This is a genomic window from Micromonospora sp. NPDC047762 (assembly GCF_043204655.1).
Classification (GTDB): domain Bacteria; phylum Actinomycetota; class Actinomycetes; order Mycobacteriales; family Micromonosporaceae; genus Micromonospora.
This window is the reverse complement of record NZ_JBIDCQ010000008.1, coordinates 373,020-428,210: the sequence shown is the minus strand read 5'-3', so window position 1 is coordinate 428,210 and position 55,191 is coordinate 373,020. Positions and strand designations below refer to the sequence as shown.

At 69.3% G+C, this 55,191-nt stretch carries 56 protein-coding genes and 1 tRNA gene (2 of these 57 running past the window's edge); 26 read left to right on the top strand and 31 right to left on the bottom strand.

Translation table 11 applies throughout. From position 1 onward, the window contains the following. The 5 genes from ACGF3C_RS25320 to ACGF3C_RS25300 all read right to left on the bottom strand — a co-directional run. Positions 1-3,064 carry the 5' portion of a hypothetical protein gene (locus ACGF3C_RS25320; protein WP_393225738.1) on the bottom strand. The gene continues 932 nt to the left of window position 1, outside the view, so only the first 3,064 of its 3,996 coding nucleotides appear in the window; the start codon lies at positions 3,062-3,064; its stop codon lies beyond the left edge, outside the window. A gap of 161 nt (positions 3,065-3,225) precedes the next feature. Then, positions 3,226-3,564: a transposase gene (locus tag ACGF3C_RS25315; protein ID WP_393225735.1), complete on the bottom strand. Its 339-nt coding sequence runs from the start codon at positions 3,562-3,564 to the stop codon at positions 3,226-3,228. Beyond that, positions 3,565-3,705 (bottom strand): hypothetical protein, encoded by a 141-nt coding sequence (locus ACGF3C_RS25310; RefSeq protein ID WP_393225732.1) that lies wholly within the window; start codon positions 3,703-3,705, stop codon positions 3,565-3,567. Between the two features lie 196 nt (positions 3,706-3,901). After that, on the bottom strand, positions 3,902-5,401 hold the full coding sequence (locus ACGF3C_RS25305) for an SEC-C domain-containing protein (RefSeq protein WP_393225729.1): 1,500 nt from the start codon (positions 5,399-5,401) through the stop codon (positions 3,902-3,904). Positions 5,402-5,733: 332 nt separating this feature from the next. Further along, complete coding sequence (locus ACGF3C_RS25300) at positions 5,734-7,191, bottom strand: nucleoside triphosphate pyrophosphohydrolase family protein (protein ID WP_393225793.1); 1,458 nt, start codon at positions 7,189-7,191, stop codon at positions 5,734-5,736. Positions 7,192-7,321: 130 nt separating this feature from the next. On the opposite strand from ACGF3C_RS25300, the gene ACGF3C_RS25295 reads away from it, so the two are divergent. From ACGF3C_RS25295 to ACGF3C_RS25280, 4 genes are read left to right on the top strand one after another with little or no spacing between them, the layout of a single operon-like run. Continuing rightward, positions 7,322-7,615, top strand: a complete 294-nt coding sequence (locus ACGF3C_RS25295; RefSeq protein ID WP_393225726.1) for an acyl carrier protein — start codon at positions 7,322-7,324, stop codon at positions 7,613-7,615. Then, positions 7,612-8,037: a helix-turn-helix domain-containing protein gene (locus ACGF3C_RS25290; protein ID WP_393225723.1), complete on the top strand. Its 426-nt coding sequence runs from the start codon at positions 7,612-7,614 to the stop codon at positions 8,035-8,037. Before ACGF3C_RS25295 ends, ACGF3C_RS25290 begins: the two co-directional genes overlap by 4 nt. Continuing rightward, the gene (locus tag ACGF3C_RS25285) at positions 8,034-8,972 is read left to right on the top strand and encodes an ImmA/IrrE family metallo-endopeptidase (protein ID WP_393225720.1); all 939 of its coding nucleotides are present in this window, start codon (positions 8,034-8,036) and stop codon (positions 8,970-8,972) included. Before ACGF3C_RS25290 ends, ACGF3C_RS25285 begins: the two co-directional genes overlap by 4 nt. A 2-nt stretch (positions 8,973-8,974) precedes the next feature. Further along, the gene (locus tag ACGF3C_RS25280; RefSeq protein WP_393225717.1) at positions 8,975-9,742 is read left to right on the top strand and encodes a hypothetical protein; all 768 of its coding nucleotides are present in this window, start codon (positions 8,975-8,977) and stop codon (positions 9,740-9,742) included. Positions 9,743-9,762: 20 nt separating this feature from the next. Here the strand turns inward: ACGF3C_RS25280 and ACGF3C_RS25275 are convergent, their stop codons facing one another. Next, the gene (locus tag ACGF3C_RS25275; RefSeq protein ID WP_393225714.1) at positions 9,763-10,023 is read right to left on the bottom strand and encodes a hypothetical protein; all 261 of its coding nucleotides are present in this window, start codon (positions 10,021-10,023) and stop codon (positions 9,763-9,765) included. Between the two features lie 35 nt (positions 10,024-10,058). Further along, complete coding sequence (locus ACGF3C_RS25270; RefSeq protein WP_393225711.1) at positions 10,059-11,102, bottom strand: nucleotide kinase domain-containing protein; 1,044 nt, start codon at positions 11,100-11,102, stop codon at positions 10,059-10,061. Between the two features lie 51 nt (positions 11,103-11,153). Here ACGF3C_RS25270 and ACGF3C_RS25265 point away from each other — a divergent pair, with 51 nt between their 5' ends. Beyond that, positions 11,154-11,456: a hypothetical protein gene (locus tag ACGF3C_RS25265; protein ID WP_393225709.1), complete on the top strand. Its 303-nt coding sequence runs from the start codon at positions 11,154-11,156 to the stop codon at positions 11,454-11,456. 373 nt (positions 11,457-11,829) lie between these two features. Here ACGF3C_RS25265 and ACGF3C_RS25260 read toward each other — a convergent pair whose 3' ends face one another. Further along, positions 11,830-12,054 (bottom strand): hypothetical protein, encoded by a 225-nt coding sequence (locus tag ACGF3C_RS25260; protein ID WP_393225706.1) that lies wholly within the window; start codon positions 12,052-12,054, stop codon positions 11,830-11,832. 302 nt (positions 12,055-12,356) lie between these two features. Then, positions 12,357-13,001 (bottom strand): hypothetical protein, encoded by a 645-nt coding sequence (locus ACGF3C_RS25255; protein WP_393225703.1) that lies wholly within the window; start codon positions 12,999-13,001, stop codon positions 12,357-12,359. A gap of 778 nt (positions 13,002-13,779) precedes the next feature. Here ACGF3C_RS25255 and ACGF3C_RS25250 point away from each other — a divergent pair. The 3 genes from ACGF3C_RS25250 to ACGF3C_RS25240 all read left to right on the top strand — a co-directional run bounded on the left by ACGF3C_RS25250 (position 13,780) and on the right by ACGF3C_RS25240 (position 16,549). Continuing rightward, complete coding sequence (locus tag ACGF3C_RS25250; RefSeq protein ID WP_393225700.1) at positions 13,780-15,012, top strand: hypothetical protein; 1,233 nt, start codon at positions 13,780-13,782, stop codon at positions 15,010-15,012. Between the two features lie 19 nt (positions 15,013-15,031). Further along, the gene (locus ACGF3C_RS25245) at positions 15,032-15,367 is read left to right on the top strand and encodes a hypothetical protein (protein ID WP_393225697.1); all 336 of its coding nucleotides are present in this window, start codon (positions 15,032-15,034) and stop codon (positions 15,365-15,367) included. 525 nt (positions 15,368-15,892) lie between these two features. Next, positions 15,893-16,549 carry an HAD family hydrolase gene (locus ACGF3C_RS25240; protein ID WP_393225791.1) on the top strand — a complete coding sequence of 219 codons (657 nt, stop codon included), beginning with the start codon at positions 15,893-15,895 and terminating at the stop codon, positions 16,547-16,549. On the opposite strand, the gene ACGF3C_RS25235 is transcribed toward ACGF3C_RS25240, so the two are convergent. After that, positions 16,546-17,877, bottom strand: coding sequence for a multiprotein-bridging factor 1 family protein (locus tag ACGF3C_RS25235; protein ID WP_393225694.1), 1,332 nt, complete (start codon positions 17,875-17,877; stop codon positions 16,546-16,548). The two genes, ACGF3C_RS25240 and ACGF3C_RS25235, sit on opposite strands and share 4 nt — an antisense overlap. A gap of 447 nt (positions 17,878-18,324) precedes the next feature. Here ACGF3C_RS25235 and amcA point away from each other — a divergent pair, with 447 nt between their 5' ends. The 10 genes from amcA to ACGF3C_RS25185 are packed head-to-tail and all read left to right on the top strand — an operon-like array spanning position 18,325 to position 26,864. Next, positions 18,325-18,504: a multiple cyclophane-containing RiPP AmcA gene (gene amcA / locus ACGF3C_RS25230; RefSeq protein WP_393225692.1), complete on the top strand. Its 180-nt coding sequence runs from the start codon at positions 18,325-18,327 to the stop codon at positions 18,502-18,504. Then, positions 18,501-19,472: an NAD-dependent epimerase/dehydratase family protein gene (locus tag ACGF3C_RS25225; RefSeq protein ID WP_393225689.1), complete on the top strand. Its 972-nt coding sequence runs from the start codon at positions 18,501-18,503 to the stop codon at positions 19,470-19,472. The genes amcA and ACGF3C_RS25225 overlap by 4 nt, the downstream gene beginning before the upstream one ends. 18 nt (positions 19,473-19,490) lie before the next feature. After that, positions 19,491-20,444, top strand: a complete 954-nt coding sequence (locus tag ACGF3C_RS25220) for a thymidylate synthase (RefSeq protein ID WP_377674241.1) — start codon at positions 19,491-19,493, stop codon at positions 20,442-20,444. Further along, entirely contained in the window at positions 20,441-22,150 is a 1,710-nt protein-coding gene (locus tag ACGF3C_RS25215) for a carbamoyltransferase (RefSeq protein WP_393225685.1), read from the top strand. Before ACGF3C_RS25220 ends, ACGF3C_RS25215 begins: the two co-directional genes overlap by 4 nt. Continuing rightward, positions 22,135-23,181 (top strand): hypothetical protein, encoded by a 1,047-nt coding sequence (locus ACGF3C_RS25210; RefSeq protein ID WP_357221715.1) that lies wholly within the window; start codon positions 22,135-22,137, stop codon positions 23,179-23,181. The genes ACGF3C_RS25215 and ACGF3C_RS25210 overlap by 16 nt, the downstream gene beginning before the upstream one ends. A 51-nt stretch (positions 23,182-23,232) precedes the next feature. Beyond that, entirely contained in the window at positions 23,233-23,754 is a 522-nt protein-coding gene (locus ACGF3C_RS25205) for a topology modulation protein (protein ID WP_393225682.1), read from the top strand. A gap of 24 nt (positions 23,755-23,778) precedes the next feature. Continuing rightward, positions 23,779-24,594 (top strand): class I SAM-dependent methyltransferase, encoded by an 816-nt coding sequence (locus ACGF3C_RS25200; RefSeq protein ID WP_393225679.1) that lies wholly within the window; start codon positions 23,779-23,781, stop codon positions 24,592-24,594. Beyond that, a complete protein-coding gene (locus ACGF3C_RS25195; protein ID WP_377674238.1) occupies positions 24,591-25,373 on the top strand; it encodes a phosphotransferase in 783 nt (260 codons plus the stop codon). The genes ACGF3C_RS25200 and ACGF3C_RS25195 overlap by 4 nt, the downstream gene beginning before the upstream one ends. Next, entirely contained in the window at positions 25,349-26,002 is a 654-nt protein-coding gene (locus ACGF3C_RS25190) for a histidine phosphatase family protein (protein WP_393225676.1), read from the top strand. Before ACGF3C_RS25195 ends, ACGF3C_RS25190 begins: the two co-directional genes overlap by 25 nt. Next, positions 25,995-26,864 (top strand): aminoglycoside phosphotransferase family protein, encoded by an 870-nt coding sequence (locus ACGF3C_RS25185; RefSeq protein WP_393225673.1) that lies wholly within the window; start codon positions 25,995-25,997, stop codon positions 26,862-26,864. Before ACGF3C_RS25190 ends, ACGF3C_RS25185 begins: the two co-directional genes overlap by 8 nt. Positions 26,865-27,455: 591 nt before the next feature. On the opposite strand, the gene ACGF3C_RS25180 is transcribed toward ACGF3C_RS25185, so the two are convergent. Continuing rightward, positions 27,456-27,527, bottom strand: a tRNA-Val gene (locus ACGF3C_RS25180). A gap of 50 nt (positions 27,528-27,577) precedes the next feature. Next, complete coding sequence (locus ACGF3C_RS25175) at positions 27,578-28,222, bottom strand: PGPGW domain-containing protein (protein ID WP_393225670.1); 645 nt, start codon at positions 28,220-28,222, stop codon at positions 27,578-27,580. Positions 28,223-28,495: 273 nt separating this feature from the next. On the opposite strand from ACGF3C_RS25175, the gene ACGF3C_RS25170 reads away from it, so the two are divergent. Then, positions 28,496-28,927, top strand: coding sequence for an SsgA family sporulation/cell division regulator (locus ACGF3C_RS25170; protein WP_007457244.1), 432 nt, complete (start codon positions 28,496-28,498; stop codon positions 28,925-28,927). Between the two features lie 279 nt (positions 28,928-29,206). Here the strand turns inward: ACGF3C_RS25170 and ACGF3C_RS25165 are convergent, their stop codons facing one another. Further along, positions 29,207-29,983 (bottom strand): glucose 1-dehydrogenase, encoded by a 777-nt coding sequence (locus ACGF3C_RS25165; protein ID WP_112677167.1) that lies wholly within the window; start codon positions 29,981-29,983, stop codon positions 29,207-29,209. A 202-nt stretch (positions 29,984-30,185) separates the two neighbouring features. Here ACGF3C_RS25165 and ACGF3C_RS25160 point away from each other — a divergent pair, with 202 nt between their 5' ends. Beyond that, complete coding sequence (locus ACGF3C_RS25160) at positions 30,186-31,178, top strand: AraC family transcriptional regulator (RefSeq protein WP_357221737.1); 993 nt, start codon at positions 30,186-30,188, stop codon at positions 31,176-31,178. Positions 31,179-31,185: 7 nt separating this feature from the next. Then, positions 31,186-31,641, top strand: a complete 456-nt coding sequence (locus ACGF3C_RS25155; RefSeq protein ID WP_030333674.1) for an Rrf2 family transcriptional regulator — start codon at positions 31,186-31,188, stop codon at positions 31,639-31,641. Positions 31,642-31,662: 21 nt separating this feature from the next. Here the strand turns inward: ACGF3C_RS25155 and ACGF3C_RS25150 are convergent, their stop codons facing one another. From ACGF3C_RS25150 to ACGF3C_RS25115, 8 genes are all read right to left on the bottom strand, one after another. Next, positions 31,663-32,628: an acetylxylan esterase gene (locus ACGF3C_RS25150; protein ID WP_393225666.1), complete on the bottom strand. Its 966-nt coding sequence runs from the start codon at positions 32,626-32,628 to the stop codon at positions 31,663-31,665. A 97-nt stretch (positions 32,629-32,725) separates the two neighbouring features. Continuing rightward, positions 32,726-33,409 carry an N-acetylmannosamine-6-phosphate 2-epimerase gene (locus tag ACGF3C_RS25145; RefSeq protein WP_357261999.1) on the bottom strand — a complete coding sequence of 228 codons (684 nt, stop codon included), beginning with the start codon at positions 33,407-33,409 and terminating at the stop codon, positions 32,726-32,728. Next, entirely contained in the window at positions 33,406-34,353 is a 948-nt protein-coding gene (locus ACGF3C_RS25140; protein ID WP_393225663.1) for an ROK family protein, read from the bottom strand. The genes ACGF3C_RS25145 and ACGF3C_RS25140 overlap by 4 nt, the downstream gene beginning before the upstream one ends. Positions 34,354-34,355: 2 nt before the next feature. After that, positions 34,356-35,294 carry a dihydrodipicolinate synthase family protein gene (locus ACGF3C_RS25135; RefSeq protein WP_112677052.1) on the bottom strand — a complete coding sequence of 313 codons (939 nt, stop codon included), beginning with the start codon at positions 35,292-35,294 and terminating at the stop codon, positions 34,356-34,358. Continuing rightward, positions 35,291-36,364, bottom strand: coding sequence for an ABC transporter ATP-binding protein (locus ACGF3C_RS25130; protein ID WP_357227652.1), 1,074 nt, complete (start codon positions 36,362-36,364; stop codon positions 35,291-35,293). Before ACGF3C_RS25130 ends, ACGF3C_RS25135 begins: the two co-directional genes overlap by 4 nt. Further along, on the bottom strand, positions 36,361-38,319 hold the full coding sequence (locus ACGF3C_RS25125; RefSeq protein ID WP_393225660.1) for a dipeptide/oligopeptide/nickel ABC transporter permease/ATP-binding protein: 1,959 nt from the start codon (positions 38,317-38,319) through the stop codon (positions 36,361-36,363). Before ACGF3C_RS25125 ends, ACGF3C_RS25130 begins: the two co-directional genes overlap by 4 nt. After that, positions 38,319-39,275, bottom strand: a complete 957-nt coding sequence (locus ACGF3C_RS25120) for an ABC transporter permease (RefSeq protein ID WP_124859013.1) — start codon at positions 39,273-39,275, stop codon at positions 38,319-38,321. The genes ACGF3C_RS25125 and ACGF3C_RS25120 overlap by 1 nt, the downstream gene beginning before the upstream one ends. 105 nt (positions 39,276-39,380) lie before the next feature. Next, positions 39,381-41,006, bottom strand: coding sequence for an ABC transporter substrate-binding protein (locus ACGF3C_RS25115; protein ID WP_357227646.1), 1,626 nt, complete (start codon positions 41,004-41,006; stop codon positions 39,381-39,383). A 137-nt stretch (positions 41,007-41,143) separates the two neighbouring features. Between ACGF3C_RS25115 and ACGF3C_RS25110 the strand changes: the two genes are divergently transcribed. Together ACGF3C_RS25110 and ACGF3C_RS25105 are read left to right on the top strand one after the other, a co-directional pair. Continuing rightward, a complete protein-coding gene (locus tag ACGF3C_RS25110; protein ID WP_357227644.1) occupies positions 41,144-41,875 on the top strand; it encodes a FadR/GntR family transcriptional regulator in 732 nt (243 codons plus the stop codon). A 450-nt stretch (positions 41,876-42,325) separates the two neighbouring features. After that, the gene (locus tag ACGF3C_RS25105) at positions 42,326-44,050 is read left to right on the top strand and encodes an exo-alpha-sialidase (protein ID WP_393225656.1); all 1,725 of its coding nucleotides are present in this window, start codon (positions 42,326-42,328) and stop codon (positions 44,048-44,050) included. Positions 44,051-44,113: 63 nt separating this feature from the next. Here ACGF3C_RS25105 and ACGF3C_RS25100 read toward each other — a convergent pair whose 3' ends face one another. The 7 genes from ACGF3C_RS25100 to ACGF3C_RS25070 form a co-directional block, all read right to left on the bottom strand. Continuing rightward, positions 44,114-44,731 carry a malonic semialdehyde reductase gene (locus tag ACGF3C_RS25100; protein ID WP_393225653.1) on the bottom strand — a complete coding sequence of 206 codons (618 nt, stop codon included), beginning with the start codon at positions 44,729-44,731 and terminating at the stop codon, positions 44,114-44,116. Next, the gene (locus ACGF3C_RS25095) at positions 44,728-45,288 is read right to left on the bottom strand and encodes a flavin reductase family protein (RefSeq protein ID WP_393225650.1); all 561 of its coding nucleotides are present in this window, start codon (positions 45,286-45,288) and stop codon (positions 44,728-44,730) included. The genes ACGF3C_RS25100 and ACGF3C_RS25095 overlap by 4 nt, the downstream gene beginning before the upstream one ends. After that, positions 45,285-46,619, bottom strand: a complete 1,335-nt coding sequence (locus tag ACGF3C_RS25090) for an LLM class flavin-dependent oxidoreductase (RefSeq protein ID WP_393225647.1) — start codon at positions 46,617-46,619, stop codon at positions 45,285-45,287. The genes ACGF3C_RS25095 and ACGF3C_RS25090 overlap by 4 nt, the downstream gene beginning before the upstream one ends. An 11-nt stretch (positions 46,620-46,630) precedes the next feature. Beyond that, complete coding sequence (locus tag ACGF3C_RS25085; protein ID WP_393225644.1) at positions 46,631-47,503, bottom strand: ABC transporter permease; 873 nt, start codon at positions 47,501-47,503, stop codon at positions 46,631-46,633. Further along, the gene (locus ACGF3C_RS25080; RefSeq protein WP_393225641.1) at positions 47,496-48,425 is read right to left on the bottom strand and encodes an ABC transporter ATP-binding protein; all 930 of its coding nucleotides are present in this window, start codon (positions 48,423-48,425) and stop codon (positions 47,496-47,498) included. The genes ACGF3C_RS25085 and ACGF3C_RS25080 overlap by 8 nt, the downstream gene beginning before the upstream one ends. Next, positions 48,422-49,453, bottom strand: a complete 1,032-nt coding sequence (locus tag ACGF3C_RS25075; RefSeq protein ID WP_393225638.1) for an ABC transporter substrate-binding protein — start codon at positions 49,451-49,453, stop codon at positions 48,422-48,424. The genes ACGF3C_RS25080 and ACGF3C_RS25075 overlap by 4 nt, the downstream gene beginning before the upstream one ends. Before the next feature lie 131 nt (positions 49,454-49,584). Then, complete coding sequence (locus ACGF3C_RS25070) at positions 49,585-49,662, bottom strand: putative leader peptide (protein WP_349881247.1); 78 nt, start codon at positions 49,660-49,662, stop codon at positions 49,585-49,587. Between the two features lie 248 nt (positions 49,663-49,910). On the opposite strand from ACGF3C_RS25070, the gene ACGF3C_RS25065 reads away from it, so the two are divergent. Then, a complete protein-coding gene (locus ACGF3C_RS25065) occupies positions 49,911-50,090 on the top strand; it encodes a DUF4236 domain-containing protein (RefSeq protein ID WP_030333600.1) in 180 nt (59 codons plus the stop codon). A gap of 229 nt (positions 50,091-50,319) precedes the next feature. Here ACGF3C_RS25065 and ACGF3C_RS25060 read toward each other — a convergent pair whose 3' ends face one another. Beyond that, positions 50,320-51,204 (bottom strand): hypothetical protein, encoded by an 885-nt coding sequence (locus ACGF3C_RS25060; protein ID WP_393225635.1) that lies wholly within the window; start codon positions 51,202-51,204, stop codon positions 50,320-50,322. A gap of 24 nt (positions 51,205-51,228) precedes the next feature. Next, entirely contained in the window at positions 51,229-51,750 is a 522-nt protein-coding gene (locus ACGF3C_RS25055; RefSeq protein WP_357201482.1) for a VOC family protein, read from the bottom strand. Positions 51,751-51,799: 49 nt separating this feature from the next. Here ACGF3C_RS25055 and ACGF3C_RS25050 point away from each other — a divergent pair, with 49 nt between their 5' ends. Continuing rightward, a complete protein-coding gene (locus ACGF3C_RS25050; RefSeq protein ID WP_357201485.1) occupies positions 51,800-52,261 on the top strand; it encodes a MarR family transcriptional regulator in 462 nt (153 codons plus the stop codon). A gap of 57 nt (positions 52,262-52,318) precedes the next feature. Next, positions 52,319-53,947, top strand: coding sequence for a tetratricopeptide repeat protein (locus ACGF3C_RS25045; RefSeq protein WP_393225632.1), 1,629 nt, complete (start codon positions 52,319-52,321; stop codon positions 53,945-53,947). Between the two features lie 352 nt (positions 53,948-54,299). Here ACGF3C_RS25045 and ACGF3C_RS25040 read toward each other — a convergent pair whose 3' ends face one another. Continuing rightward, on the bottom strand, positions 54,300-55,191 hold the 3' portion of the coding sequence (locus ACGF3C_RS25040; RefSeq protein WP_357228322.1) for an ATP-binding protein. It continues 515 nt past the right edge of the window; only the last 892 of its 1,407 coding nucleotides appear in the window; its start codon lies off the right edge, out of view — the gene reads right to left on this strand; it ends in the stop codon at positions 54,300-54,302.

Below are 55,191 nucleotides of genomic sequence, written 5' to 3'. Positions count from 1 at the left end.
CCGCAAGGGAGTCGAGCATGACGTCGTCGGTGGTCAAAACCCGGGCGAATCGATTCATCACCATGCGACGGACGTCGTCGGGCAGCGTGAGTAGTACCGTGGCCGCCGGCAAGTCGATCACGATGTCGTGATCTTCAGCCGCCTGCGCCGCCTCGATACACGCGGTGAACTCGCGGGGGTCAGGGACGTGGGCAGGTAAGACACCGTCGCCGCGGCGCAGACAGATCTCGGCGTAGCTACGTTGAGCCGTAGCCGCGAGCATGGCGAACGAGACCTGACCGCGAGCAAGGCCGTGCGCCAGGCGCCGCCACACCAGCTGCTCGTCGCTCGTGTGGCGCATCATGGCGATCATGTCGGTCCGCAGCCGGTCGAGGTCGACGCTCTGCAATCGGCGCAGATAGCGGCTATCGGGCCAGCGCTGGAAAAACTGTTCGGACTCCGCGGCGAGCTGAGCACTAAGCCGATCGGGCAGTTCCGCGAGTTCAGGCCACGGCAGCATCAGCCTCATCAGCACAAACGCGACGAACTTTTCGTCGTCGCCGAAGCGGCGCAGCAGGCGCAGGCATCCCGTGACGGTCTCTACCGGCTGTCCCCGTCGCCGGTGCAGCTGGATCCAGGCTCGGGCGTCGGCGGTGTTGGACGGGTCGAGCGGTTGGGGTGCCTCGTGCAGGGCCCGCCACGCTTCGGTGACGTCGCCACGGTTCATGTGGGTGCGGATCAGCGCCCAGCGGGACCTGGTGTCCTCAGGCTCGACTTGCGCCACGGTGCGTAACAGGTCGCAGACGCGGTCCAACCGTCCACCGTCGTTGGCGAGTTGCGCCGCCAGCCGCAGCGCGTCAGCCCGACCGCTCCAGTCCGGATCGGCTGCGGCGAGCAACGCGTCGAGTTCTTGTTCTGCCTCAGCGGTACGCCCGGCGCGGGTGAGGACCTCCGCCGCGGAAAGGCGCAGCGATCGGTCACCAAAATGGTCAGCGGCGTCGCGGAGAGTCTGAACCTGATTATCGATCTGGCCGGCCGCCTGGTACGCCTGCGCAAGGCTAAGGGCAGCGGTGACCGACGATCGCCGGCGATCGCGCAGCTGCACGATCGCCGACCCGGGCCGACCGGCGGCCAGTTCCGTCATGGCGCGCAGTTCGACGGCTTCGTCCGGGTGGCGCTCAGCGAAGGCTGGGTACCGGGTCAGCCCGTCGACGCCGATCTGCGCTAGGCCCAGCAGCGCCTGAGCGAGGTGCTCGTCGCTGTCGCCCGCCAGCTCGGCAGCCCGCCACCAGTGCGGCTGCGGGTCCTGCCCGTCGGCCTGAGCAAGGTAGGCGTCGATCCGTGCTCGCCCAGGCCCATAGGGGACCTGTTCGGCACGTTGGCGGGCCAGGTCGAGCTGACCAGATTGGATTGCTGCCATGGAGACGCACTGGCACACCTCCACTGAGGCAGCCTCGTAGGCGTTCGCCTCACCACCGGGGGCACCAAGTTCGAGAACTCGCCGCAGATCCATGAGCAGAATGCTCGCGTGGCAGGCCACCGCGACCGCCTGCGCGCTGTCGCCGCGGTAGGTTCGTCGATCATCACGAGCCCGGACCGCCAGGGACCGCGCTTCGCGCAGGTCGGCGTCCCAGTTCGGCGACTCGCCCCGCCGGGCTCGAGTGATCAGCAACTGCGCACGCGTTAGGGCCAAACCCGCCGCCCACTGGTCGCGCAACGCCTCGGCGAGCACGTGCAAGCCGCGGTCGATGGTGTGACGGTCCAACACCGCGGACGCGTTGGCCGGCGCGGCGAGCCGGAGTCGAAGCGCCGTACGAAGGGTTCGGTCGCTCGGATCTTCGGGCGCCCACGCCTCGACGAGGCGCGCTGCGGTGTCCCGATCACCGGCGAGCAGCGCCACAACCGCACCGGCGAACGGCTCGCTATCCGCCGACGATCTCGTCAGGCACTCAAGCGCGGCCTGCCGGCCGTCGTCGCCGCCATTCTCGTCATAAATTATCGCAGCGCGAGCGAGCCAAAAGGCACGGCGCGGAGAGCCCTGGTTCGCCGCAGCCGTGAACAGGTCCGCCGCAAGGATGCGGGCACCGTAGGAGGCGGCCAGTTCACCGGCGGCGAGTTGAACCTGCCAGGAGACCGCACCGAGCCATTCCGGTCGACCTTCTTGCCACCCCCGCAGCACCTCGGCAGGGCGTTCCTCGACAGTCGTCACCGCGCTGATCAGACGCCATGTCAACGTCGGATCGTCACGCCAGGCCGCGAGCAACCGGGGGCCGTTCAGCGCCGGCAACTGCCGCAGCCGCTCATACATCTGCTCGTCCCGTACACCCACCGCAACGGGGGCCGGCGTCAGCGGGACGATCGGCACCACGGTTGCGACATCGCGAACCACCATGTCATAGGTCACGGTCGCGGCGTTCTGGGCGTACTCGGCGGACAACTCCCGTAGCCGCCGCCACACGGCGGCGGCCCGCGACGGATCACCCACCAGCGAGACGAGCCGGCTGACCACACCGGTGCGGTCAGCTTGGTCATCCCCTTCAAGCCGCAGTTCGATGATCCGCAAGGCCTTCAGCAGCCGCCACGTCAGCGCATCGCGTGTCGCGGTGTCCGGCAGCGGTATGCCGCCCTGCGCGGCTGCCGCCGCCACGGCGTCATCAAGACCCCTCAGCCGCCTATGTATCTTGACGTTGGTCGCCCGCGGCGCAAACACGGCCCTGCGGAACGCGGGGTCGTCCGGCTGACGACGCGCCAGCGATGCCAACTGCGCCAGTTCGACAGCGCCAGGATGCGGGGCAGCGACCGCGAGCCCAAGCCGTTCCCGATCGGCATCGAGCCCAGCGCGCCGGTCGACCACCATCCGCAGGTAATCCACCAGGAAGGTGACGAACGAGGCGTTGCCACCCCCGATGGTCGGTGAGCGACGAACACCGACATACATAGTCCTCGACATCGACGGGCAGTCGCCGAGCACCACGAGATCATCGACAGGGCACGTGGCCCCCTGCTGAAACCGAACCTCACGAACCGTGAACTCGTCACCCAGACCAACGATGGGGTGCCGCAGCAACAACGCAGCGAGCAGCATCGCCCCGTAAGCATGCTCCAGAATGGTCCCGCCACCGCCCGTGGAGTAAGGGCTGGCGTGCCCACGGTCTGTCGGTCCCACTAGGTCGCGCCGCTCCCTTCACCGGTACCCGCCGCCGGACGGGCACCCGGCGACCATCATGGGGCACCGGGTGGACAAGGTCAGTGGAAGACGCGCCGCTGTCGACGTCGACGTCGACCACTTCCGCCGCGCCGCCACCCCCTTGGACGAAGAGATAGCCTGGAGGCGGGTGGCGGTGACGGCACCGTCGTGGCCGGTGACTTCTTGACGACGCTGTTCCACGCCACCTGGACCGTGTCGTGGGGAGGTGGCCGCGGCACGTTGATCTGCACCGGACCGGTCTTGTCGGTCAGCACCGTCTTCGCTCTGGTGCCGTTGCGGACGTTGCCCGGCTCCACCCCAGCCGACTCATGCTTCTCATAGCCGAGGTGCTCGGTCATCTCCTCGTTCAACGCGGTCTCCAGGGCCGTTTTGATCAACTACCTCAGCCGCCGGTTCGGGCCGGTCAGGAACAGCTCTTGCTCCTTTGCCGCCCGGACAATCTCGGCGGCGGCCTTCGCCTCCGCCGACGGCTCAGGCCGCTTCTTAGGTCCGGCCTGGTGGGTGAGTGTCGCGGTCATCACGGCACCCTCCTCACCAGGCAGAAGCCCGAGGGGTCAGATACACCGTTAGATCCACGGACCCCCGATCGAGGGCGGCCAGCGGGCAATGTCTGCGTGTTCCTGCCAACGAAGCGCTCGCCGCCGACCCGGACGCGCTCATCATCGAGGTGATGGCGATGCGCGTTCACTGGCCGACCGGTCGCCGGGTCGAGGTTTAGCTGCGGCTGCGGCTGGCCAGGTAGAACAGGTAGGCGGCATTGCGGCGACGGTTGGTGCGGGTCGCGAAGTAGGGGGCGAGAGACGTCGCGGTGCCGAGTGCGCCCGCTGCGATACCTGCGGGTCCGCCAGCGGCACCGAGCGCAATTGTGGCGATGCCTCCGAGGACCGGGGCGATGACGTTCCAACGGCGTTCGGTGCGGATGGTGCGTTCGAGTTGGCGGCTAGCGTGGGCGAGATCTTCGCCGAGCCGGGTGAGGGCGTCGGCGCGGGTACCGAGGTCGCGGGCACCGTGCATCGCGCTGCGGACTCGGTGGCGAAGGTCTTCGACAGCTTCCTCTTCGGCGGCAGCGCGGGCGAGGGTGGCCGGGTCGGCTGCGGGCAGAATCGGGATGTCGGCCCAGACCGCAGCCTGGGCGGGCTGGTCGGGAAGAGCGCCTTTACGGGCGAGAAGCCGGGCCTGGAACGGTGACGTGGTGAAGTAGCCTGCGGTGAAGACCTCGCCGGTGACGAGGCGTTCGTTGGCACGCCGGAGGTACGCACCGACGGCCTTGTCGAGATTCTGCTCGCGCCAGGGCCCGTAGTCGTGGGTGGGGTCGTACGTGCCGAAGAGGCGGGACGTGAAGGTGGTGTCGCCAGCGGGGCCGGTCTGGACCTGGTTGTGGCGGGAGTACATCCACATGTGGGGCCAACGTTCAAGGTCATCGATCGCGGTGATGAACATCGCTTCTCGCGCGGTCGGTCCTTCGACGAGCATCTGGGTCCGAACCCAGTCGGTGAGATCACGGCGCCGCAGGTCGCGCTCGGTGAGGGCGTTGACGGCGGTGGCCTGGGCGGCGACGCCAAGTGCCTTGGGGACGGGGACGACGAGCCCGGCCTCGATCAGGGGCCGGAGTTGCCGTTGTTGGGTAATGGCCTCGCGGACGGTGTCATCGTCACGGCCGGTGACGAGGGCGGCGAAGACACGGTCGGGGACGCAGACGTGGTCGGCGAACAGGAGGGCCTGGCCGACGAGGCGACCGGGGTCGACTTCGTCGTTCCAAAGCACAGTCGGGTGAGGTTCGGGCAGACGGGAGAGAGCGGAGAGGGCATCCATCACGGCAACGGCGATCCCGGCGACGCTCTCAGCGAGGGCGTCCCTGTCGCGTTCGGTGTGGTCGTAGAGGTCGAAGCGATGCTTGCCGAGAACGGTGAGCGGCAGTGTCGCCACTGGTGCCGGCGCAGCCAGCAGCGCCCGGATGGCGGGCGGCACTTCGACGGGCCGGGCATTGGGCCGGCCCGTCGGGATGGTGATCGCGACGCCGTCCGGGGGTACGTGCATGCCCCCACGGGCCACGCGCGTGGTCGGAGAGAGCCAGATCCAGTCTTCGTCGTCGTCCTTGCCGATCGGCTCGCCGGGCATCGATCGCGCCCGGAGTCCGCCGTGGCAATCCTTGTACTTCTTGCTCATGCCGCACCAGCAGGGATCGTTACGGCCGAACTTCGCCAACGGGTCCATCACTGTCCAGTGTCGCAGGCTCCGGCCAGTCACAGCCGGCGCGCCGATCGTCCGGTTCAACGCTGGCCGCGCACCTTGCGAAGCCGACGAACACGGCAGTTCCCCTCATCTTGACCTTGAACCTGTGGGGCGTCCGTGAGTACCCCGGCTGATCATGCCGAAAGCCTCGGTCGATCATCTTCTTGAGGGGGAAGAGGCTCGATGCCAAGGGCTGTCCTTCGGCGGTAGTTCCACGCCTGTTTGACGGCGCGTACCGACCCGGTGTTCGAGTTGGCCGACGCGGTGTTGTGCGGCGACGGACCGGTGCGTTCGCTGGTGGGCGAGCATCGTCGCTACTGCCAAGCATCAAGAAACTCTTGGTAGAGTTCGGGGTGGCTTACCCGGAGGGCCGCGAGGATCCGGACGGCTTGCTCGGCGAGCTTAGCAGCCAACTGAACGCGCTTGCCTGCCGAGATTCCCTCGTTGATGAAGGATCCTTCGAGGTCGGCGAAGGTGTGATCGACGGCGGCCACGAGATCCTGGATCGGCTCCTCGCCTCCGGCGTCGAGGGCGGAGAGGTCGGCGGCCGCGAGAAGGCGTTCAACACCGTCGGGTCCATCACTCCATCCGGCGTCGGTTTCGCGAGGGGGCAGCAGGTCTCGCAGGACACCGGGGTGGGCGTCGGCTAGGAAGGTCAGGTACTTGAGCGCGTATACGTAGAGGTCGACGGCTGTATCGACCACGTTTTCGTCGGCGGTCGATCCGATGGTGGGGGCGACCATGTTGAGGCGGTCAACCTTTCGCGCAATGTTCGCCATGATCGATATCTGCTCGCCGCGCCGTTTCCAGGAGGTGCCGTAGGAGGCATCTTTCTGTCGGTGGAGGTTGGCCACGACCGTTCGGAACGTCTTGGCCGTCGACGTGTCATCGCTGGCGGCCGTCCTTTCGGGTTCCAACATGGTGAGACTCTGGGCATCGAGGTCCAGGCGGACGGTGCCGCCGCCACGGCGTCGGAGTTTCCGCCAGGCGGTGAAGCCGGTGAGGATTGCCTTCTCCCAGTCCGCTGTCCGGTGTGCGCCGACCTCGAGGTGGGCGACCATGCCCTGGATGGTGTCCAGGACGTCGTTGTCGACGTGGTTCTTGGCTTCGAGGTAGTGGTGTCGGCTGGCGTAGGCGAACACCAGGGCGGAGATGCCTTCCTCGATGGCGATCGCGCGGCCGCCGTCTTCGGCTTCGTCGGTCTCCGGGTTGCTGCGGCGTTTGCGTTTCAGCAGTGACCGCAGGACTGGTGACCAGCCGAGGACGGCGGCGTAGGACAGGTGGAAGATGTCGTGGAAGCAGTACCCGTCGGCGATGTGTGAGGCGTTGGTGATCGGGTCGCCGACCTGCTGGCCGTTACAGGTGAGGACCGATACTTCGCGGTCTTCGGGGCCCCGGGTCAGGGCGAAGACGAAGTCGGCGTGTCGTGGGAGCTGCTCGTTCGCGTTGAGGTCACCGTCGAATGGGATCGCGTCGGCGGGGGTGTGGCGCCAGCGGTCGCTGATCTTGCTGAGGTTGGCGGTGGCCACGTCGTCGAGGTCGAGGTTGAGGTGGTACGCCACGGTTGATAGGTACCAGAGGGCGTCGCCGAGTTCCTCACGCATGCGGGCCCGGAACTCCGGGTCGGCGGGCCCGTCGCGCAGCTGCTTCTTGTAGGCGGTCAGCACCGCGCCTGCCTCGCCGGCCAGGCCGAGTAGTGCGACCGTGACGTCGTCGCCGGCCGCGGGCAATGGCTGGATGGTCTTGGCTGCGCTGCGCTGGTACGCCGTCATCTCCACGCGTTACCCCTCCGAGCCTTGATGGATATCCCGACAACTTCGCCGATCATGTTTGACTGTCCCACAGGGAGTGTCGTAGAGTCCAGCAGTACGACGGATTTTCCGACAACCAGCGGAGCGAGTGATGCGGAGCCTGGCCGATCCCACAGTGGAGGCGATCGTGGACGTCGTCGTGCGTCTACTCGCGGAAGAGCGCGGCGAGTCCGAGGCGGACGTGCGCGAAGAGCTGGTCGAGGGCGGCTGGGAACTGCCGATCGACTCTCTGCGCCTCGTCGAGATCCTGGTGCGGTTGGAACAGGAACTCGAGGTCGAGGTCCCCGCTGACCTCGAGTCGGCTCGGTCGATGCGTTCCGTGCGCGCCTTCGCGGAGGTCGTACTAGCTGCCTGCACCACCGGCGACAGGAGCCCAACATCATGATTAATACGCCCGATCCCGAGGCTGGCCGTCTCGGCGACTCGACCTTTCTGAGTGACCGGCTAAAAAAGACCCGCGAGTACCTCAACTTTTCGCAGCAATGGGTGTCGGAGCGAACGGGCATTCCGCGTTCCGCGATCAGCGAGATCGAGCGGGGCGCTCGGCGGGTCGACAGCTTGGAGCTGAAGAAGCTGGCCAGACTCTACCGCTACCCGGTCAGCTATTTCCTCGACGAGGACCTCGATGCCATCCCCGCCGAGCACGCGGTAGCCGGGCTGCCCCGCTGGCTGACCAATCTCAAGCCGGAGGACCTCAATCAGGTGATGAGATTCGCCCAGTTCCTGGAGATGTCCTACCAGGCCGACGCCGAATCTGACGTCCACGAAGGCCATCCCGTACCGGACCGCCGAGGAGCATCATCGTGAACTGGTTGATGGCCCACCGGCTCGCCGGCATCGCCGCGGCCAATCTGCGCCGCCGCCTCGACCTGCCCGAGGACCGCTACGTCGATGTGTTCGCCGCGTTGAAGCGCTGCGGTCTCGTGGTCTCCGGCCAGGATATGCCGACCTTGTTCGGCATGTACTTCCCGCCGGGACCGAGTCGACACGGCGGCATCTTCCTCAACAGCACGATGGGCGAGGCAACGATCCGGCACACTGCCGCGCACGAACTCGGTCACGCGGAGCTCGGGCACGGGCGGTGCCTCGCCGACGGCCGTGACCCGTTCAGCACGACGCCGCCGCAGCAATGGCCGGACGAGGAAAAGCAGGCGGAGGCGTTCGCGGCGTGGTTCCTGATGCCGATCCGGGCGGTCAAAACGACCTTAACTCGACTGGGCCTGGATGTTCCGCGCGAGGCCATGGACATCTACCAGATGTCGCTGCACCTGGGCACGTCGTATCGCGGGACACTGCGCCACGTCCAGCACCTCCGGATGGTGAGGCCGGGAGTCGCTAGGGGCTGGGCAGCCGTTCAGCCGGCGCGCTTACGCGCCCGCCTCGGCGGGCAGGGCGCCAATCGTGTCTGGGAGCTGAGCGGCCTGACCGAAGGTAGTCTTCTGCCGGTTGAGCAGGGCGACCGTCTCGTCGTGCGGGCTCCCTGGCTGGGTAACTGCCCAGAGTTCGCCGGCCTGGATGGGGTGAGCATGCTCGCCGACCCACATGCCGTCTCCCCCGGCGACGGCGTCGAGTTTGACATCACCGGATGCATCGACAGCGAGTCGGTGTTGATGGTGAGGTCAAACGATCGCCGGGAAGCCTGGTCGGTCACCCTGATGCCCACACCCGACGACCATCGCGGACTCATCGCCAATGCGCGGACTCAGCTGCTGGTCGGACCGATGAGCGGAGCGCGGCGGTGAGGATGATCAGCGTGGAGGCGTCTAACGTGTCCACCGCGTGGTTGGCCGTCGCGGGCCGCCTTGACCGTGAGCCGAAGCGGAAGGCGATCCACACCGTGGTCCGGATCGCCGACCCCGTTGCCGAGACGCCTGGGGTGCGAGAGGCCATGGATGACCTGTTGGCAGCTCAGAACCTCCAGAGCGTCGACACGGTCGCCAACACGATCTTTCCCGCAGCGATCGCGTCCTCCAGCCGTGACCACGCGGAGCTCGTGGGCCGATACGTGCGGATGTACCCGTTCCTACGGAAGCGCTACTCGCAGAACCGGCGCGGCACCTACTTCGGTCGGTTGATCCAATATCCGGCTGGTGGCGAGCTGTTCGACCAGATCGGCGCCGTCATCACCCGCATCGGCATCGAGCGCGATGGCGGCAACCCCAAGCAGGCGCGCTACGAGACCGTGTTGGCCGTTCCCGACGACGCCTCCACGAACGCGCCGGTCTACATCCCGGGCCGGGACAACAATGCGATGGCGTTTCCTTGCTTGAGTCACTGTTCGTTTCAGCTGGACACGGAAGACCACGTCCATCTGCTGGCGACGTACCGCAGTCAGTACATGGTTCAGCGCGGCTACGGCAACTACCTTGGGCTCGGTCGGCTACTTGCCCACGTCGCAGGGCAGGCAGGCCTGCGGGTAGGCCACCTGACCGTGGTGGCGGGCCTCGCGCATCTGGAGTCGCCGATCGTGCCAGTGCGCCGGATGCTGACTCGCTTCGCCGACGTGCCGTAGAGCTTGACGGCGGGGTGGCGTTACCGCGCCTGGTGGGCCTCGGCAGCGGCTAGGGCGCGGGTGACGGCGGGGTTGTCGAGCACAGTGAGGCATTCATCCGCATATGCCGAGAACCTGGCCACGGTGTTGGCCAGTTGGGGGTCGGCGCTAAGGTCGATGTGGCTGCTCTCGATGTGCAGGTCACGGTGGATGCGGGCGCCGAGCTGGTCCAGCGCGGTGGCCAGAACAGTGACAGCGTCCGCGTACGCCACGTCGCCGCCGGGCTGCGGGTCTAGGGACATGGGGCCTCCTCGCTTAGGCGGTGGATGAGGGTGGATCATTCGGTGGGGGATGCCGCGGTCGGCAGGCGGTCGTTGATGCCCCACTTCGGGGGGAACCACGCCGTCAGCAGCGCGGTGTCTTGGCGGTAGTTCTGTTTGATCTTGGTTCGGCCGCTGATGCCGGCGATGTCGGGGTGTGCGACGCGGGCATACTTGTCGACCTCGCAGAACAGGTTTTGGCAATCGATCAGTTGGAGGCGACGGCCCCCCAAGGTGGGAAACGACAGCCCCAGTCGCGAGAAGTGCTGTTCCTGCGTGTCGGCAACGTAGTGGATGATGTCGGCCTCGATCCCGTCCGCGGCCGCGCCGAAGCACTTGCGGATACCGTCGCGGGCGCCAGGACCCGGTACGACGAACTCCATCTCGTCGAAGGTGAGCGCGGCAGCGTAGTTGAGGTCGATCGCGAACTGATAGGCCAGGAAGTTCCCGAACGCGGGGAACGACCGGAGTATTTCGAACACCTGACGCAGTCCTCGGGCGTCGGCAATCCTGGCGGGTGTCGACGACTCCATCATCATCTCGATGAGGCGCAGGTGGTTGCGATGCTTCCGTGTCTCGCCCAGCTTCGGTGGCGGGATCACGTAGGCAGCGGAGTAGAGCCGCTCCCCGGCCGCGAGCGCCTCACTCAATACGGGATCCAGGGTCTCGAACCGGTACCCGCTCCAGGTCGGCGTACCTACTGCCACGCACAGTCGATGCCAGGTCGACGAGCGGTTGAACAGCTTGAACAGCACAGTCCGGAAGAAGACTTCGCTCCAGGTCTGGTCGCCGCGGTAGATGACGTCCCGGATCAGGTGCTGGCTGACCCGATCGGCAGCGCGGTAGCAGTTGGTGAACCGGTAGTGCCCAAGGATTGGATCCTCGGTCCAGGGGTGAGGCGCTCCGCCTAGGCGGGCGATGTAGATCCGTTGCCGGGACTCCGCAAACCTCCAGTAGGTGTCGAAGACCGGTGTCGGCGCCAAACGCCGGCCCGCAACTGTGACAGCCCCACGGCGGTCTGTCGAGCCACTCACCGCCTGATCGACTATCGCCCCGAGCATGTATCTACTATATATTAGATAACCATTCAGCGATAGAGGGGCGGGTGGGGCGTGAGCCTGTTGAAGGATTCGCAGCGCCGCACGACCTCGGTCCAGTGGCCCGCCGAGGTCGACTCGCACCTCGATCTTCTTGTCGGGCTAGCCGCGAAGGAAGGGATCCCGATCAGCCGCGCGCAGATGCTGTCGGCGCTCGTGGCGAACGCGAGCCTGAGCGGCCCGACGGTGGCAAAGATGGCTCGTCGCTACCTCGGCCAACTCAAGGTCGGGGATCTGGCTCGCGCAGCGCGTCCCGACGACCTTCCGGAGGTACGCCACCGCGGCAGACAGCGCGCCCACCCCACCCACCCCACCTAGACAGAAGCGACTTGGCGTTTCCTCCAGCGACAGCCATCCGGCTTCATCCCGAGCAGCTCACTCGAACCGGTGCGCAGCCGCACCATGCCTGAGGACTGGGGGTTAGATTGCCGGGGAGGTGGCACGGCTGAGCCGCATGACGCCGCAGCACAACTTCCTGCGTGTGGGCCAGCTAGTGCCGACTGATCAGGAGGTTGCCAGCCGGTCTCCGTTGCGGCGTGATCGCCGTGCCCACCGTACGCGAGGCTTCGACGCTCCACCGGCCCGATGCGGGCCGGCCTCTGTTGCAGCCATCGGTGCTCCGGTCTCCGGTGTATGCCGCGGACACGCTCCACCGGCCGGATAGGGCCGGTCTCCGCTGCAGCACCAACTCCTACGCCCGCTGAATCGTCGACACGTTTACTCCACTGGCCAAGAGCAGCACCCGGCGGTGGGCGCCGCGGGCTCCACCGGCCGGGCAGGGCCGGTCCCCCGTCGCAGCTTCACGACGTGCTTCTCCCGCCTGCGAGTGCGCGGAGTTCCACCAGCCGGAGATGGCCGGTCTCCGTTGCAGCCGGTTGATCAGCTTGGGGGCGAGCACCCAGAAGTAGCGTCCCATCGGTCAGAGACGACCGGTCTCCGTCGCAGGTCGTCTTCCAGAAGCGTGGGGTTCTGGATCACTGCTGCCGGCGGCACCCTGCTCGCTACCACAAGAGCAACCACATTGGCGTACTGCGACGACAGCGTGCCGATCGAACAATGGGTCGCGAGAGCCAGACAAGCCGGTCTCGACGCCATGGTTCTCGTGCCTCTGAACGCCCATGGCGACGAGACGGGCCGGCTATCCCCCACGAACGAGGACGTCTTGGCGATCATCCAGGCTGCAGTGCTGGAGACCCCAGCCAAGAGAAGTGCGAGCCGCTAAGAGCACTGAGGCACAGATGCTCTCGCATCCGGGTCGATGGTGACGTACATGCTCGGGATCCACTGCGGATCCGGCGTGCTCAATCGGTACCAGACCGAGGTCGCCGGCAACCGGTCCTCCCACGGCCTGTCCTTGATCTCGCGGCCGCTTGGGTTGAGGCACAAAACAGACACGCTGCCGTTCTCCGGGTAATGGGCAACCTCCGTGCCCTTGCCACGCGTAGTCGGATCGCTGTAGGCCTTGACACCAACGAACCGGTTGGTGTCAACATCCATCGTCCTAGTGATCCGTGCTTCAAAGGTTCGGCCGGTGGATCTGACCAGGCTTCCGGTGGAGGAAACCTGGCTCGAGTCCTTATCCGGCGAATCGGACGGACGGTTCGCCAGGATGAGAGCAACAACCGCAGCAGTAGCACCGATGATTCCTGCGATGCTTGCCGCTACCTGCAGCGTGCCCTTCCCCTTCTTCGCTGGAGGATTGGTGTCACCAGCCCGGTTTCCGGTTCCGGAGTTTACGTAGACGTTGTTGGCGTCCCGGATCTTGAAACTGTTCCCTTTCTTTTCCCGCTTCCTGCTCTTCTCCTTCTGGGTGTCGGAACCGCTCGACTCCTCAGGGTCCGGGTTAGGTGGGGCTATCGTCACGGCTTCTCCTTCCCTGGGGACGATCACCATAGTGGAGCCAAATTGATCTCTTCCAGGAGGCCCGGCCCTTACAACACTCATGGACGAGTCAGGCGCCAACGGTGTCACAATGCATCGCATCCCGTGATTGCGCCGGGGGAAGAACCGTCGATGAGTCACCCCCGCTGAGGTCACTGGATGTTGCGGCGGACCGAAAGGCCCTTTCCGAGGAGGCTCGCCTGCAATAGATTGGAATAGATTTCGCATTACAGAGATCAATTTGCGGCGAGTCCCGAACCATGCCATCCTCGGGTCAAGTTTGCTCGTGAAACGCTTCACAAGCAGGGGTGGGCCTTATACGCCCGCCCGGCCGTCCATCTTGGCCGCGCTGGTCGCGGTTAACCCCGCTGGCCTGCTGTTCACTGTCGGATCCACCTCCCCTGAACACACCCGTACGGCCTGTACCGGCTTACGATCCTCATGAAAGCGACACGTGACGGAAGGCCGGGTACTAACACCTGCTCCACCATGGTCCTCGGCACCCCACAGATGCCTTGCTTGATCGCCGTCCAGCCGTCGGCGAGGCGCCGGACACCACCGACACGCTCCGCGTCAGCATCTGGTCACTGGCGACGCAAAGAATGAACCAACCGGGAACCGCACTCGCCGTCGGAGACTGGCGCCATCGGCGACTCATCGCAGCGACGGCACCGCCCTCGTCGGGTCGGCTAGGCCCCAGTTGCCCCGGTACCTAACCCGACCATGTCGACCGAAGACTCCGCGCAGAGAGGTTCCGCCTATGAAGCCGCTCCGCTCCGCCCTCGTCGCCAGTATCGGACTCGTCCTGGTCCTAGCGGTGAGCCTCGTGCTTCACCAGCGCACACTGGAGTCCGTCGAACCCGGCCTCCCCGTCGCGGCTGGCCAAGCCGCGGAAACTGCCCCCGCCAACCCGCGGTGGCGGCTCAACCCGGACGGGACGCAGGCGGACGAGGGAGTCAGCCGGGTACAGGCCCCCAACACCGGCGACCAGGTCCGAGTCCGCGAATGGCCGCAGGGCAACAACGCCGGCCAGACGCAAGGCTTCGGCATCATCGACGAGCTCGATGCCGGCAGTCAGGTGGTCATGAAGTGCTGGACGGACACCAGCGCGCCGAGGGACGGTACCTCCCGCCGGTGGTTCTGGGTTGTTGAGGCGCCGTCGGGCAGCCCACACCCGGGGGTGACCGGGTACGTGTGGTCCGACCTGGTCTGGGACCAGATTAGGGTGCCGAAGTGCGACGCGTCGATGACTCGGCCAGTCGATCCACTGAAGCACAGCGTCGTCGCGCTGACGCAGGGGAAGGCGGCCCCGTCGGGCTACTTTTACGCGGTACGACTTTCGGCGTTTCCGCCGGGCTGGCACGCCACAGTGCAGTGCATGGACGACAACGACCCCGACGTGTTCAAGAGCTTCGACCTGGTGGTGAATGCCGACGGCGCTGCGGCGAGGGACGACGGGTGCTACAGCGGGGACAGCGGCGGGCACTGGGTGAACGTCTGGGGCGTCGAGTCCGAGCACGTGACGTGGCCAACCTCGGTGGCAAGCCCGGCGCTGCCGACCAGCGGTGCGGATGACGAACCGCCAGCCAGCGCCGACGGGCCGCGCCCGGAGACGCCAGCCCGGCAGGAACCTTCCGGCCCGGCCACCCGGACTTTGTTGGTGCAGAACCTGGTAACCAACGGCGCGACGGCTATGCGCGAAGACAAGCCTGCGTACCTTTCCTCCCGCACGGAGCCCACCTGCCAGACAAGGGGTTGCGCCCTCGAGGGCACCAACATGAGCACCGGCGCCCGGATCGTGGCCACCTGTCAGCTCGACGGGAGCACGATCACCAATGGGCAGAACAACTCCCCGAACGATGACGCCAACCCGGGCCTGTTCAGCTCGAGTCTCTGGTACGGCGTCCGATGGTCCGACGGGCGGTCCGGCTACCTTTCAGAAGTCTGGATCCAGCCGGACGGGCGAGGCGGCCTCGGATTGCCACATTGCTGACTTCTATCAGGTCTTCTCGATGGGATGTGACCGGCCGGAGAGCTGGCTAGTCACGTCCCATCGGCCGTTTGAACTGGAGGAACCTGCAGGAGAGGCGCAAACCGCGCTTACTCTGCATGGTTGGCGCACGCTGCCGGAGGTTGCCGAGCTTGAAGCATTCCGGCAGTGTGTCGTCGCAAAAGTTGGCCACTCGCTCAAGATTCACAGACCACCGCTGATCTTCAGCAAGCGAGCACAGCAGGTACCCGTTGCGACCTGCAAACCCAAGGCAAGCTTGAAGAGCGTGCAGGTAGAAAGCCTGCAATCGCAGATAGAGCATCGTCTTAGGAAACCGATGCTCTATCGCCAGATCTAGGAGGACGCGAGTCATCAGGTCAGGTGCTTGGGGGCGGTACCCCTCGACAGGGAGCGGTAAGCCTCGTTAGGCGCCGCCAGGTAGGCGTCGTAGCCCTGGCAAGGACCCCGCCCGGACCCACGAGCCGGCCGACGATCTTGAGACGCGGTCGGGTCGTCGATCGGCAATGGCTGTCGTCAAAATATCGGTGAACGACTGTAATCACAAAGGTCTCCCACAAGATCAGCTGTTTCCCGAACTCAGCGGCACGATGACCGAGGTCAGACGATCCGCTAGCAGCTGCAGTGGCTGCCCGGAGGCAGCCGCTGGCCTGGTGGGCGCGAACCGGCCATCTGGAGAGACGCCGAGGTGGTGGTCGACGTCGCGGCAGGCGTGGGGCTTGCATGTCGAGCCGTTTTCGGACAGGACGCGTTCGATGGTGATGCCGCGCTCGGCGAACCAGGCCGCAGCGTTGCGGAGCACTTCGGTAGCGGCCGGCTCGCGGCGCACGTTGATGTACCTGCGCCCGAAAGGCACAATCGCGGGATGATCACGAGCGTGTTCTTCGATGTGGGCGAGACGATCGTTGACGAGTCCCGGGAGTACGGCACCTGGGCTGACTGGCTGGGCGTCCCGCGGCACACCTTCTCGGCCGTCTTCGGCGCGGTCATCGCTCGCGGTCTGGACTACCGGGAGACGTTCCAGGTGTTCCGGCCTGGGTTCGACCTCGCTGAAGAGCGGCAGCGCCGCACCGACGCCGGGCAGTCGGAACACTTCTCCGAGGAAAACCTTTACCCGGACGCCCGACCGTGCCTGGCCGACCTGCGGAAACTGGGCGTGCAGGTCGGCCTGGCTGGTAACCAGACCGCCCGAGCCGAGACCATCCTGCGCGCGCTGGACCTGCCGGTCGACGTGATCGGCACTTCGGACGGCTGGAACGTCGAAAAGCCGTCAGCCGCGTTCTTCGACCGCGTCGTCGCGGAGGCCGGCTGCCCCGCCGCGCAAGTGCTGTACGTCGGGGACCGGCTGGACAACGACATCCAGCCAGCGCAGGCGGCCGGGCTCGCGACTGCCCTGGTGCGACGGGGGCCGTGGGGACACATCCTCGATGACAAGGCGGTCAGCGACCGCTGCCTGTTCCATCTCGACTCGCTGGCGGAGCTGCCGGAGCTGGTGCGCAGGCATAACGAGTCGAGGGCTTAGCTCCCCGGAAGAGCGGCCCGGCTGGTCGCGAGGGCGGCGACGCGTTCGTCGAGTTGGCTGCCCTCGCGGCTGTCGCCGAGTACCTGCCGGACGGCTCTGACCCGCTCCAGCCCCATGCCGTACCAGTCGGCCTGCAGTGCGTCCAGGGCCTGGTTGAGGTAGTCGGCGGCGTGGTCTCCGTCGCTGCTGTGCGCCGAGGCCAGGTCGGCGAGGACGACGCTGCGCTGCTTGGCGCCCGTCGCGGTCAGGCCGGCGAGAGACGTGGCCAGGTGGCGGGCGGCCTCGGCATGGTCGCCAGCGGCGAGAACTGCATAGCCAGCGAAGGAGTGCAGTCGGTCGGTGTCGTAGTAGTCGAACCATTCGGGCATTTCGGGTCGCGTCGTGATCGCGGTGGCAGCGAGGTCGATCTGGTGGCGGCTTGCTGCCCCAGCCCCGGCGCGGGCTTCGACTTCCGAGGCCACGCAGTGCAGCCAGGAGCGGACGGCGGGGCTGACGCCGTGCCAGGTGTGCTGGAGCGCCGCGTCGATCAGTGATCGGGCAGCGGTCGGATCCTGTCCGAAGGCCGGGATGAAAGCCATGTGGCCGAGGACGGTGGCGGCCAGCGCGTGGTCTCCGGCCTCACGGGTGGCGGCGAGGGCGACGTCGTAGCAGCGTTGCGCGACGGCAGGCTGGTTGAGATCGAAGAATGCCAGTCGTGCGGTGAGGAGCGCCGACTCGGCGAGGGCGCTGGCGAGGGTCGCCCGGCTGGTGCCGGTGGCCGCGCGGACGAGTCCGGTGCCGAGCTGTGTGTGGGCATACGCAGCCTCGTACAGCGGGCGTGCGGGGCTGGTCCAGTACAGCGTCCGCTGGCACCGCACGATCTCGGCGTAGGCCCTTGGATCTATGGCCTTGGCTTGGGCGTACGCAGCCTGCGGATTGAGTGATAGCAGCGGCGCCACCAGGGGAAGCATGCTGGCGCCGAACAACGCGCGCAGGACGCTGGCCCGATCCCAGCCGGTTTCGTCGCCTCCAGTGATCATGTCCCACAACCTCCTGAACTCGTGCAATGTCTCTGCCTGCGGACGCATCGCCAGCTCGTCCGGAGTAAGCAGTCCCAGCTGGTCGGCTGGCTTGTCGAGGATGGCCACGAGATGTTTGCGGTAGCGCGGGTCAGGCCAACGCTCACCGGTTTCCCACCGCCGCACTGTGTTCGCGTTCAGCCCGGTATCGGTCTCGCCAGCGTGACTCATCCCCGTGCGGATGCGCTCGGCGACCTCCTCGTAGGACCAGCCCCGCTGGAGCCTCTCCCACGCTAGCCGCCGGTTGGCGGGGTAACGCCGTCCGGTCATGCGAGCACCTCCGTGCGTCCTCTGTTGACGACGGCCACGTTAGCCATCTCCGCTACGGGCCGTCACTACCTGGTTGCGAGCGGACGGATGCTGGACGGTACCGCTTGGCTCCGCCGGACGGTTCGCTGTTGACGAGCATCGAAGGCCGCTGCTTGCGGCTCCAGCTCACCAACCCATTGTCATCGACGCCAGGGGATTCATGGTGGAGAGATCGATCGGATCGGGCAAGACGGCCGGAGAGCTGACGCCGCTTGTTGTGGTGGCGACCAGAGGTGCGGTCGTGAGGTTGATTCCTCGTCTGCGTACCGCCATCGGGGCTGCGCGGGCGGGTGACCGGCGGGGTGCTCCCAGCCGCCGCCTCACCTCGGCGGGCCCGCCTTCACACCGGCGGGCCCGCCATGACTCGGCCGAGCAGCGGGAATCGGCCGACCGTCGGACGGTGACATCGTGACCGTGTACATCTCGCGGCACGCCTCCGCAGGCGCCACGGGTGCGCCCGGTCCGGCGGCGCGGCCCGTTGTGCCACCGACGGACCGGATGACGACCTTCCGAGGCGACCCGCCCCTACTGACCTTCGTGTGGCAGCGCGTGCTGTCGCCACCGGCTCAGCGCGGTGGTCGCCGGTGACGGCGCGGGTGCTGGTGACCGGCGCCGCCGGCTTCATCGGTTCGCATGTCGTCGACGCGCTCCTGGCCAGAGGCATTCAGGTGGTCGGCCTGGACCGCCGCCGGCTCGGTCAGGATGCGCTCGCCGATGAGAATTTGGCAGCCGCAGCCGCCAATCCGCTGTTCATACCACTCTGCCGGGATCTGGCCACCGACCGGCTCGATGACGCCGTGGACGGCTGCGACGTCGTATTCCACCTGGCTGCCCGGCCGGGCGTCCGGCCCTCTTGGGGTTCGGAGTTTCACGACTACGCCCAGTCCAACGTCCTCGGCACCCAACGGCTGCTCGACGCGTGTGTGCGATCGGGCGTTCGGAGGCTCGTCTACGCCTCCTCGTCCAGCGTCTATGGGCCGGCAGACCGACCCAGCCGCGAGAACGACCGGACCAGCCCAGTATCCCCGTACGGAGTGAGCAAGCTCGCCGCCGAGCAGCTCTGCGTGGCCTACGCGTGCCGCCCCGACAACCGGCTCAGCGTCGTGGCCCTGCGCTACTTCACCGTGTACGGGCCGCGCCAGCGACCTGACATGGCCATCGGCCGACTGCTGTTCGCGGCCTATACCGGTCTGCCGGTCACCCTCTTCGGCGACGGCAGCCAACGGCGGGAGTTCACGTACATCACCGACGTCGTCGCCGCGACGATCGCCGCCTCTCAGGTAGATGCCCAGTGCGCCGTGGTGAACATCGGCGGCGGAGCGAGCGTTTCTATGCGGGGCGCGATCCAGGAGGCGTCCACGGTCACTGGACGGCACATCCCGGTCCAGGTGGCCGACGTCCAGCCGGGTGACGTTCCCTCGACGGCCGCTGACCTGACCCTTGCCGGCCGGCTACTGGGCTACTGGCCCACCGTCGGCCTGCACGAGGGCATGGCCCGGCAGTCCGCCTGGTTGGTCAACCTTTCCCGCGACCGACTTACCGCGTTCGCCTCCTGACGGAAGGAAACCCTTTTCATGATCGTCTTGACTGCGGACTCTGCGAGCGAACTCTTCGCCGCCGCCAGTCAGGCAGTGCTGCTCAACGGCCGTATCGCCTGCCCGCGCGACATGATGACCACCGAGGTCGTCGGCGCGCACCTGTGCCTGACCAACCCTCGGCGCCGGCTGGTCTCCGTGCCACCCGTACGCGTCATCAACCCGGCATTCGCCGTCGCTGAGGCGCTGTGGATCCTCTCTGGCTCGGATGACCCGTGGATCTTCGACTTCAACGACAACCTGCGGCGCTACGCGGACGACGGGATCCTGCAGGGCGCGTACGGGCCACGGATCCGCCGGTGGGGTGGCAGCCTCGACCAGCTCGACGCGGTCGTCCGGAAACTGACGGCCGACCGAGACTCCCGACAAGCCGTCGTCCAGATCTACGACCCGGCACGCGACCACCGCGGCTACCGGGACGTGCCGTGCACCCTCGGATACCGGTTCCTGATCCGGCAGGGCCGGCTCGAGATGCACACCAGCATGCGCAGCCAGGACCTCTGGCTCGGCTTCCCGTACGACATCTTCGCGACCACGCTCCTGCAGGAACTGATGGCCGGCTGGCTCGGTGTCGAGGTCGGCGAGTATCACCACCACGTCGACTCACTGCACCTCTACGCCGATCACGCTCCGGCCGCCGCTGAGTGTCTCCACCACAAACCGACCGTCACCGAGATGGATCCGGTCGACGTGGACTGGCCCAGCCTGGACGTTGTCCTCGCGCAGGTCATCTCCGGTGACGAGAACCTGCCCGACGGCACCCTGTGGGACACGTTCGGACGGGTGCTGACCAGCTACCGGACATGGAAGCTCGGCGAGCGGGACCTGGCTAGCAAGATCGCCCACGACACCCCGGGGCCGCTCGGCGCTGCCCTCGTCGCCTGGTACCAGCACCTCACCCGGCCGGCCCTCGCATCGCCGGAGCTGGCATGACCGCGAATGTGGTGCTTGGGCTGTGCGCATACACGCATGACTCGGCCGCAGCGCTACTAGTCGACGGCCACCTGATCGGCTTCGTCGAAGAGGAACGGCTCGACGGGGTCAAGCACAGCAAGGCGTACCCGGCACACGGGGTCGCCTGGCTGCTCGACGAGGCCGGCCTGACGCCGTCGGACGTGACCACGGTCGCGTACAACTTCAACGGACGCCGCTACCTACGCGCGCTGGGTCAACTGCCGACCCATCTGCGACAGACTGCCAGCCGCGCCCGAGCCGTACCACGGGCCCGCAGCTTCACCACGGTCCACCGCCGCTACCAGGCCCGGATGCGAGACCTGGCCGAGCGTTTCCCCCGCGCACACCTCCAACCAGTGCCGCACCACCGCGCGCATGCCCTGTACGCCTTCGCCGCCGCCGGTGTGGATGACGCAGCGGTCCTGATCGTCGACAGCCTCGGCGAGTTGCAGACCACCACCACCTGGCACGCCCGTCAGCGCAACTCACGACTCAGCCTCGACCTGGCGCACGCGATCGACGACCCGGCCTCCCTTGGCTACGCCTACGGTGCCGTCACCGAACACCTCGGCTGGCGCCGCGGTGACGAGGAAGGCACCGTGATGGCGCTGGCCGCCCTCGGCGACCCCGCCCGGTTTCGAGAGCTGATGTCCCGGGCGATCCGGCTCACCACCGACGGGTTCACCCTCGACCCAGCTCTGATCGCCCTTCGGGTGCTCGCCAGCCGCTACGGCCGGGTCACACCCGCGTTCACCGCCGCGACCTGCCCGCCCCGCCTGCCGACTGCACCGATAGAGCCCGTGCATGCCGACCTGGCCGCTGCAGTGCAGGAGCGCACCGAGCAGGTGATGCTGCATCTCGCCGCGCGAGCCCGCCGGCTGACTGGCTCCGGGCTGCTCTGCCTAGGCGGTGGGGTCGCGATGAACTGCGTAGCCGCCGGCCTCATCGCCCAGGCCGGCATCGTCGACGAGATACATGTACCACCCGCCCCCGGCGACGCGGGCACCGCGATCGGCGCCGCCGCCCACGCCTTGCTCGAGACGACCGGCCGCCCACCCACCGGCATACGCCACCACTGCTACCTCGGCCCCGCCTATCCCGACCTGGCACTACCGGCCGTACCGCGAGCGGGACTGCACGCCAGCCGCCCCGCCGAACCCGCCCACCATCTGGCCCGGCAGTTAGCCGACGGGGCAATCGTGGGCCTGTTCACCGGCGCGCTGGAGGCCGGGCCACGGGCACTGGGGCACCGGTCGATCCTCGCCTCTCCCCTGGAGGCCGGTGTGGTCGAGCGGCTCAACGCCACCGTCAAGTTCCGCGAACCGTTCCGGCCTTTCGCCCCTGTCGTACTCGCCGACAAGGCCACCGACTACTTCCGGCTACGCCAACCGTCGCCGTACATGTCGCTCGCGGCTCCCGTGACCGAGCTGACCCGCGACAAGCTGCCCGCGATCGTGCACGTCAACGGCACCGCCAGGGTCCAGACCGTCACGCGCGAGCAGCACCCTTTCCTCGCCGACGTTCTCACCCGCTTCGGTGAGATCACCGGCCACCCCGTGCTGATCAACACCTCACTGAACATCAAGGGCAAGCCGATCTGCGGCACGCCGGAGATGGCCCTGGACTGCCTGGCCGAATCCGGCCTCGACGCACTGCTCATCGAAGACCAATGGGTGACCAAGTGAAGATTGGCTACAGCTTCTGGGGATTCCTCGGAACCGGCATCACCGACACCCCGGACGGAGGCCGCAGCCACCGCCGGACCTTGGTCGACGGGCTACGTGCAGCCGGCCGTGACATCGTCTTCCTTCAACCCAACCGGGACCTGTGCGAGGCCGGCGACGATCTCACCGGCCACTACCGCTGGGACGTCGGCCTGCCCGATATCGACGCCCTGTTCCTCGAATGGCGCTGGCCCATTCCCGGCCGCAACACCACCGTCTGCGGGCGACCCGGCCATACCTGCGACCTGCATCGGCAGGCCGATCTACTCGACCACTACACCCACCAGCTCGGCACCCCAACGATCCTGTGGGACAAGGACCGTCGGCTGCCCGCAGCGGACCCCCTGCGCCGAACCCGCTACGTCACCGTCTGCGAACCCGCTCTGCACCCGACTCCGGGCGCGGTACCACTGCTCTTTCCTGTCGCCGACACGGCCATCGACGCCGCCGACCCCACCACGCTTGTAGCCCTGCCCCGTCGTACCCCGCTGGTCTACATCGGCAATCAGTACGACCGCGACCACCCGTTCGACACCTATTTCGCGCCGACCGCCGCGCAACTCCCTCACCTGATCGCCGGCAAGTGGGCCGACACCAGGCGCTGGCCGAATCTGAACTTCATCGGCCGAGTCCCGTTCCCCCGCGTCTCCGCGATCTACGCCGACGCGCTCGCCACCGTCCTGCTGCTGCCCGCCCGATACGCCGCCGCCGGGCAGATGACCCAACGAATCTTCGAGGCCGTCCTCGCCGGCTGTGTGCCGCTGCTGCCCGCCGACGTCCGAGGCGCCAATGCGTTCGTTCCCTCATCGCTGATCGTCGGCGACGCCGCAGACGTGCGGCACCGCATCGGCTGGCTCACGGAGATCGCCGGCACCGGTGAGCACGCCAGCCTCATCACCGAATGCCTCCGTCACCTCGACCCGTTCCGGCTCTCAACCCAACTCGAAGTGCTCGACTACCTGCTGCGCCACCCGGAGCCGGTGCGGTCATGACTCACAGTGTCACCACTGAACGAGCTCACCGCACCTCTACCCTGGAGAACCATGGACAGGATCGCCATCATCGGCTGCGGCGGCAGCGGCAAGTCCACCGTCGCGCGCCAGTTGGCCCGGGTCCTGGACGTACCGCTGACTCACCTCGACGCGACCTACTACGACCAGCACTGGAAGCCGCTACAGCAGGACGAGTTCGCCGCCCAGCAGGAGAAAATCGTAGCTGGCGAGCGATGGATCATCGAAGGAAATTACGCCGGCACCCTGCCCATCCGGCTCGCCGCTGCCGACACCGTGATCTTCCTCGACCTACCCGCCACAACCTGCCTGTGGGGCATCGCCCAACGCCGCTGGCGCTACCGCGGCGGACAACACCACCAGGACGGCGTCTACGACCGCATCACCTGGAACTTCGTCCGCTACGTCCTCAGCTACCGACGCACCATGCGCCCGCGAGTTCAGAACCTGCTCCGCGAGCACGGACCACACGTCCGCTTGATCACCCTCACCAGCCGCCGCCAAGCGGCCCATCTGATCAAACGCGTCCGCGACGAGCACCAACCCGTGACCTGACCGCAGCGGAACGGGAGGCGGCAGATGTCGGCCAACCCGTTCCTTGACCCCACCCTGGTCCACGGCGACCTCTACCGGGGCGACGGCCGGCTCGCCGACCGCACCCAAGCACTGCATCGCGCCAAGATCAGCGGAAGCGACGTCGCCGACACGATCGCCAACCTGCTCGCCGCCCGGGTTCCACGCGGGGCGGCCGTGCTCGACATCGGTTGCGGGCGCGGCACCACAACTCTGCGCCTGGCAGACCGGCTCCGGCCCCGGCGGCTCATTGCCGTCGACGCTTCGGCCGCGCTTCTCCGAACCACCCGCGACCGCCTCGGGGACGCTGGGGCGTTGGGCTCGGTGGTCTGCGCTGACTTTCACCACCTGCCGCTGCTGGACAGCGTCGCCGACGCCGCAGTTGCCGCCTTCTGCCTGTATCACTCTCCGACGCCGAGCCTGGCCGTAGCGGAGATCGCCCGCTGCCTACGCCCTGGCGGTGCAGCCGTCCTGGTCACCAAGTCGCTGGACAGCTACGCCGAACTCGACCATCTCGTCCGCGCCGCCGGCCTCGACCCGCACGGCACCAGTCGACCGAGCCTCTATGAGAGCTTTCACAGCGGCAACCTGCACACCATCGCCGCCACCAACCTGATAGTCATCGACGTCCAGCGCGAGGAACACGTCTTCCACTTCGCGGACGCCACGCACCTCGCCCGCTACCTCACCACCACACCGAAATACCGGATCACCCTGACCGGCGGGATCCCCGCCCTCGCAGCGACCCTCCGACTGCGGCTGCCCGCACCGCCCTACACAACCCAATCCATTGTCAGCTACGCGATAGCGGTGCGGCCATGAGTGGCGCCGCCTTCGTCAAACGGTACGACGATCCAGAACGCTGCGCCGCCGCTGCCGCCCACCACGCCTGGCTAGCCGGCTTGGGCTCCGGCGTACGTCTGCCCGCGCTTGTCGCGCGGGGCGTCCGGCATCTGATCTTCGAACGGTTGCCGGGGCACATACCGGAGATGAACGATCTTCCGCGGGCCGCTGCAGCACTCGGCCGGCTCCACGCTGCCGCGCACCGGCATGAACTGTGGGCCGCCCGTCTCGATCAACCCCACATCACCTCGATCGGACTCGTTATCCCCGACTTCGCCAGCACGCGGCAGGAGGCGTTACACCGCGCAGCTGCCGCCTCGGGCGTCCACGGGTCGGCCATCGACGCCGTACTCGACCGAGCCGGACAGCCCGCGGCGTTCTACAAGGACCCGAACATCCGGAACTACCTCGCGGAAGGCGATGACATGGCCGTCGTCGACTTCGACGACCTGACGCTCGCTCCCTTCGGCTACGACTTAGCCGGCCTGCTGGTTACCGCCTCCATGACCTACGGCAGCCTCGGGGAGCAAACCCTCGCCCACTGCCTGCACGCCTACCGCGTCGTGGTCGCGCCCCAGCTCTGCAGCCTGGCCGACCTGAAGCAGTACGCCGAACTGCACCACCTGCTGACGCTGCGATACCTCGGCCGCAACGGCTACCGGCACCCCTGGCCCACCGTCCGGCCCTGGCCCGCCCCGTTCCCCACCGAGTCGACCAGAACAGGAGCCCTCAGATGGCCCCCACGACCGAACTCGTGATCGCCCGCCACGGCGAAGCCGCCTGCAATGTCGCCGGAATCGTCGGCGGCAAGCGGGGCTGCACCGGCCTCACCGACCTCGGTCGGAAGCAGGCGGAACAACTCGCCGCCCGGCTGGCCGCCGAGCACGCCCACCGACCATATGCCGCCTTCTACGCCACACCCCGACTGCGCGTGGCCCAGACCGCCGAGATCATCACCCGAGCCCTGCGCTTGTCCGCCACCATCGACCCGAACCTCCGCGGCCCCAACCACGGCGGAGCCGACGGCCGGCCCTGGGTGGACGTCAAGACCTCCTTCCAAGGGCCGCCTCAGCACAACCCCGACCATCAGTACGCTTCCGGCTCCGAGACATGGAACGAGTACCTCGACCGGGCCCACGAGGCACTACAGAAGATCCTCGCCCGCCACGATGGTGAACGAATTCTCGTCGCGGCCCACGGGGAAACAGTCGAAGCGGCGCACACCCTGCTCCTCGGCCTGCCCCGGAATGCCTGCCTGCGGCTCGGCTTCGTCACCGACCATGCCTCTCTCACCCAGTGGCAGCGGCCAACCAACCGCTTCGGCCGCACCATCTGGCAGCTGGTCACCCACAACGACACCCGACACCTCCGGCCCCGCCATGACTGACCTCGACGTTCACCTCGCGCTCTGCCAACGTCTCCTCAACACCGACGCCAAGCCCGTGAGCTGGCACCCCGGCCACGCCGGCACTCGCGTCCTACGTGCCTCGCCGACCGCGCACGGTGAGGTCATTGTCAAGATCCACCGCAGTCCGGAACGCCACATCCAGGAAGTCCACGCTTACCGCACCTGGGTCCCCGCCTTCGGCGACCGGGCACCCCGGCTGCTGGCGAGCACCGACGACCCACCGACCATCATCATCACTGCCGTACCGGGCCTCCCACTCAGCCAGCGGCAGCTCGACCACGAGTCCGAGCAGGACGCATACCGGCAGGCAGGACAATTACTCAAGACACTCCACGCCGCCGAGCTGCCCCGCCTCGAACCGGACTGGACGGACTGGCTTGCGGAACGCGCCGAGTACTGGATCCACCTCGCCGGAGATCGGATTACGCCCAACTACCGCGCCGAGGTACGCGCCCACATGCGAGCACTACGAGACCTCGCACCGCTACCAGCCGCGCCGTGCCACCTCGACTTCATGCCTCGCAACATGCTCTACGGCGACGACGGCATACTCCGGCTGATCGACTTCGAGCACAGCCGCTACGACCTCCCCGCCCGCGACCTCGTACGTCTCGCCGCTCGCATCTGGCCCCGCCGCCCTTACCTCAGCAGAATCTTTTTCGATGCATATGGCCAGCTCGACAACGTCGACCGCGAGGTTCTCAAACACTGTGCCCACCTCGATGCGCTGACGACGTGGTGCACCACAACCCCGGATGATGTCAAGCGTGGCGGCGACGTTTCCATCACCACTGCCTCCGTCCTCGCCGGCGGCTGGCACTCCGACCTAACTCGCCCATAGGATCCGTGCGCTATTCCCCGCTGCCACGACCACGATGGACTAGATCCTCACTGTTGAAGCCTCGAAGCAAGAGGGACGGTGCACAGGCGACCGCCGTATCCCCGTTTTCCGCTGCCTACGAACCAGCGGACCCGCCGGACTAAACGAGTCTGTCAAACGAACGTCTCTGTCTCGTAGAATTGGATGACGTTCTTGGTGGGCACAAAGAACGTCTCCGATGTCCTGACGCGCAGGGCGAGCTGGCGCACCGCCTCATCGAAGCCGGCAGTGGGGCACGTGGTGCGCCAGCAGCAGAACGGCGGGTATATCGAGGCTGATCCAGGCGTACGAGTCGGGCCAGCGCTCGGAGACGGTGTCCACGGCATCGGCGGCCGTCGAGCGCCTGGCAAGCGGGCCCGTGCGGCTTTCCAGCCTTTGGCGACTTCGGGTGTGGCCGGCGCGGACGGCAGGGCGCACGCGACGACGCGTTGGCTCACCGGCGACCCGAGCTTCGCCGCTGCTCCCCATCTGCTCCCAATGTAAGCCGCACATGCATCAAAGCCCGTTACCGACCATCTCGGCAACGGGCTTCTGAACTGCAGAAACTAAGGGTGGGCGATGCTGGTATCGAACCAGCGACCTCTTCGGTGTGAACGAAGCGCTCTCCCACTGAGCTAATCGCCCTCAGCGCCACTGACTCTACCCGATCGTGGAACCGGACCGGAAATCCGGGGTCAGTGCGTCGCCAGGTACTGCATCGCCTCAGCGACCACGTCGATGCCGAGGCTGTACTTGAGGGACAGCCAGACCACCGTGGCCACGAAGACCAGGCCGACGGAGCCGAGCACGATTCGCACCAGCAGCGACTGCCTCGTTACCCAGCGTGTCCAGCCGTGGACGTGGCGACGGGTGAAGCCGAGCAGCCGTCGAGCCCAGTGGTATTCGACGGCCCAGATGCCCAGGCCGGCGATCACCAGCAGCCAGCCCGGCCCGGGGAGCGGGATCAGGGCGATGCCGATGGTCACCACGAGCGCCCCGGCGATCGCGATGAAGATCTTGAGTGCGATCCGCCCGGTGGGGTTGGCGCGGATGAGGTCGAGGGTCAGCGAGATCCGTTCACGCCAGCGAGGCCGGCGCGGAGGATCCTGCACGGCGATCCCGCCACCACCAACGGCGGCGTCGTCACCGGCGGCAGCGTTGTCACCACGACCAGCACCGGCGCCGCCGCCACCGGACCGTCCGGCGTCGGACGCCGGCCGACCGGCCCGTTCGGGCTGCTCCATCGGCACTCCGTACCCCCGCTTTTCGGCTGCTCGGACCGCGACTTTCGGCGGGCCGGGTGCCGCCGCGGGATCCACTGAGGATTGCTTCGTCACCATTTCACCCCCCAGTGTCGCTCGGGCCCGTCACTGCAACGGCCGACTGGACGTTACCGGAGTAAGTCGACGACTGAGCCACCCGATACCGGGCGGGATCACGCACTGGGCAGAACCGGAAATCCTACATGAATGCTCACATTCACGCGGCCTTTCCGTCCCCCTTCCCACCACTGGGTGAAGTCAGCGTATGGCGGAGCGTAGCCAGAGGTAGCACCTGAGTATGGGAAAAGCGGGACACGCGCGTTCCGCAGCGGTGCCGGGGGGAGAACGTCCATGAGTGTCATCCGACCGACGACCGTAGAGGTCGAGACGTCGCTAAGGCTCGTCGCACCTGACGCCACCGCCTTGCCGGTGCGTGCCAGTCTGCGTTACGACCCTGCTGACCCGTATGCGGTCCATGTCCTGTTCCATGCCGAATCGGCAGGGGGCGAGGCGGTGAGCTGGTCGTTCGCTCGCGAACTTCTGGTCACCGGCCTGGACGAGCCGGCCGGCATCGGGGACGTTCGGGTCTGGCCCTGGGCCACACCGCGCGGCGACTTCGTCGCGCTGGCCCTCTCGTCACCGGACGGCAACGCCCTCTTCGAGGTGCCGCGCAGCGTCCTGGTGCGTTTCCTTCGACGGACCTACGTCGTCGTCCCGCGCGGCCGTGAGGCCGAGCACCTGGACGTCGACACGGCGGTGAACCGGCTGCTCGCCGGTCGCTGACCGCCCGAACCTGCAACACCGGCCACACCGGGGCCGCGCGGATCTGCCGAGTCCGCGCGGCCCCGGCACACACCCAGGGCGTGATTCGGAAGTGTCGGTCGAGCCGAGCCGGAGTCCAGGCGTCGTCCGGCAAGGCGGAGCGGCGTCCGGATACCGGTGTTGTATCCGGACGTTGCGACAACGCCGCCGGACGGCGGCTGGGCCCGGCGCAGGCCGGCCAGCACTTCCGAATCACGCCCTAAGGGGTACGCGGGCAGCGCTCCCCGGGTCGGCCGGTGCTCAGCCGTGCGTGGTGATGCCGCCGTCGACGGGGATGACCGCTCCGGTCAGGTACGCGCCGGCGCGCGACGAGAGGTAGATGGCCGTGCCGGCCATGTCCTCGGGGCGCCCGATCCGGCCGAGCGGCACCTGCTGCTCGATGGCGGCCCGGCTCGCCGGGTCGTCGAGCGCGAACGCCATCATCTTGCTCTCGAACGGGCCGGGCGCTATCGCGTTGACGGTGATCTGCTCCCCGGCGAGTTGGTGGGCGAGGCTGCGGGTGAGCATGTGCACGGCGGCCTTGGTGGCCGAGTACGCGTACACCTCCATCATTGGCACCCGGATGCCGTCGATCGACCCGATGTTGATCACGCGGGCCGGGTCGTCGGCGCTGGCGGCGGCGCGCAGCGCCGGCAGCAGCGCCGTGGTGAGCCGGAAGACGGCCTTGACGTTGACCGCCCAGAGCTTGTCGAACGCGGCCTCGGGGTAGTCCTCCAGTGGTGCGCCCCAGGTCGCTCCGGCGTTGTTGACCAGCACGTCGAGGCGGCCGAAGCGCTCGCGCACGGCGGCGGCCAACATTTCGGCGCCGGCGTCGTCGCTGAGGTCGGCGGGGATAGCCTCGCAGCGACCCTCGGCGGACAGGGTGGTGGCGACCGCCTCGCAGACGTCAGCCTTGCGGGACGAGATGATCACGTGTGCGCCGGCCCGGACGAAGCCCTGGGCGATCATCAGCCCGATCCCCCGCGATCCGCCGGTGACCAGGACCGTCTTACCTTCGACCGAGAACAGCTGCGTCATGCCCATCCCATCGCGAGTCGGCGGGTGCCGGCGGCCGGTCAGGTGACCGGCGGATACCGGGTGGACCGCGGACCGACGGCGCTACCGCCGGGTAACGTAGCCCGGCCGCCGGGACCGGGACAAGCCCGCAGCTTGCCGCGGATTCCGCTGCGAACGTCGATCGGGATGCGGTGACCTGCGGTTCGGGCTACCGTCGCAGGCGATGGTCTCCACCGATCCCTCCCCCGCGCCATCGATCGGAACGGCGTCTCCCGTCACCGACGAGATAGCCACGTTCGCGCTGGCCGATCTTGCCGGTGCCCCGGGCTGGCGTCGGCCGGTGATCGTCGAGCGGGAGCTTCTGATTCTCACCACGCGTGGGCACGGCGACGCGGAACTCGACTTTCACCTGCTGCCGTGCCGGCCCGGCACGCTGCTGCGGGTCCGCCCCGGCCAGGTGCTGCGCTGCGCCGGCCCCCAGTTCGACGCCACAGTGGTTGCCTGGGACGCCGAGGCGCTGCGCGGCTTCGACGTCGACCTGACCACGACCGCGACATGGCGGCAGTTGGCGGGTGAGGACGAGGACGCGGTGATCAGCGAGGTGAGCCAGTTGGCGGTGGACTGCCGGCGGCACCCCGACAGCCCTACCGCCCGCGCGCTGCTCCGGCACCAACTGGCCGTGCTGTTGCTGCGGCTGGCCGTGGCCCGCGACGACCGGTCGCCGTCCCGACCCGAGGACGAGACGTTCCGCAGGTTCCGCCGCGAGGTGGAGCACGGCTACCCGCGAACCCGGCGGGTGGAGGATTATGCGGCCGAGCTCGGCTGCTCGGTGCGGACCCTGACCCGGGCCTGCCTGGCCGTCACCGGTCGCAGCGCCAAGCAGGTCATCGACGAGCGGGTCGCCTTGCAGGCCGGCCGGCTACTGGCCGCGACAGATCAGCCGATCGCCCAGATCGGCCGGCGGCTCGGCTTCTCCGAACCCACGAACTTCGGCCGCTTCTTCACCCGCGAGGTCGGGGTCAGCCCCGGCGCGTTCCGGGCCGCCCGGGATCAACCGGCGGCCGGCCGGGTGGTCCGGCCTCGACCGCCGGCGGAGTCGACGGGCGTCAACAGCGGCTGGTTCCGCCCCGGCACCCTCGGCGAACCCGCCAACGGCGGGTACGCCACGAGACCCGGGCCGCCCGCCGGAGGGCTGGGCGGCACCGGCCGGGCATGATGGCAGGGTGCAGATCTCCGCGCGCGGCGACTACGCGGTACGGGCGGCGTTGAGCCTCGCCACCGCGTACCCCTCGCTGCTGTCCACCCAGGCCATCGCCGCGGAGCAGGACATGCCCCGCAAGTTCCTGGAGGCGGTCCTGGCGGATCTGCGCCGGGCCGGCATCGTCCGCGCCCAACGCGGCGCCGAGGGCGGCTACACCCTCGCCCGCCCACCCCGCGAGGTGACCGTCGGCGCGGTGCTGCGCGCCGTCGAGGGCCCCCTGGCCGGGGTACGCGGGCTGCGCCCCGAGGAGACCCGGTACGAGGGCTCGGCGGAGAACCTGCCCGGCCTGTGGGTGGCGGTCCGCGCCGCCGTCCGGCGGGTCGTCGACGAGGTGAGCCTCGCCGAGATCGTCAGCGGTCGACTGCCCGCGCACGTCCGCAAGCTCACCGCGCTGCCCGACGCGTGGGAGCCGCGCTGACGCCAGCAGCGGGTGCTGTCCTCAGCGGCCGAAGAGCTTGCGCAGCCAGGCGAGTTGTTCGAGCTGCTGGTGCGCCTCGCCACCTTCGTGGTCGTTGAACTCGTACACGCGCACCTCCTTGTCGCCCCCGTAGCGGTGGTAGGCGGCGAAGCAGGTCGAGGGCGGGCAGATCCGGTCCATCATCGCGATGGAGAACAGCGCGGGCGCGGTCGCGCCGGATGCGAGCACGGCGGCGTCGACGTACGACAACGTACGGAACACCTGACTGCTCTGGTCACGGTGGAGCGCGAGATACTCGGCGACCTCGCCGTAGGGGCCTTCGGCGGCGACCCGGACGGCGCGCGGGAAGTCACACATGAAGGGCACGTCGGGCATGGCCGCCGCCACGCCCGGAAACAGCGCGGCGACCGCCAGTGACAAGCCGCCTCCCTGGCTGATGCCGGTGACGACGACCCGGTCGGGCTCGACGGCGGGATGCTCCTGGGCAGCCTGGGCGAACCGGACCGCGTCGGTGATCAGCCTGCGGTAGTAGAACTCCTCCGGGCTGGTGACCCCGCGAGTGAGGAAACCCGGAACGGTGCCTGCTGGGTAAGGGTGCGCATCGGCGGTGCCGCCGGGCGCGGCACTCCAGCCCTGACCCCGGGTGTCCATGATGAGATGCGCGAAGCCCGCCGAGGCCCAGAAGAGTTTCTCGTGCGGCAGCCCACGGCCTCGGCCGTACCCGAGGTACTCGACCACGCACGCCAACGGCTCGGTGGCGTGCGCCGGCAGGTGCAGCCAGCCGTGCACCGGCTCGCCGCCGGAGCCGGGGACGGTGACCGAGAAGGTGTGGATCTGGGTGAGGCCGGTGTCGACGGGCTCGTACGTCGCCGCTGCGGCACTGGCGGCACCCAGCGTCCGGCCCCAGAAGGCGTCCAGGTCCTCCGGAACAGTCAGGTCGGGTCGGTACGCCCAGCAGTCGGCGACGGTGAGATCGCTCAGAGCCACAGCTTGGCCTCCAGGACAGCAGGATTGTCAGTTGTCAGTGGGGTGGACCGTCGCCCGCGACGCGGAACCGCGGCCCGACGGCTCGTGCTCCGACCGCTTACCGGCCGGCGTTCGCCATCGCCGATGTGAACCACCCGGTGATGGTGCTGGGGTGGGTGATCGCCGTGCCCACCACCACCGTCCACGCCCCGGCCCGCAGCGCCTGCGCCGCGTGGGCCGGTGTGTGGATCCGACCCTCCGCGACCACCGGCACGTCGATCGACCTGGAGAGCCGGGCGACCAGGTCCAGGTCGGGGCCGGGCTGCTTGGTGGTGTACGCGGTGTAGCCGGCCAGTGTGGTGCCGACCAGGTCGGCACCCGCCGCAGCGGCGGCGACCCCCTCGTCGAGGGTGGAGCAGTCGGCCATCACCAGAGCCCCGGTCAGGTCGTGGACGGCGGCGATGGTGTCACCGAGGGTTCGGCCGTCGGGCCGGGGCCGCGCGGTGCCGTCAAGGGCCACGACGTGCGCGCCGGCCCGGGCCACCGACAGCGCGTGCTCCAGCGTGGGGGTGATGAAGACGTCGTCGTCCCCGTCCTTCCACAGACCGATCAGCGGCAGGTCGACCGCCCCCCGGATGGCCGCGATGTCCGCCAGGCCCTGGGCGCGAATGCCGGCGGCACCGCCCTGGGCGGCGGCGAGGGCCACCCGGCGCATCGTGTCCGGGCTGCGCATCGGCTCACCGGGGTACGCCTGGCAGGAGACGACGAGGCGGTGGCGGAGCTGTGCGATCAGCTTGTTCATGCGGTGCCCTCCCAGGCGAGTGCGGCGGCGCCGAGAAGTGGGGCGTCCGATCCGAGGGCCGTGGCCAGGACGGGCACGTCGTCCAGATTGGGCAACGTCTCCCGCCGCACGGCGCCCCGGAGTGCCTGCCACCAGGTGTCGCCGAGGCCGGCGACACCGCCGCCGATGACGACGACAGCGGGGTCGAGCATGTTGACCAGCCCGCCGACCGCCGAGCCGACGGCGGCCCCACCCAGCAGGACCACCTCCCGGGCTGTGGCGTCACCGTCCGCCGCGCGCTCGGCCACCGTGCGCAGGTCGCCGACCGGCTGACCGGTACGCCGCACGTACTCCTCGGTGAGAGCGGGCCCGGAGGCGATCGCCTCCAGGTGCCCCCGCCCGCCGCAGGTGCAGGGCAACTGTCCGGCGTACGGCGAGGGCTGGTGGCCGGCGTGGCCGGCGGCGGAGTGGGCGCCGGTCAGCGCGGTGCCGTCGACGACGAACGAGGCGCCGATACCGGTGCCGACCGCTATGAAGAGCATCGTCTGGTGGCCGACCGCCACGCCGTGCCGCGCCTCACCGAGGGCGTGCGCGTGCACGTCGTTGATGGCTGAGACGGGCAGGTCGAGCAGTGCCCGCAGTCGGCCACTCAGGTCCGTGCCGGCCCAACCGGCCAGGGCGTCGGTGGCCGACAGCACCCGACCCGTCCGGTGGTCGATCACCCCGGCGCTACCGACGCCGAGGGCACGGATGCGGGTTCCCGTCGCCCTCGCCCGCAGCCGACCGACGAGGTCGGCTGCGGTGTCGATGATGGCGGTCGCCCCGGCCCGGCCGGGGGTGGGGACGGTGATCTTGTCGATGACCTCGCCGTGGCGGGTCACGATGGCAGCGGCCGTCTTGGTGCCCCCGATGTCGAGCGCGGCCACCGCCACGTCGACGACCGGGGGCTCGGGTGCCTCGGACATGGCTAGAGCAGCCCCGCCAGCTCCAACTGGGCACGCACCCGGCTCGCCTCATCGGCGTCGAGCGGTCGCAGCGGAAGCGACACGGCGTTGCTGTCGATGACGCCGAGCAGGGCCAGAGCGGTCTTGAACGCGCCCACGCCCCGGGTCGCCCCTGCCGCCGTCGCCGGGTCGGCCGCGTCGACGATCCGGAACAACCGGGTCAGTCGGTCCTGCTCCGCGCGGGCAGTGTCCCAGTCGCCGGTCACGCAGGCCCGGTGGAGCCGCACGTAGCCCTCCGGGTCCACGTTGCCCAGGCCGGGGACGGAACCGGAGGCGCCGGCGAGCATCATCGCGTCGACCACCACCTCGTGGCCGGTCAACAGGCTGAAGCCGGCGTTCGGCGCGTGTTCCGCGATGGACAGCACCAGTTGGCGGAAGGAGACGTCGTCACCGCTGGAGTCCTTGACGCCGGCGAGGACGCCCTCCGCGGCGAGTCGGCTCAGCAGGCCCGGCGACAGCTTGGTGTGCACGCAGACCGGAATGTCGTACGCCAGCAGCGGAAGCTCGACCGAAGCGGCGAGGGACCGGAAGTGCCGCTCGACCTCGTGGGGGCCGACAATGGCGTAGAAGGGGGCGGTGGCCACCAGGCCGTCGACACCCAGGCGCGTCGACGCGTCGGCCCGGTCGAGGACCCGCCGGGTGGTCGGCTCGATGCAGCCCGCGATGACGGGTACGGTCCCGCCGACGGTCTTCACGACGGTTTCGAGAGCCTGGTCCCGCTGACTGTCCGTGAGGAACACCGTCTCGCCGGAGCTGCCGAGGGCGAAGATGCCGTCGACGCCGGCGGTGAGCATCCGCTCGACGAGCCGTTCAAGGGAGGCGACGTCGACCGCCCCCTCCTCGGTCAGGGGGGTGACGACCGGCGGCACGACTCCGGCGAACCGCGGGGCTGGGGTGGTCACGCTGACTCCTTGACGTGTAGGGGGGTGGTGCGGCCGGTCGATGCTCTGGCGAGTTCGACCAGCTCTGTGTTGCTGGATCCAGCAGGAACGGGGTGGTAGCACCGGAACTCGTGGGCACCGGCACCGCCGTCGCCCGACCGGACCGGCGGCATCTCGATGGCGCAGCCGTCGGTCGCCTTCCAGCACCGGGTGCGGAACGGGCATCCGGTCGGCGGTTTCGTGGCGAGTGGAACGGGGCCGACGAGCGGGATCGGGTCGAGTGGCGAGAGCAGCCCCGGCGTGGCGGAGAAGAGCGCCCGGGTGTACGGGTGCTGGGCGACCTCGGGGAGCCCGGCGGCGGGCGCCTGCTCCACGATCCGGCCGAGGTACATGGTGACCACGCGGTCACTGATCCGCTTGACCGTCTGGATGTCGTGCGAGACGAAGACCATGGCCAGGTCCAGACGCTCCTTGAGGTCCAGGAGCAGGTTGAGGATCTGCGCCCGGACCGACACGTCGAGGGCGCTGGTGGGCTCGTCGGCGATGACCAGCCCTGGCTCCAGGGCCAGGGCACGCGCGATGGACACCCGCTGGCGTTGGCCGCCGGAGAGCTGGCTCGGCAGCACGTCGGCGACCGACCGGGGCAGCCCGACCAGCGCCATCAGCTCCCTGACCCGCTCCTCGCGCTCCTTGCGGGTGCCGCGACGGTGCACGTCGAGCGGGTCGCGCAGGATATCGCGGACCGGCATGCGCCGGTTCAGCGACGTGGCCGGATCCTGGAAGATCATGCCGACGCCGGCGCCGATGTGCAGTCGGCGTTCCGCCGCGTTCATCGACCAGACGTCCTTGCCGGAGAAGGCAACAGTGCCGCTCGTCGGCCGCTGGAGGCCCACCAGCACCTTGGCCATCGTGGACTTGCCGCAGCCGGACTCGCCGACGACACCGATCGTCTCGCCGGCACGCACGGTCAGGTCCGCGCCGGTGAGGGCATACACCCGCTCGCGGCCGAACAGGCCACCACCTCGGGTGCGATGCACCACGTGCACGTCGCGCAGTTCGACGATCGACTGGTGTGGGACTGACGCGCTCATCGGGCCAGCTCCCCTTCCCTGACGGTGACGGCCGGGTGGTGGCAGGCGTACCGGTGGGCGGGAACGCCCTCCAGACGGGGCGTCTCCTCCCGGCAGACCTCGGTGGCCATGGGGCAGCGATCAGCGAACCGGCAGCCCGATGGGAAGTCGGCCGGCGACGGCACCACGCCGCGGATCTGGGTGAGCCGCTCCGCGCCGGCCTCGAGGGAGAGCACAGAACCGAGAAGACCTCGGGCGTAGTGGTGCGCCGGCGCGCCGACCACGTCGGCGGTGACACCGCTCTCGACGATCTGCCCGCCGTACATCACCACGACCCGGTCCGCGACGTCGCTGACCAGCGCGAGGTCGTGGCTGACCAGGATCAGCGCGAAGCCGAGCTGGCCGCGCAGCCGCAGCAGCAGCTCCATGACCTGCGCCTGGACCGTGACGTCCAGCGCGGTGGTCGGCTCGTCAGCGATGATCAGGCGCGGATCCCGCGACAGCGCCATGGCGATCACCACGCGCTGCCGCTGCCCACCGGAGAGTTCGTGCGGGTACGCGGACAGGGTGCGCCGCGCGTCGAGGCCCACCAGCTCCATCAGCTCCTGGGCCGACCGCGTGCCGCCACGGCTGGTCATCTGGGCGAGCTGGGGGCCGATGCGCAGTGAGGGGTTCAGGGCCGAGAGGGCGTCCTGGTAGACCATCGCGATCTCGCGCCCCATCAGGGCACGGCGTCGTTTGGTGCTCACCGTCAGCAGGTCGGTGCCCGCGAAGCGGACCTCGCCGCGGACCCGGGCGCCCTGCGGCAGCAGGCCCATCACGGCGAGGGAGGTCAGCGACTTGCCGGAGCCGGACTCCCCCACCAGGCCGAGGACCTCACCGGGGCGGATGTCGAAGGTCAGGTCGTCGACGATGTCGACGCCGCTGTGGCGTCCCTCGAACCCGATCGACAGGTTCCGGACCTCCAGGACGGGCTCCCCGTCCGGGAGGGGGCGGGCGCGCTCGCGCAGCCGCTGCGCGGCCTCGGCCAGGCCGGGCAGTTGCACCACCTCACCGGAGCCGGGCTGCGCCTCCTCCTGCGCGTCCCCGATCTTCGTGGCGGTGGCACGCCGCGCCGCCGGGGCGGCCCAGGCGTCGGACATCCCTTCGGAGAGCACGTTCAGGGCGAGCACGGTGAGCAGGATCAGCAGGCCGGGGAAGAACGTGGCCCACCAGCCACCGATCTGCACCATCTCCTTGCCGAAGGCGATGACCGAGCCCCACGAGGAGGCGGCTTCCTGGGGTGCCAGCCCGCCACCGATGAACGAGAGCGATGCCTCGAACACGATGGCGTCGGCCACCATGACGGTGACGAAGACGAGGATCGGGGCGGCGCAGTTACGCAGGATGTGCCGCCAGAGGATGTGCGGTCGCCGCGCGCCGATGATCCGTTCGGCCGCGACGTAGTCCTCGCGGTACTGCGAGAGCACGTTGGCGCGCACGATGCGCGCGATCGAGGGCACGAAGACGAAACCGATCGCAACCACGAGGACCAGGAGGCTGTTCTTGCCGAACGAGATGATCAGCAGGGCGGAGAGCACGATGGCGGGGAAGGCCATGACGACGTCGAGGCACCGCATCACCACCTCGTCGACAGCGGGCCGGCTGGTTCCGGCCAGCGCGCCCAGGATCGCGCCGATCACCAGGGCGATGCCGGCGCTGCCAAAGCCCACGATCAACGAACGCCGGGTGCCGGCGACCAGCCGCGAGAACACGTCGCGTCCGAGCTTGTCCAGCCCGAACCAGTAGTCGCCGTTCGGGCCGGTCAGCGCGGGGCCGAGCCCGGCCTGCGCGGGGTCGTGTCGCAGGATCAGCGGCGCGAAGATGCCCACCACGACGATGAGCAGGACGAAGCTCAGTGCGACCCGAGCCGTGACGCTGAGCCGTTTGAAGGCGATGCCGGGAGCCGACAGCCTGGCGGTGAGTGTTCGACGCATCAGTGGGCTCCGCGCAGTCGAGGGTTGGCGAAGAGGTAGAGGATGTCGACCACCAGGTTCACCAGGACGAAGCAGATGGCGATCGTCAGCACGGTTCCCTGGGCGAGGGCGGTGTCGTTCTGCTGGACCGCGCTCATGATCTGGGTGCCCATGCCGGGCAGCGAGAAGATGGCCTCGATGACGACAGTGCCGCCCAGCAGGTAGCCGATTCGCAGGCCCAGCACGGTGAGCGGGTTGACCAGCGCGTTGCGCAGCACGTTGCGTCCGACCACCACGCGGGGCGGCAGCCCGGCGCCGATCGCCGTCCGCACGTAGTCCTTGTCGAGTTCCTCGACCATTGACGTCCGCACGATTCTGGCCAGTGAGCAGCCGACCGGCACGGCGAGGGCCAGCGCCGGCATGGCGAGGGACTGCAGCCAGAGGGAGAACGAGTCGCCGGGGTTGACGTACCCGCCGGTCGGGAAGACGGGGCGGCGGACCGACAGCTCCTGGATGAGCAGGAGAGCCAGCCAGAACGACGGCATGGCGATACCGGCCATCGAGACGAACCGGATGACCTGGTCGGGCCAGCGGTCCCGGTACAGCGCGGCGGGGATGCCGAGGGCCAACGCGATGACCAGCGCGCCGACGATACCGAGGGCGGTCAGCTGGATGGTCAGCGGCAGCGCGGTGGCGATCTTGTCGGCGACCGGGACGGACGGCGGGAAGGTCACGCCGAGATCGCCCCGGAGCAGGTCGCCCAGGAAGTGCAGGTACCGCAGGGGCAGCGGGTCGTCGAGACCGTTGGCGGCCTTGAACGCGGCCACCTGCGCGGGGGTCGCCTGATCGCCCAGGACGGACAGCGCGGGATCGATCGGGGAGAACTGCATGATCACGAAGACGAAGATCGTGATGCCCAGCACCAGGGGTATCAGGGTCAGGAGTCGTCGCGCGACCAGGCTCAGAACGCTCAGCATGGTGTCTTTCTCTCGTCGAGGGCCGCCGGGACGTCCCGCCCAGCCCCAGGGACTGAGGGCCGGGCGGGACGCGGAGGGGCCAGGGTGGGGCCCCCGAGGTGGAGCTCAGCCCTTTCGGCTGGCGCCCAGGAAGTACAGGCCGGTGGTCGACGCACCCGAGAAGTCGGAGAGCTTCGCGGGGTCGTACGCGGTGACGACCTTGGTGTGCAGGATCGGGTACAGGGGGGCCTCCTCGGCCACCTTGTCCAGGGCCTGCTTCCACAGAGCCTTGCGGGCCGCCTCGTCGGAGGTCTGCGCCGCCTTGTCGAGCAGGTCGGCCATGGCCTTGCGGTCCGCGGCGCTCCACCGGTAACGCTGCCCCGGCCAGGTCTCGCCGTAGTAGAACCAGCGCATCAGCAGGTCGGTGTCGACGCCGAAGACGCTGGGGTCACCGGTGGCCATCAGCACCCGGAAGGTGTCCTTCGGAACGATGTCGCCGTAGATGGCCGAGGACGGCACCGTGTTGAGGCTGGCGGTGACGCCGATCTTCTTCCACTGCTCGATGACCAGCGGCGCGACATCCTTCACGACCGAGTTGTCAGTGGTGTCGAGCTGGAACGACAGGTTCGTGACACCGGCCTCCTGGAGCAGGCTCTTGGCCTTCTCCAGGTTGTAGTCGTAGACGGTGGCGGCCTTCTGGTAGTCCTTGTTGCCCTCGTCCAGGTAGCTCGTCGCCGGGCTGCCATAGCCGTTGAGGGCGGTCTTGATGACCTCGTCCTTGTTGATCGCGTAGTGCAGCGCCTGTCGCACCCGCTTGTCGTTGAACGGCGCCGCCGACGAGTTGAACATGAGGAAGACCTGGTTGAAGGCCTGCTTCACATCGACTGTGTACTTGTCCTTGAGCGAGTCGACGTTCAGGTACGGCACCGACTCGATGGCCTGGACCCGGCCGCCCTGCAGGTCGGACACCCGGGCGGAAGCCTCCGAGGTGGTGTTCCAGGTCATCGTCTCGACCTTGGCCGGACGCGGGCCGTTGTAGTTCGGATTCTTGCTGAGCTTGACACCCGACTCCTTGGACGCGCTGTCCAACTTGAACGGGCCGGAGCCGATCGGCGCCGTGTCAAAAACCTTCGACGCGGCCGCGTCCGCGGTCTTCGCCTTCGGCAGGATCTTGATGACGGCGATCCGCTCCGCGAACAGGGCGAACGGGTACTTGAGCTTGAACTCGGCCGTCGTCGCGTCCTTGGCCGTCACCGAGTCGATGAACGACACGAACCCCTGCATCAGCGGCGGGGCCTTGGGGTCGGCCGGCTTCAGCACGCGGGTGAAGGACCAGGCGACGTCCTCGGCGGTGACGGGGGTGCCGTCGGAGAACTTGGCTCCGTCACGCACCGCCACGGTGTAGGTGAGCCCGTCCGCGCTGGCCACCGGGTCTTCCTTGGCGAGTGCGCGGTATGGTTCCCGGGTAACCGGGTCAAGATCGATCAGACCCTCGAAGGTGTGCTGGTTGACCGCCGTCGCCACCGCCGACGAGGCGTTCGCCGGGTCGAACCCGCTAGAGAGGGTGAACGCGAGGGTGGTCTCGATCGACGTCTTCCCCCCGCTTCCCTCGACGGCGTTGGTCGAGGCCGGGCCGCCGCTGCAGGCGACCAGTCCGAGAGCGAGGGTTGCCGCGGTGGACGCGACGGCCAACGAACGGAACCGGCGCGGGGGGCGGCGCCGACTCTCCCTTGGCTCAACGGTGGTGCTCACGTAGCTGCCTCCATAGGCTCTTCATGCGCTCGCTTACCGCTCGCGCTGAGGGATTCGAAGATAATGGGGTCTGACGTCAGACATCTGATGCCGATATGGTGAGAGTGTCAGATCCGTGAACGAAGGGCAAGTGGCAGATGACGACCATTGACGCGTCCCCGCTACGCGGTGCGGAGCGCCCAGGTCCCCGCCGGCAGGAGGTGGGGGCCAAGATCAAGGAGTACATCCTGCGCAACCGCCTCAAGCCGGGAGACATTCTGCCCACCGAGGCGGAGCTGTGTGAGGCGGTGGGCGCAAGCCGCTCAAGCGTCCGCGAGGCCGTCAAGATCCTCTCTGCCCTCGACATCGTCGAGGTGCGGCACGGCCACGGCACCTTCGTCGGCCGCATGTCCCTCGCCGCCCTCGTGGAGGGTCTTACCTTCCGCGGCCTGCTCAGCGGCGAGGAGGACCATCACGTGCTGGGGCAGGTCGTCGACGTCCGGCAGACCCTCGAACAGGGCCTCGCAGCCCAGGTCATCGCCGTTCTCGACAGCGAGCACCAGGCCGCTCTCTCCACCCTCGCCGACGAGATGGAGAGTCTGGCCGCCCAGGGCAAGGACTTCCTCGACGTCGACCGGGCCTTCCACGTGAAGCTGCTGGAACCCCTCGGCAACGACCTGATCCTCCAGCTGACCGCGGCGTTCTGGCAGGTGCAGGCCATCGTCGCCCCCACGCTGCGGACCGAGCCGGAGGACCGGGTGATCACCGCCCATCGTCATCGGGCGATCGTGGACGCGATCGCCGCCGGCGACGTGGCGAACCTGCAGGCCGCCATCGCCGATCACTACGCGCCCATCCGGACGAGCATCGCCCGCATCGCGCAGCCCTGAAACCGGCACCGCCGTCGACGCTCCACGGAACGCACGGCGAATAAGTGTCCATTGTGCTTCGTGCAGATAAGACTGTCGCCGCGCCCGGTGACGCTGACCGTGCCCGCCGACCGGGCGCTCGTCCCGCATCCCGTGCTGCTCGCCGACCTGGGCGTGCCCGCCACTTGACGGCGCCCTCCTGGGTGACACCGCGCCAGGTGCGGGCCCGGGCGGTGGAGCCGGAGAGCCCGTCGGGCGGAGTCCCCTTCGGACAGACGTCGTGACCGCAGGGTCCACCCCGGACGGCAACGCCGTCACGCACCGCTCCGCGTCGATCTATTGACGACCAGTGCGACGTCCGGTTAGCGTCCCGACATCAGATATCCGACGTCTTATGCCTGACATCCCCCGTGCGCACCCCCGTCCCCCGGAAGGAATCCTGTGTCTCCTGTCCGAGCACTACCGCGCCGAATGACAGCGCTCCTGGCCGCCGTCCTCGGCGTGCTGGCGATCCTGCCCACCACGCCAGCTCACGCCGCCCCCGCCGGTGTGAGCACGACCGCCAGCTCCGACTGCACGACCGGCCGCCTCAACCTGCGGCTCACCAACGGCAGCACCACCGCGCAGACCTTCACCGTCACCTGGCCGGGCCGCACCAACTCGCCCTGGACCCGGACGGTCGCCGCCGGCAGCAGCAGCAGCGAGCTGTACTGGACCCTCCCGGCGGGCACGGCGTACACCCTGCGCACGACCACCCCGACCGGCCTGGACGACACCTCGGCCGGCATCTTCCACTGTGGCACTGGCATGTCCGCGGCCGCCAGCTACGACTGCACGGCCGGCCGGCTCCAGCTCGCGCTGGAGAACCGCACCACCACCGCCCGGGACTTCACCGTCACCTGGGCCGGACGCACCGGGTCCCCGTGGACCCGCAGCATCGCCGCCGGAGGCAACTACCTGCACTACTGGACCGTGGGCGCTGGCACCGCGTACACCCTGCGGGTCACCGCCCCCGGTTTCGACAGCACCCTGCGGGGCACCGCCGGTTGCGGCCTGGCCGCCGGCACCCCGCAGATGAACGCCACGACGGTCATCAGCACGCAGTCCGTCATCCGCAACCTCAACGGGCCCAACGGCCGTTACGACGGCACGTCCGCCTCGGTCCGCATCCCGGGCATGGCCGTCACCAACAACGGCACCGTGATCGCCGTCGCCGACGCCCGGATCAACGGCTCGTACGACCTCGGTGGCGGCACCAACAACATCCAGATCGCGATGACCCGCAGCACCGACGGCGGCCGCACCTTCGACCAGCCGCGGATCATCCACGCCCCCGCCACCACGAGCGAGGGAGCGGGCGACCCGAGCCTGCTGGTGGACCGCAGGACCGGCACCGTCTACTGCTTCTACACCTACTCCCCCAAGCCGGGCATCAGCTTCTGGTCCGGCTCCTCCGGTCTCAACACCGCCAACGACCCGAACAGCCTCCACCTGCAATACATCACCAGCCGGGACAACGGTGCCACCTGGAGCGCCCCGGTGGAGCTGAACCCGACGATCAAGGTCCCCACCTGGCAGCAGGCGTTCTTCTCCTCCGGGCACGGCATCCAGACCAGCACCGGGCGCCTGATCCAGCCGTTCGTCTACCGGGACGGGGCGGGTCTCACCCAGACCGGCAACATCTACAGCGACGACAGCGGCGTGACGTGGAAGCGCGGCGGCCCCGCCGGCGGGAACATCAACGAGAGCAAGGCGATCGAGCGCGGCACCGGGGCGATCGTGCAGAACATGCGGCACAACAGCACCCCCAGCCGCTTCTACTCGACGTCGACCGACGGTGGCGTGACGTTCGGCGCGGCCACGGCCAGCGCGGTGTTGACCGATCCGCTCTGCAACGCCGACGAGATCTCGTACCTGCGCCCGTCGGAGGTGGGCACGAACGGCGCGCCGACGCGCACCCGCACCGCGCTGTTCAGCAACAACGCGGCCCCGGCCGCGCGCAACGACCTCACCGTCCGGCTCTCCACCGACGACGGTGCCAGCTGGCCGGCGCGGGCACTGGTCAAACCGGGCGGCGCGGGCTACTCCACGATGGCCGTCCTCAACGACGGCACGATCGGAAACCTGTACGAGGTGGGCAACACCGGCGGGATCTTCTTCGCCCGCTTCACCCTCGACTGGGTCAAGGGGGCCTGACCGGCAACCTTCCGCCCCCGGCGCCGGCACCACGCCGGCGCCGGGGGCGGTCCCGTTGTCCGCTCAGCCGTCGAGGGTGCGGATCACCTCCGAGGTGTCCAGCCGGGGCAGACGTGTCGGCCCGGTGTGCGGGCCCGGGTGCCCGAGGTTGAGCAGGAGCAGCACCTCGTGCCGACCGTCGGGAAAGAACGTCCGCTGGACGCCCGCGACGTCGAAACCCGCCATCGGACCGGCGGCGAGACCCGCCGCGCGGACACCGACGATCAGGTAGCCGATCTGCAGGGTGGCGCTGAATCGGGCCTGCTCGACGCGCGCCGCCCGGTCCGCCAGCCAGTCCCGGGCCTGCGGACGGTGCGGATACAGCTCGGGCAGCCGCTCGTGGAAGTCCACGTCGGCGGCGAGGATCGCGGTCAGCGGCGCGCTGGCCGTCTTCGCCCGGTTGCTCGACGAGACGAACGGCAACAACCGGGCCCGGGACTCCGGCGAACGCAGCAGCAGCACCCGCAACGGCTGACCGTTGTACGCGGTCGGCCCGTACCGGATCAGGTCGTGGATCGCCGCGATCTGCGCGTCGGTGACAGGCTCGTCGGTGAACGTGTCGGCCGTACGGGCCGCCCGGAACAGCAGGTCCTGGGCGGCCCGGTCCAGCGCGAGCAGGTCGGCCGTGGTGGCTGCGCTCACGCTGGCGCAGCCGTGGTGTAGCCGCCCCGATGGTGCAGCAGCGGGGCACCGTCACCGCCGTCGCCAAGCGCCAGCGGCTCGGCGATCACCAGGGTGTGGTCGCCGGCCGGGACCCGGTGCACCACCCGGCAGAGCAGCCGGGCCAGCACCCCGCCGAGCAGCGGCACCCCGAACGGTCCGGACGTCCAGTCCGGGTACGCGGCGAACCGGTCGATACCGCTGGTCGCGAAGACAGTGGCGGCCTCCCGCTGCCCGGCGCCCAGCAGGTGCACGGCGACGTGCTCGGCGCGGGCGAGCACCGGCCAGCTCGACGACGCCACCCCGAGGCAGAACGAGACCAGGGGCGGGTCCAGCGAGACCGACGTGAACGAGGTCGCTGTGAAGCCCGCCCGGATGGGCGCGCCGATCCCACCGAGGCAGGCGGGGTCGGTGCCGCGGGCGACAGCGGTGACCACCGTGACGGTGCTGGCCTGCCGCCGCAGCAGAGCGCGGAACAGGTCCGGGTTCACCGGTCGCAGCTCGGCGATGTCCGCCGAGGGGCGCTCCACGGTGGTCATGCCGGCACCAGGGTCGACGCGGCGTACGCGCTGGCCGGTCGGGGCAGGCCGTAGTGCTCGCGCAGCGTCCGACCGGTGTACTCGGTGCGGAACAGCCCACGGGAGCGCAGCACCGGCACCACGTGGTCGACGAAGTCGGCGAGCCCGCCGGGCAGGTGCGGCGGCATGATGTTGAACCCGTCGGCGGCGCCCTGGGTGAACCACAGCTCGATCTGGTCGGCGATCTGCTCCGGCGTACCGGCGACGACCCGGTGACCCCGACCGCCGCCGAGTCGGCCGATCAGCTGGCGGATGGTGAGCTGTTCCCGGCGGGCCAGCTCGGTGACGAGTTGGTAGCGGCTCTGGTGGGCCTGCACGGTGCCGGCGGCCGGCAGCTCCGGCAGGGGTCCGTCCAGCGGCAGGCCGGTCAGGTCGATGCCGAGCATCCCGGAGAGCTGGGCGAGGGCGTAGTCGGGGACGATCAGCTCCTCCAGCTCGGCGGCGAGCGCCAGCGCCTCGGCCTCGGTGCCGCCGAGCACCGGCGCGATGCCGGGCAGGACCTTCACCAGGTCCGGGTCCCGACCGGCGGCGGTGACCTGTCGGCGCAGCTCGGCGTAGAAGCTCTGCCCGTCGGCGAGGGTCTGCTGCGCGGTGAAGACCGCCTCGGCGTAACGGGCGGCGAAGGCGATGCCGTCCGGCGACGAGCCGGCCTGCACCAGCAGCGGTCGGCCCTGCGGCCCCCGAGGGATGTTCAGCGGGCCACGGACCTGGAACTCCGGCCCGCGGTGCGCCACCTCGTGCACCCGGTCGGTGTCGGCGAACACCCCGGCGCCGGTGTCGAAGACCAACGCGTCGTCCTCCCAGCTGTCCCAGAGCTTGATTGCCACGTCGACGAACTCGGCGGCCCGCCGGTAACGGTCGGCGTGTTCGGGGTGGCTGTCCCGGTTGAAGTTGACCGCCTCGCGTTCCTGGGCGGAGGTGACGATGTTCCAGCCGGCGCGACCGCCGCTGAGGTGGTCCAGCGAGGCGAACTTGCGGGCCACGTGGAACGGCTCGTTGTAGGTGGCGGAGACCGTCGCGATGAGACCGATGTGTTCGGTCACCGCGGCGAGCGACGCGAGCAGGGTCAGCGGCTCGAAGACGGCCTGGATGTTGTGTCGGGGGTTCGGCCCGACCGAGAGACCGTCGGCGAGGAAGAGCGAGTCGAGGGTGCCGCGTTCGGCGATCCGGGCCAGCTCCTGGAAGTGGCGTACGTCGGTGACCCGACGCGGGTCGGTGCGGGGGTGCCGCCAGGCGGCCTCGTGGTGGCCGACGCCCATCAGGAACGCGTTGAGGTGCAGGGTGCGGGTCATTGGTGTCCGTCCTATCCGGCAGAGACGTCGACGCGCCAGGTGGAGAAGCGACGTTCGAGGGCGACGAGGAGCTGGTTGACGACCAGGCCGATGGCGGAGATCGTGATGATCCCGGAGTACATGTCGGCGATCGCGAAGTTGTACTGCGCGTAGTTGATGAGGTAGCCGAGCCCGGCCTTCGCGCCGACCATCTCGGCCGCGACAAGCACCAGGATCGAGTACGCCCCGGCCAGTCGGACGCCGGTGAAGATGGTCGGCACCGCGGCCGGCAGGATCACCTTCTGGAACAGCCGCAGGTGGTTGAGCCCCATCGAGCGGGCCGACCGGATCAGCAGCGGGTCGACGCCCTTCACCCCGGCGATGGTGTTCAGCAGGATCGGCCAGGAGCACGCGTACAGCACCAGGGCGATCTTGGAGGTCTCCCCCAGGCCGAGGATGAGCACGAACACCGGCAGCAGGGCCAGCGCGGCGGTGTTGCGGAACACCTCCAGCAGCGGGCTGAGCAACTCGGCGAGCGGCCGGTACCAGCCGATCAGCAACCCGACCGGGATGGCGGTGAGCACCGCCAGGCCGAGCCCGGCCAACGACCGGGTGAGGCTCGCGCCCACGTGCTCGGCGAGCTGCCCGCTGCGCAGCAACTCCCACCAGGCCACCAGCACCTCCGACAGCGGCGGCAGAAAGACCCGGTCCACCAGCCCGAGCCGAGGTGCGCCCTCCCAGATCGCGGCCAGAGCGAGAATCGCGACGCTGCGGTGCAGCACCTTTCCACCCACGCCGAGCAGCCGGCCGGCAAGCCCGCCGGCCGCGGGTCCGGCGGCGGCCGCCGCGTCCGGCACGGCCGCCGGGGCCGCCAGCCGGGTGGGACGTTCGGCGATGTCAACCAACGCGGGCCTCCTCGGTGTGGGCCGCCGCCGGCACCGCGCGCCGCGCGTCCGCTCCGGCGACGACGGGAGTACGAGCACCAACTGTTCCGGTGTGGGCGGAGCGGCTGCCGGTGGCGCTCTCGGCTGCCTGGGCGGCCCGCACCTCGTCCCGCAGCAGGGTCCAGATCTGGTGGCGGTGGTGGCGGAACGCGTCGGTGGAACGCACGTCCTCGACAGCGTCCCGGTCGCCGAGGTCGATGTCGATGACCTGTTTGAGCCGCCCGGGCCGGGACGTCAGCACCGCCACCCGCTGACCCAGGTAGACGGCCTCGTCGATGCCGTGGGTGATGAACACGATGGTCTTGCCCGTGCGGGCCCAGATGCGCACCAGCTCGTCCTGCAACGAGTCGCGGGTCTGCGCGTCCAGGGCGGCGAACGGCTCGTCCATCAGCAGCACATCCGGGTCGTACGCGAGGCTGCGGGCGATGGCCACCCGCTGCTTCATCCCGCCGGACAGCTCGTGCGGGTAGCGGTCGGCGAAGCCGCGCAGGCCCACAAGGTCGAGGTGGTGCTCGATCAGGGCGGCGCGCTCGGCGCGGGGCACCCCCTTGGCCTCCAGGCCGAACGCGACGTTGCCGGCGGCGGTGCGCCAGGGCAGCAACGCGTACTGCTGGAAGACGATGCCCCGGTCCAGGCCCGGACCGGTGACGGGCCGACCGTCGACGAGCACCCGTCCCGCTGTCGGCTCGGTGAGCCCGCCGAGCAGGTCGAGCAACGTGGACTTGCCGCAGCCGCTGGGGCCGACGACGACCAGGAACTCGCCGGGGCGTACCCCGAGGGTGACCTCGTCCAGCGCGGTGACCGCGCCGGCGCCACCACGCCGGCTGGCGCGGACCGGGAAGGTCTTGCTCACGCGATCAAAGAGGATCTTGTCGGTGCTCACGCGTTCCCCCCGTCCACGAAGGGGTTGAACCGGTTGGTGTAGATGTCGCCGGGCTTCGGACGGTCGCCCTTGAGCTCGCCCTCGGCGGCGAGCCAGTCGATCCAGGTGGCGAACTCCTGCTCGCCGATCACACCGCCACGGCCGGCGACGCCACTGCTCTTCCAGTACGCGACCAGCGACGGGTCCTCGTTGCGGCCACGCTTGCCGATGATGTCCCGCATCCGGGCGACCACCGTCTCCCGGGGTTGGGTGCGGGCCCACTCGATGGCTTTGCCGACCCCGGTGACGAACGCCTTGACGGTCTCCGGGTTGCGCTTGATGAAGTCGTCGCGGAAGACGTAGGTGCCGCCGCTGAAGGCGCCGAGCAGCTCGTAGTCGGTGAAGATGGTGCGGATGCCGCCACCGGCGACCGCCTTGTCCCGGATCACCCCACCGAGCACCGCGACGTCGATCTGCTGCTGCCGCAGCGACTGCTCGGTGTTGACAGGTGGCAGGGCGACCAGCTCGACCTGCTTGATCTCGGCGGGGGTGAGCCCGCCGCGGGCGAGCCAGGTCTTGAGCACGGCCTCGGCGTGCGCGCCGAGGGTGTTCATGCCGACCTTCTTGCCGATCAGGTCACGGGGGCCGCGGACCGGGCTGTCGTCGAGCACGTAGTAGCCCTGGAAGGTGTGCGCGTCCGAGCCGTAGTAGCTGACCACGGCCGTGATCGGGGCGTTGGCGGCGGCGAGCTTGACGATGGCGCCGTTGAACGCGCCGCCGAAGTCGCTCTGCCCGGTGGCCGTGGCCTGGATGTCCTGCGGACCGCCGGTGACGTTGCCGATCCAGTTGAGCTTGACGTCGCCGAGGTAGCCGAGGTCGGCGGCGAGTTCGGGGAGGGTGACCTGGCCGACCGAGCCCTGGTAGCGCAGCTCGCTGGCCTGGGCGCCGTCGGCTGCCGCGTCACCGCCGCAGCCGGCGGTGGCGGTGAGCGCGACCAGCGCGGCAACGGCGGCGAGGGTACGCAGAATGGCACGACGGGGTGGGGACATGAGGAGTCTCCTGATCTGTCCAGGATGGAAGCGGGGACGCCCGGATGAGGGCGTGCGGGCACGCTGCTCCGCGTTGAGCGGGCGGGCGGTGGGAGTGCGGCGCTGGAGCCGAGCCGGATGGACCGGTCAGCTCAACAGAGCGCGCTCGCGTGCCGGACCAGGTCGACGTGCACACGAGCGGTGAGGAGAAGCTCATCCCGCTGCGACATGACCCCATGCTGCCCGGGATCGGATCGAGCGGTCAACGGCCTTCCAGAAGATGAGACTTCTATCGCTGACGATGTTACAAAGCGCCCCAGCCAGCGTTTACCGTGCCGCAACACCTATCTGTTGGATAGAGATTGCGATGCCCGCTCGGCGACTGTCCAGGACGGACGGCGAGAGGGTTTCAACAGTCGCCGGTTCGGGAATGTTCGATCTCGACACGGCAGGGAACGGTGACGAGGGGAGACCTCCGATGGGCCTCATGTTTCGCAAGCGCAAGAAGTACGGTCCGATCATCCTGAACTTCACCGAGAACGGCTTCTCCTCGTGGAGCATCAAGATCGGTCGCTGGTCCTGGAACTCCAAGGCGCGTGCGCACCGGGTCGACCTGCCGGGTCCGCTCTCCTGGAAGCAGGACAAGTCCCGGTCGTAATCATCCCGGGAGTCGAGCGGGGTGCCGGTGATTCACCGGCACCCCGCTCGGCGTCTGCGCACCCCACCCCAGCCCCCGCGCGCCCCGCGCCCCCCGCGCGCCCGCCCGTCCCCCGCGATCTTGCATTTTCTGTTGCCGATTCGCGAGGGATGCCCCTTGTGTCACCGCAGAAAGTGCAAGATCGCGGGGGCGGGGGCGGGGGCGGGGGCGGGGGCGGGGGCGGGGCGGGTTAGGGGGTTGCTCTGATGGTTTCGTCGCCGGCGAGGCGGCCCGTTTCGCGGTCGCGGCTCAGGGCGCCGGCGTCGAGCAGGGTGGTGAGGGCGCGGTTGGCGTCGGCGGCACGGTAGACGGTCGCGGCGAGGGTGTGCCGGCGCAGCTCGGTGACCAGCCGTGGCCCGCCCGCCCGCAGCTCGGCCAGCAACTCGTGGGCCAGCGGTTCGAGGTCGGGCTCGCCAACCACGTCGACAGTCGTGCCGGTCGGGTCGAGTGGGTCGCGGAAGCGTACGTCGAACTGCGCGCCGACCGCCCAGAGCGCCTCGCGCACCGCCTCCAGACTCCGGTCGGAGCGGCTGCCGAACGCGACAACACCGGCAGCTTCCCCGTCGGGCAGCACCGGCGCCACCTCGGCGACCAGGGGAAAGCCGGCGGAGGCGAGCACGTCCCGGGCGCTGTCGCCGGTGTGCAGCAGCAGCTCACCGGTCCGGCCGTTGGCCGCGGCGGTGAGCACCTTCGGCGTCACCGCGCCGGGCAGGTCCACGAAGGAGAACAGCGGCGCGCCGGCCGCCCCGGCGGCCTTCACCGCGACCGGCAGCCGGTAGGCGTCGCCGGGGAGCAGGTGCACGGTGACCTCGGCGGGCAGCTCCGCCTCGATCGGGCCAAGCCGGGTCGGCAGCTCCGGCGCGCCGTCGGCCAGCACCAGCACCGTCACCTGCCGGCCGCGCACCTGGTCGCCGTGCCCGCCGACCAACCGGAGCGCGGCCTCGGCGGCTGCCGCGTCCACCCCGGCGAGCGCGACGGTGGCCCGCCGGGAGCGGTGCAGGGCCGCGGGCAGCCAGGTCGTCAACTGGCGGACCAGCAGCTCGCGGAGGAAATCAGTGGTCCGGTCGGTCGGCATCGGTCCGTTCTACCCTACGAGCGGTCAGACCGGGACGGAGATCCCCACCCCGCCCCGGGTCTGCCCGCCGTAACGCTGCCGCTCGGCGTTCAGGTCGAGCCGACCGATCTGCTTGCGGGCGGCCAGAGCGGTGTCGTCGAGCAGGTCGGCCGGGATCAGCCAGACCACCTCGAACTCCAGGCCGTCCGGGTCCTTGCCGTAGAGGCTCTTCGTCGTGCCGTGGTCGGAGGTGCCGGCCAGTGCGCCGGCCGCGGCGAGCCGCTCGGCGGTGGCGGCCAGCTCGTCGAGCGTGTCCACCTCCCAGGCGAGGTGGTAGAGGCCGACGGTGGACCGGCCGGCGGTCGACCGACCGGCGCCGGCGCCGATCTCGAAGAGCCCGAGGTCGTGGTCGTTGGTGGAGTCGGGGGCCTGGAGGAAGGTGGCGCCCCGGAAGCCGTCCGGGGTCATCGCCACCGGGCGGAAGCCCAGCACGTCGCTGTAGAACGCGACACTGCGGGCGAGGTCACTGACGTAGAGGACCGCGTGGTTGAGCCGGTGGATACCCATGACCCGAGAGTAGCGCGGTTTAGTTGAGCATTCAACTATCGGGGGTATGATGGCGGTCATGACCCGCTGGTTGGACCCCGACGAGCAGCGCACCTGGCGCGCGTACCTCACCGCCTCCAGGGTGCTGATGGACACCCTCGACCGTGAGCTGCAACGCGACGCGGGCATGCCGCACGCGTACTACGAGATCCTGGTCCAGCTCTCCGAGGCCCCCGGTCGTCAACTGCGCATGAGCCAGTTGGCGCAGGCCGCGGGGTCATCCCGCAGTCGGCTCTCGCACGCCGTGGCGCGGCTGGAGGCCGCCGGCTGGGTGCGCCGCGAGGACTGCCCCACCGACCGGCGCGGGCAGATCGCGCTGCTCACCGACGAGGGTTTCGCCACCCTCGCGGCCGCCGCACCCGGCCATGTCGAGGGGGTACGCCGACACCTGTTCGACGCGTTGAGCCCCGCCCAGGTCGATCAGCTACGCCGGATCAGCGAGACCCTGGCCGAGCATATGACCGGATCCTGACCAATCGACACCGGCGCGGGTCTTGTACTTACCGTCGTCGAATGAGCACGATGGGGCGTGTCTTCCGGCTTCGGTGAACTGACTGATCAGGCGCACCACCTCGTGTCCTCCGGCGATCTTGCCGGCGCACAGCAACTGCTGTCCGACGCGCTCACCGACGCCGACCCCCGCCCGGCCAACGCCACGCCCGAGCTGGCCGAGGCGGCCAGCCTTCAGGCGCGGGTGCTGATCGCCCTCGGCGAGCCGCACTCGGCCCGGGGGTGGGCCGCCTTCGCGTACGCGGCCACCACCCGCCTGCACGGCCGCGCCGACCCGCGCACGGTGGCCGCGGCGGCGACTCTGGCCGCTGTGCTGCACCGGGTCGGCAGCCACTCCCGGGCGGCGCGGCTCTACCAGGAAGTCATCATCGAGCTGACCGCACAGGACGGCCCGGAGTCACTGCGGGTGCTCGCCGCGCACGCCGACCTCGCCACCGTCGAATACGCGCGGGGCCAGTGCACTGTGGCCCGCGACCGCCTCCAGGACGCCTGGGAGCTGCACCGCGAGGTGTACGGCGACGGCCACCCCAGCGGCATCAAGATGCTGGCGCGGCTCGGGGCCATGCAGCGCGACTGCGGGCAGTTCGCCGAGGCACACGACAACCTGGCGCTCGCCCGCGAGCTGTGCCGGCAGCACCTGCCCGCCGACGACCCACTGGCCACCCAGGTGGCGGCCCTGGCCCGGGCGGCGGCCAATCCCGACCATGCCTGCGCCGACAACCCGCCCACAGCTCGGGACACTCCGATCGTGCCGGCCGCCCGCGTCCCACCGCATGACGACGGGCCAGCCGAATCCGGCTACCACCCGCAGGCAGCCGCGGCCCACCACGGCGGGGCGGTGCCGAACCCCCGGCTGCCCTCCGACGAGGCGGTCGGATCGATGGGCAGCAGATGGTCGTCCGACCCGGCGGACGACCTCTCGCCCCACCCCACCGACCCTCCGGTGCCCCCGTCGGTGGTCGGGTTGGCCGGCGGCACCGAGGAGCAGCCCGGGGTGTACCGGCTGCACCGCACCGCCGACCCGTACGGGTCGCACGACCCGAACCCGCCGTCCGACCAGCAGCAACCCTCCGACCCGTACGCCCGGCCCGACCCGTACGCGCAGGTCGAGCCGTACACGCCGTCGCGGCTGTTGCCGGTGCCCGTGCACCGCGCGCCGCCGGAGCAGCGCAACCGGCTGGTACCGGTGCTGGTGGCCGGTGTGGTCGTGGTGCTCCTCGGCGCGGCAGCGGTGATCGCCGGGGTGGCCCGGGTCGACGGCGACGACGAACCGACCCCGCCGCCGGCCAGCGCCTCCCCCACCGCCAGCGCGCCGGCCAGCACCGCGCCCGCCCCGGGCGGCACGGCACCCACGTCGGCTGCCGCCGCGGCCCCGCCCGGCACCCCACCCAGCGCGGTGACCCTGCGCGACACCCGGGACAGCATCGCGCTGAACTGGACCTACCCGGCTGGCGGCGAGGGCCCGGTGGTCATCGCGGGCGGTCGCACCGGCCAGGCCCACAACATCTTCGCGACGCTGCCCGCCGGCACCACCAGCTTCGTCATCTACGCGCTCAACCGCACGAACGACTTCTGCTTCACCGTCGCGGTCGCCTGGTCCACCGACACCGTGGCCCGGTCCAAGCAGGTCTGCACCCGCCGCCGCTGACCTGCCAGCCTCTGCCCCGCCCGCCACGCCCCGCCCGCCACGCCCCGCCCGCCACTGCCCCGCCCTGCCCGCCACTGCCCGCCGGCTACGCCCCGCAGACCTCACTCAGCGTGGGCTACCCGTTGGCGAACCCGCCGTGACACGCCGTCACACCCGACGCCCCGCCCACAACTCCGGCCCAGGCTTTGCTCTGCTTACCTATACGCACCACTTCGGATGAGCAGCTGAAACGTCGCGACTGCCGCTACAGCACGCGTCGGCGATGATCACTTTGCGTAGCTGTCGCATCCGCGGGTGCAGAGCAAAGGGGCATCGGTGGGCGGTTTGGGGGGAGGACGCCGTCACGGACCGTCTACCTTTGGCCGTCCTCGGCCGGCAACGCTGGCAGCAGCAGGCACACCCGCAGGCCTCGCTGCTCCGGCGCGTCGGTCAGGGTGATGCTGCCGCCCGCGCGTCGGACCAACTCCCGGACGATGGCCAGCCCCAGGCCAGCGCCCCCGTCGTCGCGGGCCCGTCCGTCATCCAGCCGGGTGAACCGGTCGAAGACCCGCTCCCGGTCCGCCACCGCGATCCCCGGGCCGTCGTCGGTCACCGTCACCAGGTGGTACGCCCCAACGCCGGGCCCGAGCCCCGCCCCGGCCGTCGACATCGCGCCGGCCGTCGACACCGCCTCGCCCAGCGACGTCGCCTCGGCCGCGAGCACGACGCTGCCGTGCGCGTGCCGTACCGCGTTGTCGACCAGGTTGGCCAGCACGCGACGCAACTCCTCGACGGTGCCGATCGTCCAGAGCGGGCCCGTCGGCGGCGTCACCCGCACCGGCGGCGACGGGTAGCGGGCGGCAACCTCGGTCAGCAACGTGCCCAGCTCCACCGGGCCGGTCCCCCGGGTCGGCGGAGTCTCGTCCAGGCGGGCCAGCAACAGGAGATCGTCGACCAGGCGGCTCAACCGCTCGGTGTCGGCGAGCAGGTTGGCCGTCACCGCCGTCCAGTCCGTCCGGTCGGCGAGGTGCTGGGCCACCTCCAGCTCCGTCCGGATGTTGGTCAACGGGCTGCGCAGCTCGTGCGCGGCGTCGGAGACGAAGGCCCGCTGCCGGACGCGGGCGGACTCCAGCCGGCCCAGCATGCCGTTGAGGGTGACCGCCAGACGGTGGATCTCGTCGGCCGACGCCGGCACCGGCAGCCGGCCGGCGCCGGCCCTCCCGGTGATCTCCTCGGCACCTCGACGTAACGCCTCGACCGGCCGC

What these genes read in the sequence shown, in the direction of transcription:
- ACGF3C_RS25310 (WP_393225732.1), bottom strand. Translation starts at nt 3,705, where the DNA reads ATGACCGCGACACTCACCCACCAGGCCGGACCTAAGAAGCGGCCTGAG.
- ACGF3C_RS25305 (WP_393225729.1), bottom strand. Translation starts at nt 5,401, where the DNA reads ATGGACCCGTTGGCGAAGTTCGGCCGTAACGATCCCTGCTGGTGCGGC.
- ACGF3C_RS25300 (WP_393225793.1), bottom strand. Translation starts at nt 7,191, where the DNA reads ATGACGGCGTACCAGCGCAGCGCAGCCAAGACCATCCAGCCATTGCCC.
- ACGF3C_RS25295 (WP_393225726.1), top strand. Translation starts at nt 7,322, where the DNA reads ATGCGGAGCCTGGCCGATCCCACAGTGGAGGCGATCGTGGACGTCGTC.
- ACGF3C_RS25290 (WP_393225723.1), top strand. Translation starts at nt 7,612, where the DNA reads ATGATTAATACGCCCGATCCCGAGGCTGGCCGTCTCGGCGACTCGACC.
- ACGF3C_RS25280 (WP_393225717.1), top strand. Translation starts at nt 8,975, where the DNA reads ATGATCAGCGTGGAGGCGTCTAACGTGTCCACCGCGTGGTTGGCCGTC.
- ACGF3C_RS25275 (WP_393225714.1), bottom strand. Translation starts at nt 10,023, where the DNA reads ATGTCCCTAGACCCGCAGCCCGGCGGCGACGTGGCGTACGCGGACGCT.
- ACGF3C_RS25270 (WP_393225711.1), bottom strand. Translation starts at nt 11,102, where the DNA reads ATGCTCGGGGCGATAGTCGATCAGGCGGTGAGTGGCTCGACAGACCGC.
- ACGF3C_RS25260 (WP_393225706.1), bottom strand. Translation starts at nt 12,054, where the DNA reads ATGGGACGCTACTTCTGGGTGCTCGCCCCCAAGCTGATCAACCGGCTG.
- ACGF3C_RS25250 (WP_393225700.1), top strand. Translation starts at nt 13,780, where the DNA reads ATGAAGCCGCTCCGCTCCGCCCTCGTCGCCAGTATCGGACTCGTCCTG.
- ACGF3C_RS25245 (WP_393225697.1), top strand. Translation starts at nt 15,032, where the DNA reads ATGGGATGTGACCGGCCGGAGAGCTGGCTAGTCACGTCCCATCGGCCG.
- ACGF3C_RS25240 (WP_393225791.1), top strand. Translation starts at nt 15,893, where the DNA reads ATGATCACGAGCGTGTTCTTCGATGTGGGCGAGACGATCGTTGACGAG.
- ACGF3C_RS25235 (WP_393225694.1), bottom strand. Translation starts at nt 17,877, where the DNA reads ATGACCGGACGGCGTTACCCCGCCAACCGGCGGCTAGCGTGGGAGAGG.
- ACGF3C_RS25220 (WP_377674241.1), top strand. Translation starts at nt 19,491, where the DNA reads ATGATCGTCTTGACTGCGGACTCTGCGAGCGAACTCTTCGCCGCCGCC.
- ACGF3C_RS25215 (WP_393225685.1), top strand. Translation starts at nt 20,441, where the DNA reads ATGACCGCGAATGTGGTGCTTGGGCTGTGCGCATACACGCATGACTCG.
- ACGF3C_RS25210 (WP_357221715.1), top strand. Translation starts at nt 22,135, where the DNA reads ATGGGTGACCAAGTGAAGATTGGCTACAGCTTCTGGGGATTCCTCGGA.
- ACGF3C_RS25205 (WP_393225682.1), top strand. Translation starts at nt 23,233, where the DNA reads ATGGACAGGATCGCCATCATCGGCTGCGGCGGCAGCGGCAAGTCCACC.
- ACGF3C_RS25200 (WP_393225679.1), top strand. Translation starts at nt 23,779, where the DNA reads ATGTCGGCCAACCCGTTCCTTGACCCCACCCTGGTCCACGGCGACCTC.
- ACGF3C_RS25195 (WP_377674238.1), top strand. Translation starts at nt 24,591, where the DNA reads ATGAGTGGCGCCGCCTTCGTCAAACGGTACGACGATCCAGAACGCTGC.
- ACGF3C_RS25190 (WP_393225676.1), top strand. Translation starts at nt 25,349, where the DNA reads ATGGCCCCCACGACCGAACTCGTGATCGCCCGCCACGGCGAAGCCGCC.
- ACGF3C_RS25185 (WP_393225673.1), top strand. Translation starts at nt 25,995, where the DNA reads ATGACTGACCTCGACGTTCACCTCGCGCTCTGCCAACGTCTCCTCAAC.
- ACGF3C_RS25175 (WP_393225670.1), bottom strand. Translation starts at nt 28,222, where the DNA reads ATGGTGACGAAGCAATCCTCAGTGGATCCCGCGGCGGCACCCGGCCCG.
- ACGF3C_RS25170 (WP_007457244.1), top strand. Translation starts at nt 28,496, where the DNA reads ATGAGTGTCATCCGACCGACGACCGTAGAGGTCGAGACGTCGCTAAGG.
- ACGF3C_RS25165 (WP_112677167.1), bottom strand. Translation starts at nt 29,983, where the DNA reads ATGACGCAGCTGTTCTCGGTCGAAGGTAAGACGGTCCTGGTCACCGGC.
- ACGF3C_RS25160 (WP_357221737.1), top strand. Translation starts at nt 30,186, where the DNA reads ATGGTCTCCACCGATCCCTCCCCCGCGCCATCGATCGGAACGGCGTCT.
- ACGF3C_RS25145 (WP_357261999.1), bottom strand. Translation starts at nt 33,409, where the DNA reads ATGAACAAGCTGATCGCACAGCTCCGCCACCGCCTCGTCGTCTCCTGC.
- ACGF3C_RS25140 (WP_393225663.1), bottom strand. Translation starts at nt 34,353, where the DNA reads ATGTCCGAGGCACCCGAGCCCCCGGTCGTCGACGTGGCGGTGGCCGCG.
- ACGF3C_RS25130 (WP_357227652.1), bottom strand. Translation starts at nt 36,364, where the DNA reads ATGAGCGCGTCAGTCCCACACCAGTCGATCGTCGAACTGCGCGACGTG.
- ACGF3C_RS25125 (WP_393225660.1), bottom strand. Translation starts at nt 38,319, where the DNA reads ATGCGTCGAACACTCACCGCCAGGCTGTCGGCTCCCGGCATCGCCTTC.
- ACGF3C_RS25120 (WP_124859013.1), bottom strand. Translation starts at nt 39,275, where the DNA reads ATGCTGAGCGTTCTGAGCCTGGTCGCGCGACGACTCCTGACCCTGATA.
- ACGF3C_RS25110 (WP_357227644.1), top strand. Translation starts at nt 41,144, where the DNA reads ATGACGACCATTGACGCGTCCCCGCTACGCGGTGCGGAGCGCCCAGGT.
- ACGF3C_RS25105 (WP_393225656.1), top strand. Translation starts at nt 42,326, where the DNA reads ATGACAGCGCTCCTGGCCGCCGTCCTCGGCGTGCTGGCGATCCTGCCC.
- ACGF3C_RS25095 (WP_393225650.1), bottom strand. Translation starts at nt 45,288, where the DNA reads ATGACCACCGTGGAGCGCCCCTCGGCGGACATCGCCGAGCTGCGACCG.
- ACGF3C_RS25090 (WP_393225647.1), bottom strand. Translation starts at nt 46,619, where the DNA reads ATGACCCGCACCCTGCACCTCAACGCGTTCCTGATGGGCGTCGGCCAC.
- ACGF3C_RS25075 (WP_393225638.1), bottom strand. Translation starts at nt 49,453, where the DNA reads ATGTCCCCACCCCGTCGTGCCATTCTGCGTACCCTCGCCGCCGTTGCC.
- ACGF3C_RS25070 (WP_349881247.1), bottom strand. Translation starts at nt 49,662, where the DNA reads ATGTCGCAGCGGGATGAGCTTCTCCTCACCGCTCGTGTGCACGTCGAC.
- ACGF3C_RS25065 (WP_030333600.1), top strand. Translation starts at nt 49,911, where the DNA reads ATGGGCCTCATGTTTCGCAAGCGCAAGAAGTACGGTCCGATCATCCTG.
- ACGF3C_RS25060 (WP_393225635.1), bottom strand. Translation starts at nt 51,204, where the DNA reads ATGCCGACCGACCGGACCACTGATTTCCTCCGCGAGCTGCTGGTCCGC.
- ACGF3C_RS25055 (WP_357201482.1), bottom strand. Translation starts at nt 51,750, where the DNA reads ATGGGTATCCACCGGCTCAACCACGCGGTCCTCTACGTCAGTGACCTC.
- ACGF3C_RS25050 (WP_357201485.1), top strand. Translation starts at nt 51,800, where the DNA reads ATGGCGGTCATGACCCGCTGGTTGGACCCCGACGAGCAGCGCACCTGG.